The sequence below is a fragment of the Acidovorax sp. 22279 genome, from assembly GCF_052045435.1.
GTDB classification, from domain to species: Bacteria; Pseudomonadota; Gammaproteobacteria; order Burkholderiales; family Burkholderiaceae_C; genus Acidovorax; species Acidovorax delafieldii.
This window is the reverse complement of sequence record NZ_JBQEOV010000016.1, coordinates 87,626-134,293: the sequence shown is the minus strand read 5'-3', so window position 1 is coordinate 134,293 and position 46,668 is coordinate 87,626. Positions and strand designations below refer to the sequence as shown.

The 46,668-nt window shown below is 66.8% G+C and carries 43 protein-coding genes; 18 read left to right on the top strand and 25 right to left on the bottom strand.

Going from position 1 to position 46,668, the window contains the following annotated elements:
* From ACTJKQ_RS19845 to ACTJKQ_RS19820, 6 genes are all read left to right on the top strand, one after another.
* On the top strand, positions 1-1,371 hold a 1,371-nt coding region (locus ACTJKQ_RS19845; RefSeq protein WP_440597835.1), incomplete at its 5' end, for a putative bifunctional diguanylate cyclase/phosphodiesterase.
* Positions 1,368-3,881 carry a putative bifunctional diguanylate cyclase/phosphodiesterase gene (locus tag ACTJKQ_RS19840; protein WP_056066599.1) on the top strand — a complete coding sequence of 838 codons (2,514 nt, stop codon included), beginning with the start codon at positions 1,368-1,370 and terminating at the stop codon, positions 3,879-3,881. The genes ACTJKQ_RS19845 and ACTJKQ_RS19840, both read left to right, overlap by 4 nt.
* A gap of 49 nt (positions 3,882-3,930) precedes the next feature.
* A complete protein-coding gene (locus ACTJKQ_RS19835; protein ID WP_440597834.1) occupies positions 3,931-5,142 on the top strand; it encodes an FAD-dependent monooxygenase in 1,212 nt (403 codons plus the stop codon).
* A 317-nt stretch (positions 5,143-5,459) separates the two neighbouring features.
* Positions 5,460-7,382 (top strand): PrkA family serine protein kinase, encoded by a 1,923-nt coding sequence (locus ACTJKQ_RS19830; RefSeq protein ID WP_440597833.1) that lies wholly within the window; start codon positions 5,460-5,462, stop codon positions 7,380-7,382.
* 47 nt (positions 7,383-7,429) lie between these two features.
* Positions 7,430-8,698: a YeaH/YhbH family protein gene (locus ACTJKQ_RS19825; RefSeq protein WP_440597832.1), complete on the top strand. Its 1,269-nt coding sequence runs from the start codon at positions 7,430-7,432 to the stop codon at positions 8,696-8,698.
* Entirely contained in the window at positions 8,695-10,326 is a 1,632-nt protein-coding gene (locus tag ACTJKQ_RS19820; protein WP_440597831.1) for a SpoVR family protein, read from the top strand. Before ACTJKQ_RS19825 ends, ACTJKQ_RS19820 begins: the two co-directional genes overlap by 4 nt.
* 98 nt (positions 10,327-10,424) lie before the next feature.
* Here the strand turns inward: ACTJKQ_RS19820 and ACTJKQ_RS19815 are convergent, their stop codons facing one another.
* Positions 10,425-10,811, bottom strand: a complete 387-nt coding sequence (locus tag ACTJKQ_RS19815) for a MerR family transcriptional regulator (RefSeq protein ID WP_343736579.1) — start codon at positions 10,809-10,811, stop codon at positions 10,425-10,427.
* Positions 10,812-10,904: 93 nt separating this feature from the next.
* Here ACTJKQ_RS19815 and ACTJKQ_RS19810 point away from each other — a divergent pair, with 93 nt between their 5' ends.
* Positions 10,905-11,387, top strand: a complete 483-nt coding sequence (locus ACTJKQ_RS19810) for a hypothetical protein (RefSeq protein WP_440597830.1) — start codon at positions 10,905-10,907, stop codon at positions 11,385-11,387.
* On the opposite strand, the gene ACTJKQ_RS19805 is transcribed toward ACTJKQ_RS19810, so the two are convergent.
* Positions 11,359-12,537: an MFS transporter gene (locus tag ACTJKQ_RS19805; RefSeq protein WP_440597841.1), complete on the bottom strand. Its 1,179-nt coding sequence runs from the start codon at positions 12,535-12,537 to the stop codon at positions 11,359-11,361. The genes ACTJKQ_RS19810 and ACTJKQ_RS19805 overlap by 29 nt on opposite strands.
* Before the next feature lie 674 nt (positions 12,538-13,211).
* Between ACTJKQ_RS19805 and ACTJKQ_RS19800 the strand changes: the two genes are divergently transcribed.
* Positions 13,212-13,574 (top strand): MliC family protein, encoded by a 363-nt coding sequence (locus tag ACTJKQ_RS19800; RefSeq protein ID WP_056066623.1) that lies wholly within the window; start codon positions 13,212-13,214, stop codon positions 13,572-13,574.
* A gap of 96 nt (positions 13,575-13,670) precedes the next feature.
* On the opposite strand, the gene ACTJKQ_RS19795 is transcribed toward ACTJKQ_RS19800, so the two are convergent.
* Both ACTJKQ_RS19795 and ACTJKQ_RS19790 read right to left on the bottom strand, forming a co-directional pair.
* Positions 13,671-14,213: a hypothetical protein gene (locus ACTJKQ_RS19795; protein WP_440597829.1), complete on the bottom strand. Its 543-nt coding sequence runs from the start codon at positions 14,211-14,213 to the stop codon at positions 13,671-13,673.
* Positions 14,197-15,024, bottom strand: coding sequence for a DUF6502 family protein (locus tag ACTJKQ_RS19790; RefSeq protein WP_440597828.1), 828 nt, complete (start codon positions 15,022-15,024; stop codon positions 14,197-14,199). The genes ACTJKQ_RS19795 and ACTJKQ_RS19790 overlap by 17 nt, the downstream gene beginning before the upstream one ends.
* Before the next feature lie 180 nt (positions 15,025-15,204).
* Here ACTJKQ_RS19790 and ACTJKQ_RS19785 point away from each other — a divergent pair, with 180 nt between their 5' ends.
* Positions 15,205-17,220 carry a beta-propeller domain-containing protein gene (locus tag ACTJKQ_RS19785; protein ID WP_440597827.1) on the top strand — a complete coding sequence of 672 codons (2,016 nt, stop codon included), beginning with the start codon at positions 15,205-15,207 and terminating at the stop codon, positions 17,218-17,220.
* 140 nt (positions 17,221-17,360) lie between these two features.
* Here the strand turns inward: ACTJKQ_RS19785 and kynA are convergent, their stop codons facing one another.
* From kynA to ACTJKQ_RS19740, 9 genes are all read right to left on the bottom strand, one after another.
* Positions 17,361-18,248, bottom strand: a complete 888-nt coding sequence (gene kynA / locus ACTJKQ_RS19780) for a tryptophan 2,3-dioxygenase (protein WP_440597826.1) — start codon at positions 18,246-18,248, stop codon at positions 17,361-17,363.
* A gap of 18 nt (positions 18,249-18,266) precedes the next feature.
* The gene (gene kynU, locus ACTJKQ_RS19775; RefSeq protein ID WP_440597825.1) at positions 18,267-19,577 is read right to left on the bottom strand and encodes a kynureninase; all 1,311 of its coding nucleotides are present in this window, start codon (positions 19,575-19,577) and stop codon (positions 18,267-18,269) included.
* Positions 19,578-19,673: 96 nt separating this feature from the next.
* Positions 19,674-20,330: an arylformamidase gene (kynB, locus tag ACTJKQ_RS19770; RefSeq protein ID WP_440597824.1), complete on the bottom strand. Its 657-nt coding sequence runs from the start codon at positions 20,328-20,330 to the stop codon at positions 19,674-19,676.
* 103 nt (positions 20,331-20,433) lie between these two features.
* Positions 20,434-21,249, bottom strand: a complete 816-nt coding sequence (locus tag ACTJKQ_RS19765) for an amidohydrolase family protein (protein WP_440597823.1) — start codon at positions 21,247-21,249, stop codon at positions 20,434-20,436.
* Between the two features lie 3 nt (positions 21,250-21,252).
* Positions 21,253-22,296 (bottom strand): tripartite tricarboxylate transporter substrate binding protein, encoded by a 1,044-nt coding sequence (locus ACTJKQ_RS19760; RefSeq protein WP_440597822.1) that lies wholly within the window; start codon positions 22,294-22,296, stop codon positions 21,253-21,255.
* Between the two features lie 44 nt (positions 22,297-22,340).
* Positions 22,341-23,084 carry a GntR family transcriptional regulator gene (locus ACTJKQ_RS19755; RefSeq protein ID WP_440597821.1) on the bottom strand — a complete coding sequence of 248 codons (744 nt, stop codon included), beginning with the start codon at positions 23,082-23,084 and terminating at the stop codon, positions 22,341-22,343.
* Between the two features lie 138 nt (positions 23,085-23,222).
* A complete protein-coding gene (locus ACTJKQ_RS19750; protein ID WP_440597820.1) occupies positions 23,223-23,582 on the bottom strand; it encodes a YkgJ family cysteine cluster protein in 360 nt (119 codons plus the stop codon).
* Between the two features lie 32 nt (positions 23,583-23,614).
* The gene (locus ACTJKQ_RS19745) at positions 23,615-25,027 is read right to left on the bottom strand and encodes a sensor histidine kinase (RefSeq protein WP_260668247.1); all 1,413 of its coding nucleotides are present in this window, start codon (positions 25,025-25,027) and stop codon (positions 23,615-23,617) included.
* Between the two features lie 5 nt (positions 25,028-25,032).
* A complete protein-coding gene (locus ACTJKQ_RS19740; protein ID WP_440597819.1) occupies positions 25,033-25,698 on the bottom strand; it encodes a response regulator in 666 nt (221 codons plus the stop codon).
* Between the two features lie 121 nt (positions 25,699-25,819).
* Here ACTJKQ_RS19740 and ACTJKQ_RS19735 point away from each other — a divergent pair, with 121 nt between their 5' ends.
* From ACTJKQ_RS19735 to feoB, 4 genes are all read left to right on the top strand, one after another.
* Positions 25,820-27,805: a S9 family peptidase gene (locus ACTJKQ_RS19735; protein ID WP_440597818.1), complete on the top strand. Its 1,986-nt coding sequence runs from the start codon at positions 25,820-25,822 to the stop codon at positions 27,803-27,805.
* Positions 27,805-28,227, top strand: a complete 423-nt coding sequence (locus ACTJKQ_RS19730) for a copper-binding protein (protein WP_121943958.1) — start codon at positions 27,805-27,807, stop codon at positions 28,225-28,227. The genes ACTJKQ_RS19735 and ACTJKQ_RS19730 overlap by 1 nt, the downstream gene beginning before the upstream one ends.
* Before the next feature lie 134 nt (positions 28,228-28,361).
* A complete protein-coding gene (locus tag ACTJKQ_RS19725; protein WP_440597840.1) occupies positions 28,362-28,691 on the top strand; it encodes a FeoA family protein in 330 nt (109 codons plus the stop codon).
* Positions 28,688-30,613: a ferrous iron transporter B gene (gene feoB / locus ACTJKQ_RS19720; RefSeq protein ID WP_440597817.1), complete on the top strand. Its 1,926-nt coding sequence runs from the start codon at positions 28,688-28,690 to the stop codon at positions 30,611-30,613. Before ACTJKQ_RS19725 ends, feoB begins: the two co-directional genes overlap by 4 nt.
* Before the next feature lie 325 nt (positions 30,614-30,938).
* On the opposite strand, the gene ACTJKQ_RS19715 is transcribed toward feoB, so the two are convergent.
* From ACTJKQ_RS19715 to ACTJKQ_RS19705, 3 genes are read right to left on the bottom strand one after another with little or no spacing between them, the layout of a single operon-like run.
* Positions 30,939-31,619 carry an HD domain-containing protein gene (locus ACTJKQ_RS19715; RefSeq protein ID WP_121942227.1) on the bottom strand — a complete coding sequence of 227 codons (681 nt, stop codon included), beginning with the start codon at positions 31,617-31,619 and terminating at the stop codon, positions 30,939-30,941.
* An 8-nt stretch (positions 31,620-31,627) separates the two neighbouring features.
* Entirely contained in the window at positions 31,628-32,557 is a 930-nt protein-coding gene (gene argF / locus ACTJKQ_RS19710) for an ornithine carbamoyltransferase (protein ID WP_440597816.1), read from the bottom strand.
* Between the two features lie 17 nt (positions 32,558-32,574).
* Positions 32,575-33,771, bottom strand: coding sequence for an aspartate aminotransferase family protein (locus ACTJKQ_RS19705; RefSeq protein WP_056748311.1), 1,197 nt, complete (start codon positions 33,769-33,771; stop codon positions 32,575-32,577).
* Between the two features lie 242 nt (positions 33,772-34,013).
* Here ACTJKQ_RS19705 and ACTJKQ_RS19700 point away from each other — a divergent pair, with 242 nt between their 5' ends.
* Positions 34,014-34,340 carry a DUF3579 domain-containing protein gene (locus ACTJKQ_RS19700; RefSeq protein ID WP_192420094.1) on the top strand — a complete coding sequence of 109 codons (327 nt, stop codon included), beginning with the start codon at positions 34,014-34,016 and terminating at the stop codon, positions 34,338-34,340.
* Positions 34,341-34,589: 249 nt separating this feature from the next.
* On the opposite strand, the gene rpsT is transcribed toward ACTJKQ_RS19700, so the two are convergent.
* Positions 34,590-34,889 carry a 30S ribosomal protein S20 gene (rpsT, locus tag ACTJKQ_RS19695; protein WP_056066666.1) on the bottom strand — a complete coding sequence of 100 codons (300 nt, stop codon included), beginning with the start codon at positions 34,887-34,889 and terminating at the stop codon, positions 34,590-34,592.
* Positions 34,890-35,163: 274 nt separating this feature from the next.
* Between rpsT and murJ the strand changes: the two genes are divergently transcribed.
* Positions 35,164-36,723 carry a murein biosynthesis integral membrane protein MurJ gene (gene murJ, locus ACTJKQ_RS19690; RefSeq protein ID WP_440597815.1) on the top strand — a complete coding sequence of 520 codons (1,560 nt, stop codon included), beginning with the start codon at positions 35,164-35,166 and terminating at the stop codon, positions 36,721-36,723.
* 91 nt (positions 36,724-36,814) lie between these two features.
* The gene (locus ACTJKQ_RS19685) at positions 36,815-37,666 is read left to right on the top strand and encodes a SirB1 family protein (RefSeq protein ID WP_056066673.1); all 852 of its coding nucleotides are present in this window, start codon (positions 36,815-36,817) and stop codon (positions 37,664-37,666) included.
* Positions 37,667-37,693: 27 nt separating this feature from the next.
* On the opposite strand, the gene ACTJKQ_RS19680 is transcribed toward ACTJKQ_RS19685, so the two are convergent.
* Positions 37,694-38,539 (bottom strand): plasmid replication/partition related protein, encoded by an 846-nt coding sequence (locus tag ACTJKQ_RS19680; RefSeq protein WP_440597814.1) that lies wholly within the window; start codon positions 38,537-38,539, stop codon positions 37,694-37,696.
* Positions 38,540-38,635: 96 nt separating this feature from the next.
* Positions 38,636-39,676 (bottom strand): transporter, encoded by a 1,041-nt coding sequence (locus ACTJKQ_RS19675; protein ID WP_056067078.1) that lies wholly within the window; start codon positions 39,674-39,676, stop codon positions 38,636-38,638.
* A 149-nt stretch (positions 39,677-39,825) separates the two neighbouring features.
* Between ACTJKQ_RS19675 and ppk2 the strand changes: the two genes are divergently transcribed.
* Entirely contained in the window at positions 39,826-40,740 is a 915-nt protein-coding gene (ppk2, locus tag ACTJKQ_RS19670) for a polyphosphate kinase 2 (RefSeq protein ID WP_056067080.1), read from the top strand.
* Here ppk2 and ACTJKQ_RS19665 read toward each other — a convergent pair.
* The 5 genes from ACTJKQ_RS19665 to ACTJKQ_RS19645 form a co-directional block, all read right to left on the bottom strand.
* The gene (locus ACTJKQ_RS19665) at positions 40,737-41,165 is read right to left on the bottom strand and encodes a histidine kinase (RefSeq protein WP_440597813.1); all 429 of its coding nucleotides are present in this window, start codon (positions 41,163-41,165) and stop codon (positions 40,737-40,739) included. The two genes, ppk2 and ACTJKQ_RS19665, sit on opposite strands and share 4 nt — an antisense overlap.
* Positions 41,162-41,668 carry a GAF domain-containing protein gene (locus ACTJKQ_RS19660; protein WP_288853448.1) on the bottom strand — a complete coding sequence of 169 codons (507 nt, stop codon included), beginning with the start codon at positions 41,666-41,668 and terminating at the stop codon, positions 41,162-41,164. The genes ACTJKQ_RS19665 and ACTJKQ_RS19660 overlap by 4 nt, the downstream gene beginning before the upstream one ends.
* Before the next feature lie 92 nt (positions 41,669-41,760).
* Positions 41,761-42,756 (bottom strand): GlxA family transcriptional regulator, encoded by a 996-nt coding sequence (locus ACTJKQ_RS19655; protein ID WP_056748306.1) that lies wholly within the window; start codon positions 42,754-42,756, stop codon positions 41,761-41,763.
* A gap of 29 nt (positions 42,757-42,785) precedes the next feature.
* Positions 42,786-43,400, bottom strand: a complete 615-nt coding sequence (locus ACTJKQ_RS19650; protein WP_440597839.1) for a DJ-1/PfpI family protein — start codon at positions 43,398-43,400, stop codon at positions 42,786-42,788.
* A 59-nt stretch (positions 43,401-43,459) separates the two neighbouring features.
* On the bottom strand, positions 43,460-44,020 hold the full coding sequence (locus tag ACTJKQ_RS19645) for a cysteine hydrolase family protein (protein ID WP_440597812.1): 561 nt from the start codon (positions 44,018-44,020) through the stop codon (positions 43,460-43,462).
* A 325-nt stretch (positions 44,021-44,345) separates the two neighbouring features.
* Here ACTJKQ_RS19645 and ACTJKQ_RS19640 point away from each other — a divergent pair, with 325 nt between their 5' ends.
* Positions 44,346-45,455 carry an extracellular catalytic domain type 1 short-chain-length polyhydroxyalkanoate depolymerase gene (locus ACTJKQ_RS19640; RefSeq protein WP_440597811.1) on the top strand — a complete coding sequence of 370 codons (1,110 nt, stop codon included), beginning with the start codon at positions 44,346-44,348 and terminating at the stop codon, positions 45,453-45,455.
* A 108-nt stretch (positions 45,456-45,563) separates the two neighbouring features.
* On the opposite strand, the gene ACTJKQ_RS19635 is transcribed toward ACTJKQ_RS19640, so the two are convergent.
* The gene (locus tag ACTJKQ_RS19635) at positions 45,564-46,664 is read right to left on the bottom strand and encodes an AI-2E family transporter (protein WP_440597810.1); all 1,101 of its coding nucleotides are present in this window, start codon (positions 46,662-46,664) and stop codon (positions 45,564-45,566) included.
* Between the last annotated feature and the right edge of the window lie 4 nt (positions 46,665-46,668).

The window sequence follows — 46,668 nt, the reverse complement described above, 5'->3', positions numbered from 1 at the left end:
GAACAGGAGATCGAACGCCTGGCGTTCTACGACGCGCTCACGGGCCTGCCCAACCGCCGCCTGCTGCTGGACCGCCTGCAACGCTCCATCGCCGCCTGCCAGCGCACCAGGAACCTCGGGGCCCTGCTGTTCATCGACCTCGATAACTTCAAAGACCTCAACGACACCCTGGGCCACGACATGGGCGACCAGCTCCTGGCCCAGGTCGCCGCCCGCCTGGTGGGCAGCGTGCGCGAAGCCGACACCGTGGCCCGCTTCGGCGGCGACGAATTCGTCGTCATGCTCGAAGCCCTGGCCCCTGACCTGCAAAACGCCGCCACCCAGGCAGAAACCGTCGCCGAAAAACTCCTGGCCAGCCTGAACCAGCCCTTTGACCTGGACGGCGCCCAGCACTACAGCACCCCCAGCATCGGCATCACCCTCTTTGGCGACGAACGCCTCACCGTGGACGAACTCCTCAAGCGCGCCGACCTGGCCATGTACCAGGCCAAAGCCGCAGGACGCAACACCCAGCGCTTCTTCGACCCCGACATGCAGGCGGCCGTCAACGCCCGCTCCAACCTCGAAGCCGACCTGCGCCAGGGCCTGGCCCGGGGCGAATTGCTCGTGCACTACCAGCCCGTCGTGGACCACCACGCCCGCCTGCTGGGCGCAGAAGCCCTCGTGCGCTGGCGCCACCCCCAGCGCGGCATGATCAGCCCCGGCGACTTCATCCCCCTGGCAGAACAGACCGGCCTCATCCTCCCGCTGGGCCAATACGTGCTCCAGACCGCCTGCGAACAACTGCAGCGCTGGAGCCAGCACCCAGACACCGCTCACCTGTCCATCTCCGTCAACGTCAGCGCCCGCCAGTTCCGCCAACCCGGCTTCGTGGCCGAAGTGCTGCAAACCTTGAAGAACCACAACGCAGACCCCCGGCAACTCAAGCTCGAACTCACCGAAAGCCTGCTGCTGGGAGACATCGAAGACACCATCGCGCGCATGGTGCAGCTCAAAAGCGAAGGCGTGGGGTTTGCGCTCGATGACTTTGGCACCGGCTACTCGTCCCTGTCCTACCTCAAGCGCCTGCCACTGGACCAGGTGAAGATCGACCAGAGCTTCGTGCGGGACGTGCTGACGGACCCGAACGACGCGGCGATCGTGCGGACCATCCTGGCGCTGGCCAAGAGCCTGGACCTGGAGGTGGTGGCGGAGGGGGTGGAGACGACGGGGCAGCTGTCGTTCCTGAGGCTGCATGGGTGCGAGGGGTTCCAGGGGTATCTGTTTGGAAGGCCTGGGCCCGTCGAGTTGTTCGAGCGTGAGCATCTGCCGGGCCATTCCGCCCCCTCGCTGCCGACCGCTCTGCCCGCACCGAAGGAGCCGCAGCCATGAACGGTGTGGGCATCCTGTGGGTGGACATTGATACCCAGCATGCGGCGGCCGCGCGGCGGCTCATGGCAACGCGTTACCCCGACTGGCGGGTGGTCAACAGCCCCACGCCAGAAACTGCCAAGGCTCCCCTCGCCAGCCAGGCCTGGGATGCCGTGGTGCTGTGCCTCAAGCCCACCGACCAGGAACTGCCCGGCCTGCTGGAGCTGTGCGCTGGCCGCCCGGTGCTGATGTGCATCGATGCAGCGCAAGAGGCCCTGGCTGCGCGCGCCTTTCGCTGCGGGCTGGGCGACTATGTGCTGCGCGAGGCCGATGGCGTAGCGCACCTGAGCGAGCTGCTCAACCGCCTGGTGGCGCTGGTGCAAGGCGCCAAGGGGCAGGGCCAGCCCGTGCGCATGGTGGATGCCCGCATCTGGCAAGAGGCTCTGACCATGCTGCAGGAGCAGCGCTCGGCCCTGCAGGCCACGCTGGCCAGCATGAGCCAGGGCATCTTCAAGACCGGGCCCGATGGCCGCATCACCGTCTACAACGAGCGCGTGCTGGAGCTGCTGAACTTGCCCGAGTCGCTGATGGCCACCCGCCCCACGCTGGCTGACCTGACGCGCGTGCAGGCCGAGCGCGGTGACTTTGGCGAGGGCTATAGCCTGGTGGACCGTCGCGGACACGACTACGTGGCACAGGGTGCTGTCGCTGCGGCCCCGGCACTGTACTGGCGCACCACACGCGATGGCCGTACGTTCGAGGTCCGCACCACCACGCTGGCCGATGGCAGCCTGGTGCGTACGTTTGCCGATGTGAGCGACTACGTGCGCGTGGAGAACGAGCTGCGCGAGAGCGAGGCGCGCTTCCGGTCCCTGAGCGACCTGTCGTCCGACTGGTACTGGGAGCACGATGCCGAGGGCCGCTTTGTGCAACTGGCGGGCGACCTGAGCGTGAACGGCATTCCGCTGTCGGACGTGATGGGGCGCACGCGCTGGGAGATCGGCGCCCTGAACATGACTGATGCCGACTGGGCTGCGCACCGCGCGGTGCTGGCCGCGCACCAGCCGTTCCGTGACCTGGAGCTGCAACGCCGGCGCGCGGACGGCAGCATGCACTGGATCTCGGTCAGCGGCGTGCCGGTGCTTGATGCCAATGGCGCGCTGCGTGGCTACCGGGGCGTGGGCCGCGACATCACCGAACGCAAGCAGGTCGAGAGCCAGATCGAACGCCTGGCGTTCTATGACTCGCTGACCGGTCTGCCCAACCGCCGCTTGCTGGTGGACCGGCTGCAACACGCCACGCTGGCGGTTGCGCGCTCTGACACCCAGGGCGCGCTGCTGTTCATTGACCTCGACAACTTCAAGGACCTCAACGACACGCTGGGCCATGACACCGGCGACCAATTGCTGCTGCAGGTGGCGCAGCGCCTGAAGGGCTGCGTTCGGGAGTCCGACACCGTGGCCCGTTTTGGTGGCGACGAGTTCGTGGTGCTGGTGGAGGGCCTCAGCCCTGACCCCGCCCACGCAAGCGCCGAGGCTGCGCTGGTGGCCAGCCACATCATCACCACGCTGGGCAAGCCCTATGCGCTGGGTGATGCCAGCCACCACAGCACACCCAGTATAGGCATCGCGCTGTTTGGCCAGCAGACCGTGAGCGTGGATGAGCTGCTCAAACATGCCGACCTGGCCATGTACCAGGCCAAGGCGGCGGGGCGCAACACCCAGCGCTTCTTCGACCCCGACATGCAAGCGGCCGTGAGCAACCGCTCGGCCCTGGAGGCCGACCTGCGCCGCGGCCTGCAAGACAAGGAGCTGGTGCTGTACTACCAGCCGGTGGTGGACGGCAAAGGCCGCTTGCAGGGTGCCGAGGCCCTGGTGCGCTGGCGCCACCCGCGCCGGGGCATGGTGTCCCCCGCCGAATTCATTCCGCTGGCCGAGCAGACCGGGCTCATCCTGCCCTTGGGGCAATGGGTGATGGAGACGGCCTGTGCGCAGCTGGTGGCTTGGCAGCGCAGCTCGCTCACGCGACAGTTCTTTTTGTCGGTGAACGTGAGCGTGCGGCAGTTCCGCCAGCCCGACTTTGTGGAGCAAGTGCTGGGCGTGCTCGATGCCACGGGCGCCAACCCGGAGCGCCTCAAGCTCGAACTCACCGAGAGCCTCTTGATGGCCGATGTCGAAGATGTGATTGCGCGCATGGAGCATCTGCGCCGCTACGGCGTAGGCTTCTCGCTGGACGACTTTGGCACCGGCTATTCCAGCCTGAGCTACCTCAAGCGCTTGCCGCTCGACCAGCTCAAGATCGACCAGGGCTTTGTGCGCGACCTGCAGACCGATCCCAACGACGCCGCCATTGTGCGCACCATCCTGGCCCTGGCCGACAGCCTGGACCTGGCCGTGGTGGCTGAGGGCGTGGAGACCACGGGCCAGCTGGAGTTCTTGCAGCGCTACGGCTGCAAGGCCTTTCAGGGCTACCTGTTTGGCCGGCCCATGCCCGCCGAAGTGCTGGAGCGTGCGCTACGGCCCGCGCTATGACCTGCGCTAAGGCAAAGGTCCGCCGGCGCGCGCAGTTCACAATTGCGCCATGAAAAAACAGGTGTTGGTCGCCGGTGGCGGCATTGGCGGCTTGGCTGCTGCGTTGGGCGCATCCCGGGCCGGGTGGGAGGTGCGGCTTTACGAGCGCGCTGCCGCGTTCAGCGAAGTGGGTGCGGGCGTGCAGATCGGGCCCAACGTGGTGCGCCGCCTGCAGGCCTGGGGTCTGCAGCAGCCGCTGCAGGCGGTGGCTGCCTTTCCCAGCCGGTTGCAGGTGCGCAACGCCGTCAGCGGCCAAGAGCTGGCCGTGTTGCCCCTGGGTCCCACGGCGGTGGAGCGCTATGGCGCGGCCTATGCCACCATTCACCGAGCGGACCTGCATGGCCTGTTGCTGTCCGCCGTGACCAAGTACACCGACACGCAATGGCATCTGGAGCATGCGATCGACAGCTTTGCCGATGCCGACGGCGTGGTCACCGTGCGCACCAGCCGGGGCAAGCAGGTTGAGGGCGATGCCCTGATAGGTGCCGATGGCCTGTGGAGCCGCACGCGCACCCAGCTTCTGGGCGCGGTACCGCCACGCGTGACGGGGCACCTGGCCTACCGCGCGCTGGTGCCGCAGCATGCGCTGCCCGACGCCTTGCGCACGGCGCAGGTCACCGCATGGCTGGGCCCGCGCCTGCACGCGGTGCAGTACCCCGTGCGTCGGGGCGAGCTGCAAAACCTGGTGGTCATTGTGCAAGGGCCCGCACCGCAAGACCTGGAGAACTGGGACCACGCCGCCAATGCCGCAGGCCTGGAGCACGCACTGCAAGGCACCTGCACCGCGCTGCAGGACGTGGTGCGCAGCGTGAGTGCCGCAGGTGGGGCGGGCTGGCGCCTGTGGCCCTTGTGTGACCGCCCGCCGGTGCGCAGCGCGGACGAGATGGCACAAGGCCTGGTGGGCCTGCTGGGCGATGCCGCGCACCCCATGCGGCCTTACCTGGCCCAGGGCGCAGGCATGGCGATTGAAGACGCGGCCGAGTTGCAGCGTGCTTTGGCCATGCACGACCTCGATGTGCCGCTGCGTCTGCGCCGCTATGCGCTCAACCGCTGGCAGCGCAACGCGCGGGTGCAGGCACGGTCGACACGCAATGGCCGCATCTTCCACGCCACGGGGCCGGTGCGCTGGGGGCGGGACCTGTCGCTGCGCCTGCTGGGCGAGCGCCTGCTGGATGTGCCCTGGTTGTACCGGGGCGACGGCTCCAGCGCCAGTTCGTTGTGACGGTTGGCGTGCGTGAGGCGCACGGCGGATAAGCCGTTGGCGCATGGCCGATGCATGCAGTATCAACCGGACATTCCAGTTGTCAGGACATTCCCTATCCGGTGCAACCCGCGAGCGCGTTTTGCAGGGTGAACTTTGCGCAGTGTGCCACGCTCTATCCCTGTGTGTGCAATGCCACAAAAAGGCCGGCCACACGCCCGCGAATTTGCTGTTCAAGCGCAGGTCGTGGTGCTACAAAGAGCCAAGCCGGTAGCGATTGCCAATGCAACACCGTGGTACCACCTGAGCCCGCCAGGGGTGCCGCTACAGGAGGTCGTATGGATGCCATCAGCAACTTCGCCGCGCGCTATGCCCGTAGCCGCGAAGAGGAAATGTCGATCGACGAGTACCTCGCCGAGTGCAAGCGTGACCCCATGGCCTATGCCACATCGGCCCAGCGCATGCTGGCAGCGATTGGCGAGCCCGAGATGGTGGACACGCGCAACGACCCGCGCCTGTCGCGGCTCTTTGCCAACAAGGTCATCAAGCGCTACCCCGCATTCACCGAGTTCTACGGCATGGAGGAGTCCATCGAGCAGGTGGTGAGCTTCTTTCGCCATGCCGCGCAGGGGTTGGAGGAACGCAAGCAGATCCTCTACCTGCTGGGCCCTGTGGGTGGTGGCAAAAGCTCCATTGCAGAGCGCCTCAAGGCGCTGATGCAGAAGGTGCCGTTCTATGCGCTCAAGGGCTCGCCGGTCAACGAATCACCGCTGGGTCTGTTCGACGCCGCAGAAGACGGCCCGGTGCTGGAGGAGCAGTTCGGCATTCCGCGCCGCTACCTGCAGCGTGTGCTGTCGCCGTGGGCGGTGAAGCGGCTGGAAGAGTACGGCGGCGACATCCGCCAGTTCCGTGTGGTCAAGCGCTACCCCAGCGTGCTCAAGCAGGTGGGCATTGCCAAGACCGAGCCGGGCGACGAGAACAACCAGGACATCTCCAGCCTGGTGGGAAAGGTGGACATCCGCAAGCTCGAAACCTTTGCGCAGGACGATACCGACGCCTACAGCTACAGCGGTGGCTTGTGTCTGGCCAACCAGGGGCTGCTTGAATTCGTGGAAATGTTCAAGGCGCCCATCAAGGTGCTGCACCCGTTGCTCACGGCCACGCAGGAGGGCAACTACAAGGGCACCGAAGGCTTTGGGGCGATTCCGTTTGACGGCGTGGTGCTGGCCCACAGCAACGAAAGCGAGTGGAAGGCGTTTCGCAACAACAAGAACAACGAGGCGTTCCTAGACCGCATCTACATCGTCAAGGTGCCGTACTGCCTGCGCGTGAGCGAGGAGATCCGCATCTACGAAAAGCTCATCCGCGAATCGTCGCTGGGCAGCGCCGTGTGTGCGCCCGGCACGCTCAAGATGATGGCCCAGTTCGCCATCCTCACGCGGGTGAAGGAGCCTGAGAACTCCAGCATCTTCAGCAAGATGCAGGTGTACGACGGCGAGAGCCTCAAGGACACCGACCCGCGCGCCAAGAGCTACCAGGAGTACCGCGACTACGCGGGCGTGGACGAGGGCATGACGGGCATCTCCACCCGCTTTGCGTTCAAGATTTTGTCCAAGGTGTTCAACTTCGACAGCGCCGAGGTGGCCGCCAACCCGGTGCATCTGATGTATGTGCTGGAGCAGCAGATCGAGCGCGAGCAGTTCGCCACCGATCTGGAGACCAAGTACACCGGCTACATCAAGGAGTTCCTGTCGCCGCGCTACGCCGAGTTCATTGGCAAGGAGATCCAGACGGCCTACCTGGAAAGCTACAGCGAGTACGGCCAGAACATCTTTGACCGCTACGTCACCTACGCCGACTACTGGATCCAGGACAACGAGTACCGCGACACCGACACCGGCGAGGTGTTCGACCGCAGTGCGCTCAACGCCGAGCTGGAGAAGATCGAGAAGCCCGCAGGCATCGCCAACCCCAAGGACTTCCGCAACGAAATCGTCAACTTTGTGCTGCGGGCGCGCGCCAACAACCAGGGCAAGAACCCGAGCTGGACCAGCTACGAAAAACTGCGGCTGGTGATCGAGAAGAAGATGTTCTCCAACACCGAAGAGCTGCTGCCAGTGATCAGCTTCAACGCCAAGGCCAGCGCCGAAGAGGCCCGCAAGCACGAGGACTTCGTCACCCGCATGGTGAACAAGGGCTACACGCCCAAGCAGGTGCGGCTGCTGTGCGAGTGGTACCTGCGCGTGCGCAAGAGTAGCTAGGGTCAGTGCCTGGGCCGCAGGCCCTGCATGGGGAACGGGAGCAACGGATGGCATTGCAAATCATCGACCGCAGGCTCGCTGGCAAGAACAAGTCGGTGGGCAACCGCGAGCGATTTGTTCGCCGATACAAGGAACAGATCGCGGATGCAGTGCGCCGTGCCGTCTCGCAGCGCGGCATCCGCGACATGGAGCAGGCCGAGAGCATCACCATCCCGCGCAAGGACATCAGCGAGCCCGTCTTCCACCACGGCCAGGGCGGCATCCGCGACACCGTGCACCCCGGCAATGCAGAGCATGTGCGTGGCGACCGCATCGAGCGGCCCCAGGGCGGTGCGGGCGGGCGCGGATCGCAGGCCAGCGACAGCGGTGAGGGCGAGGACGACTTCACCTTCACGCTGACCAAGGAAGAGTTCATGCAGCTCTTTTTTGAAGACCTCGCGCTGCCGCACCTGCTGCGCACCCACATTGGCGAGAACCCGCAGTGGAAGTCGCGCCGCGCAGGCTACAGCCAGGACGGCATCCCCAACAACCTGGCCGTGCTGCGCACCATGCGCGGCGCTTTGGGTCGGCGCATTGCACTGGGCAAGTCGGCGCACCGCGAGCTGCTGGCGCTGCAGGCCGAACTGGACGCCCTGCTGGCGCAGGACGACGGCACCAGCGAGGCGGTGGTTGAGTTGCAGCGCCGCATTGATGCGCTCACGGCGCGCATTGGCAAGCTTCCCTACCTCGACCCCATCGACCTGCGCTTTCGTGCGCGCACGCCGGTACCCGTGCCCAGCAGCCAGGCGGTGATGTTCTGCGTGATGGATGTGTCGGGCTCCATGGACGAGACGCGCAAGGAGCTGGCCAAGCGGTTCTTCATCCTGCTGTACCTGTTCCTCACACGGCACTACGAGACCATCGACATCGTGTTCATCCGCCACCACACCCAGGCGGCCGAGGTGAGCGAGGAGCAGTTCTTCCATTCCACCGAAAGCGGCGGCACGGTGGTGAGCAGCGCGCTGGTGCTGCTGGACCAGATCATTCGTGCGCGCTACCCGCAGGGCGACTGGAACATTTACGTGGCCCAGGCCAGCGACGGTGACAACTTCACCAACGACAGCGGCGTCTGCCGCAACCTGCTGGTGGACAAGATCCTGCCGCTGGTGCGCTACTTTGCCTATGTGCAGGTGGCCGAGGAAGAACAGAACCTGTGGGACGAGTACAGCCAGCTCGCGCCGCTGTACTCCCACTTTGCGATGCGCAAGGTCTCCGCACCCGGTGACATCTACCCGGTGTTCCGCGATCTCTTCAAGAAAGAGGGGGTGGCCGCATGAACAACGTTGTGCAGTACCCCGTGCTGGAGCGCCGCCTCAGCGACAACCCCTGGAAGGCCGCAGCCGTGGGCGAGCGCCGCCACCGTGCCGTGCCCGGCCAGCCCCTGCCTGCAGGCGCGCGGCCGGCCGAGCCGTTGCCCGACCCGAGCGACTGGACGTTCGAGCTGATCGAGCGCTACCACGCGGCCATTGCCGCCACGGCCGAGCGCTTTGGTCTCGACACCTACCCCAACCAGCTGGAGATCATCACCGCCGAACAGATGATGGACGCCTACTCCAGCGTGGGCATGCCGGTGAACTACCGGCACTGGAGCTACGGCAAGGAGTTTCTGGCCACCGAACGGCGCTACCGGCGCGGGCACATGGGCCTGGCGTACGAGATCGTCATCAACTCCAACCCCTGCATCAGCTACCTGATGGAGGAGAACACCACCGCCATGCAGGCGCTGGTGATTGCGCATGCCGCTTATGGCCACAACAGCTTCTTCAAGGGCAACTACCTGTTTCGCATGTGGACCGATGCGTCCAGCATCATCGACTACCTGGTGTATGCCAAGGACTATGTGGCCCAGTGTGAGGAGCGCTACGGCACGGGCGAAGTGGAGCGCTTGCTTGACTCCTGCCATGCCCTGGCCAACTTTGGCGTGGACCGCTATCGCCGCCCGTCCAAGAAGAACCTGGCGCGCGAGCGGCTTGAACGCGCGCAGCGCGAGGCCTACGCCCAGCAGCAGGTGAACGAGCTGTGGCGCACCCTGCCCACGCGCCCCGGCAAGGAAGGTGCGGCGCAAGAGGCCGACCGCTTCCCCAGGGAGCCGCAAGAGAACATCCTGTACTTCATCGAAAAAAACGCGCCCCTGCTGGAGCCCTGGCAGCGCGAGATCGTGCGCATCGTGCGCAAGATCGCCCAATATTTCTACCCCCAGCGCCAGACCCAGGTCATGAACGAAGGCTGGGCCACGTTCTGGCACTACACGCTGCTCAACACGCTGTACGACGAGGGGTATCTGAGTGATGGCGTGATGATCGAATGGCTGGGCTCGCACACCAACGTGGTCTACCAGCCACCCGTGGGGCACCGTGCCTATAGCGGCATCAACCCCTATGCGCTGGGGTTTGCCATGTACCGCGACATTCAGCGCATCTGCCAGCACCCCACCGAGGAGGACCGGCACTGGTTCCCCGATATTGCAGGCACCCCCTGGCTGCCTGCGCTCGACCATGCCATGCGCAACTTCAAGGACGAGAGCTTCATCGGCCAGTACCTCAGCCCGCACCTGATGCGCGAGATGCGCCTGTTTGCGCTGCATGACGACGCTGGCGAGCGCGACCTGGTGGTCAGCGAGATCCACGACGAAAACGGCTACCGCAGCCTGCGCCAGTTGCTGTCGCAGCAGTACGACTTGGGCACGCGCGAGCCCAACATCCAGGTGTGGAACGTGAACCTGCGCGGCGACCGCAGCCTGACCCTGCGCCACACCCAGTACCAGGGCCGTCCGCTGGCCGACGACACCCAGGAGGTGCTCAAGCACGTGGCGCGGCTGTGGGGCTTTGGGGTGCAGATCGAGAGTGCGGACGCCGATGGCAACCACCCGGTGCTGCTGCACCAGGTGCCCGCCTCAGCCACCTGACCGGGCTGCGCTGGCACCTGCGCGGCGGCTGAGGGATGATTGCTCTGTTTTTGATAGCTGCCAGCGCATGATTCACTAGCGCTACCGCCCGATTTGGCTCAAAAAGCGGGCGAAGAGGCCTTGGCCCGTGGCACCCGTGCCTGCAGCGGGCAGTCGGTGGCCACACGCTCGGCCAACGTCTGGCGCAGGGCCTGCAGGGCGGCAATGCGGTCGTCAATCTCCTGCAGCTTGGCGGCTAGCACCTGCGCCAATGCGGGGCCGGGCTCGGCGGCGTCCCAGATGGCGGGCAGCCGGTCGCCGATCTCCGCCAGGGTAAAGCCCAGCTGCTGCGCAGTGCGGATGTACTGCACCAGCGTCACCACCTCGGGCGGGTAGTCCCGGTAACCGTTGTCCAGGCGCCGCGCGCGAATCAGGCCCTGCTGTTCATAAAAGCGCAGCGCCTCGCGGCTCAGGCCCGAGGCCGTGGCCAGTTCACCGATCAGCATGATCCCGTTCCCTTCACAAAGTGCTTGACCCTGAAGCGTACTTCAAGGTGGAAGCTCGGGGCCTCATTGATCCATTCACAGAGGTTTCCTGTCATGCACATCCCCGCTTTCGCTTCCGGCCGTTATCTGCGCATCGTGCGCGCCAGCGGCTGGTACGACCTGCTCGTCACCTGGCCGTTTGCCTTGCCCTGGACCTTCGCCTGGCTCTACGCCCAGCTGAACCTGCTGGCCCAGGCGCTCGCATTGCCTGGCACCTTGCACCCCTTGGACACCACGCACATGCTGCTGGCCAACCTGCTGGGCTCGGTGGTGGTGGTGTGGTCAGTGGCGCGCATCGTGGCGCCCACGGTGCTGCTGGGGCGGCTGGATGGCGTGGCGCGGTTTCTGTTTGCGGCCTGGCAGATCTACGCGGTGGCACACGGCGCCAATGCCATCGTGCTGGGTTTCACCGCCTTCGAGTTGTTGTTCGGCGTGCTGCAATGGTGGCGTGTAGCAGGTGCCAGTGCGGCGCTGTGCCCGCCTGACCCCGCGCGGGTGAATGAGCTGGTCAATGGGCGGGCGCGGGCAGCAGCCTGAAGGCCAGTGCACCCACCACCAGCATGGCCGCAATGGTCAGCATCACCGCCACGTACGGGTCTGCACCCTGTGCGGCGGCGAGGGAGGCCGCCACGCCCGTCACCCACTGCATCAGCGCCACGCCCAGGAACAGCGCCATGGTGAACACCGCCATGGCCCGCCCCGTGACCGCAGGGGCGTAGGCCGAGCGCACATCCGAATACTGCAGCACCATGTAGCCCGACAGCAGGCCCACGGCCACGGAGCCGCCCACGTCCAGCCATTCGGCATGCAGAAAGCCCATGGCCGCAAACAAGGCCGCCAGCAGGACGGTAAAGCCCAGCAGCCAGCGCCTGCGCCGCGCGGGGCCAGGGTCCAGCCGACCAAAAAGGGCTGGGCTGAACAGTGACACCAGCGACGACAGCATGGCCACATTGCCGCTGGCCACCAGCGAATAGCCGTGCCGCTCGATCAACAGTGGGCCCAGCCACAGTCCGCGCAGCGTGAGGAACGAGGCGTACGTCATCAGCGCCAGCAGCATGATGCCGGCGGTGTGCGGCAGCAGGAGCAGCGCGCCGAAGCCGCGCACCGCCTGCAGTATCGATTCGCGCGGAGCGGCCTCGTCGATGGGTTGTGCGGGTTCATGCACCTTCCAGAAGATCAGCAGCCAGGCCAGCGCCGCCAGGCCCGCCAGCACGCCAAACCCCATGCGCCAGGATGACTGCTGCACCAGCCAGGCCAGCGGCGTGCCGGTGAACAGCATGCCCAGTCCGCCCACCCCCATGGCCACCCCCGACACCATGGCAAACCGCGACGCCGGAAAGTAGCGTGCGATGAACACCGTACACACCAAAAATGCGGGTGCGCAGCCCACACCGATCAGCACCTGCCCCAGCAGCACCGTGCCATAGCCCGGCGCCAGTGCCGACAGCACCGCGCCCGCAATGGTCAGCGGAAACGCCACCAGCAGCGTGCGCCGCACGCCATACAGGTCGATGCCAATGCCCATGAACAGCTGCATGGTGCCAAAGGCAAACGCAAACGCCCCGGCAAACACCCCCAGCGCCTGCGCCGACAGACCGAACTCGGCCCGCAAGCCCGTCGCCATGATGGCCGTGATGGTGCGAAACGCCTGGCTCAGCGCAAAGCCCGCCACCAGCGCCAGCAGCATGGCCCAGGCAGCGCGGGGGGCGAGGAGAGGGGGGGCTGGCAAGGGGGTGGGCACGGGGGCAAGTCTCCAGAGCGGATGCCCGTGGCGGTCGAGAGGGGTTCTCTGCCGGCGACTGGGCCCCGCGAGGTTATCCGCTGAGCACGGGCGCTGCTGTCACCCATGGACGGCGGGGAGCCGGCCCGGTGGGCGGAGCAGCAGTACAGGCAGGCTCCTAGGGTATGTCCCAGTCCCTCCCATCCATAACCGACCAAACGCGTCGGATGCTGCGGATTTTGGGGTGTGGGTGCTTGTAATCGGATGTTTCTACCGCGGATTGGACTCCTCGGTGCTTCCAATCATGCCCCGTCCGCAGGCGGCTGGGGCCGTCATGAGGGCGCCACAGGGCGCGGGCAGACTTTAGAGGAGGCTCTCGATGTGGGGATCACCCCAATGACGGTGCCGGGGGCCTGGGGCACTCTTGTGTCCATGCGCTGCACCGGGTGTTGGTCACGGCTCTGGAATCGCAGGTTTCGGTCTCTCGCAATCAGGATGGTGCAGGCAATGGTGAGTGGCAAGGTTTGTGCTTGGGTGATCACCACGGGGCTTTGAACGGGCCCCGGTGGCCGGTGGCCACAAGCCGTTGGATGGAAGTTGTCGGGCGCCGTCAGGCGGCGCCACGATGTCAGGAGTGACCGATGAAGACGATGGTTTTGCTGGGTTCGGGTGCGTTGGCTACCCTCTTGTTGTCGGGCTGCGCAAGCCAGCCTCCCGCGATGCAGGCGTTCAGCGCACCGACCGATGGCAGCAGCATGCAATACGCCTGCGGCAACGGTGAAAAAGTGGAGATGCAGTTCTACCCCGAGCAAGGCCGCAGCGTGATGCGCCGCAGCGGCTGGACGGTGGAGCTGCCCAAGCAGGCTGCCGACAGCGGCTACGCCTACAGCAACGGCCCCACCACGGTGCTGGGCAAGGGCAATGAGCTGACGATCCAGATTGGACACCTGGCACCGATCTGGTGCCGCAGCAACCGCGGCATGATGGTGGCGGGCGTCCAGTAACCTCACCCCTCTTTGTCACCGGCCTGTTCGGGGCTGGTTCGGATTTCTGGTTTTTTCAGGGCCTGTGCAGCCTGTCTGCACAGGCCCTGTGTCGTTTCAGCGCGCCTCGGGCGTGCAGGACCCGGGGGCGGCTGCTGCAGAAGCAGGGCGCTGCTCCAGCGTGCGGGGGGCGACCAGCAGGTTGCCCTGTGCGTCCCGCACGGTAACGACCACCTCGCGGCTGCTGTCGGCGCGGGTGTCGCTGAACTGCAGTTGCATCTCGGCAGCCACAGTGCGGGTTTGGGCTTCGCCCCCGTTGGAAAATTCCGTGGTTTCCAGGGTGCCCTTCAGGAGTGCCCGGCCCTGTGCATCGATCTCCCACGGGCCGGTGAACACAAAGCGCTGGCAGGTGATGTTGAGTTCCACCCGCTCGTTTTCCAACAGCAGGTCCGTGCCACCGCAATGCAGAGCGCAGGGGGCTCCCACCGTGAAGCCCGCGCCCGAAAAATATACCGCGCCGTTGATCGGGCCGGTGCCCGTGCCACCGGTGCCGGGACCGCAGGCGGCCAGCACCAGCAGGGTGGTGACAGCCACCAGCCGTCGGGCCGTGAGGCTGGTCGTCTGGCCCACCCGGGCCCAGAGTTCAGGAAGGACGTTCATCTTGGTCTGCGGCATAGAAGTAGCTGCCAAAGCGGGCGCGCCGGTTGCGCTCGCCGGGCGGGGTGTTTTGCTGGTCGTGGTCGTAGCGGGCCTGGGCCTCGGTCATCACGGTCTTGAAGGCTTGGCGCCAGGCCTTGGCGGCCACGGCGTGCAGGCGGTGGGCTGATTCTTCGCTGAGCTGGTCCACAAACACGGCCTGCTCCAGGTAGTTGTGCTCGCCCTCCAGGTTGAGACTGGCCGCCGCCAAATGGTCGTGCAGGTTGTCCTGCATCAGCTGTGCCATCTCGGCAAAGCCCTGGCGCGGCACAAAGCCGGCGGCCAGCAGGCGGATGAGTCCATCCTCACCTTCCTCGGCGATGCCCAGGCGGACCAGTTCGTCGAGCACCGCGCGGGGCCGCACATCGCTGCTGATGCTGGCCACCAGGCCATCGAAGTGCGGAGGCTCGCCGCTGCGGGGCAGGGGGCGGGGCTGGCCCTCGTCGTCCAGGCAATCCGTCTGGCTCAGCCAGCGCGCGGCCACCTGGCTGGCCATGTTCAACGGGGTTTCGCCCGCTTCTTCCTCAGCAGCGGGCTCGGCCAGACGGCCGAGGTTGCGCACATCGCGCCGGTGCACGCCCGACATCAGGCTCACCGCGCTGTCGGTCGTCTTCTTGCCTGTGCGCTGCAGCTCGTCGTGCGCAGCGTCCAGAAACACTTTCTTCATGGCCGCGGCAAACGCGGGGTAGGCCACGCCATTGCGCAGCAGCAGGCGCGCCAGAGGGCGTAGCACGTGCAGGGCAGAGGCCAGAACGATGGCGGAGCGGGAGGGCATGAAAGAAGGCCGAGGCGCGGCGGGTGTCAGGGTCAGGCTGTGATTGTCATCTGGTTGACGGTTTGAAATTATGTGGGATATTATCCCACTTGTCTGCGATGGGGTGTGGGCCGAAGCCGACGCCGCGCCGTGGGTATACGCATTCACAGGGAGAACAATCACATGAAGAACCGAGGGTTGATGAACACATTGGCGGGCATATCCCATGCGTCGCCCGCATGGCTGGCCGTGGCCACCGCTGCATTCGTGGCGGGCTGCGGTGGCGGGGAGGGCGGCAATCCGCAGACCCCCAACGAGGCGCGGCTGCAGGTGGCGCGCTCCGGCGATCTGGTGGCCTACTTCAAGGCCAAGATTGCGCAGCGGGTGGCGCTGGGCTATCCGGGTACGGCCATCACCGTGCCCACCGTGGGGGGCTTGAGCAGCGCGGGCAGCGTGGTCACCCACACCGGCGCGCCACTGGCGGGTACGGTGGTGGAGGAAGACGGCCTCATCAAGGCCGAGGGCAACATGGTGTACGGCCTGCACCGCGCCTATGCCACCGACACTGGCCGCGAGCCGCCGCGCCTGGCCGCCATGGCCCGCGCGGCCGATGGCAGCCTGACCGGCGTGGGCAGCGCCACGCTGGACGCCAAGTACATCCCCCAGGGCTTTTATGTGGCGGGCGGTGGTACGCGCGCTGCCGTGCTGTCGCAGCAAGACCCGTATGCCGACCGCCAGCCCGTGGTGGCTGCGGCCGACGCCAGCGTCACCGTGTTGCCGGAGTACAGCCGCACGCTGTCGCTGGACCTGTTTGCCATCCACAAGGACATGGCGCCCGCGCAGCTCAAGCAGATGCGCATCGATGGCCTGCTGGTCGGCAGCCGCCTGATTGGCAACATGCTGTACCTGGTCACCACCTGGTCGCCCGACCTTACGCGCTTCACCGTGCCGGCAGGGGCCACGGCATCGGCGGTGGACGCGGCACTTAAGGACCTCAACACCGCCGCGCTGATCCCCACCCTGCGCGTGGATGGCGGCCAGCCGCAGCCGCTGGTCAACGAGGCAGCCTGCCTGGTGCAGACGGGCAATTCCTCGCTGTCGCTGCAGCTCACGTCCATCACGGCCATCGACCTCACCTCGTCCAGTCTGGCGCGCACCAGCCGCTGCTTTGCGGGCGGCAGCGAAGCGGTGCACCTGGGCGCGCGCAGCGTGTATGTCGCCAGCTCGCGGCAGTACCGCTATGGCGGCGATGTGGCCAACGCCGTGTTCCCCGCCGACAGCCGCACCGACATCCACAAGTTCAGCTTCCGGGGCGCGCAGGTGGACTACGACGCATCGGGCAGCGTGGACGGCCACCTGGGCTGGGACCTGCGCCGCCTGCCATCGCGCCTGAACGAATACCAGAACGATCTGCGCGTGCTGACCTTCACCGGCAAGACGGGCCAGAGCGGCATGCCGCCGGTGACCATCCAGGCCCAGCAGGCCTCCCCCGCGCTGCTGACCGTGCTGCGCGACAGCGGTCGGGACAGCTATCTGGGCCCGCAGGCCAAGCTGCCCATTCGGCTGCGCACGGCGCGGGGCGACCAGCAGATCGACAACCTGTTCTTTGCAGGCGCCCGGGCCTATGCCACACCCTTTACCAACACCGAACCCGTGTGGGTGCTGGACCTTGCCAACCCTGCGAACCCTACGGTGGCAGGCGAGCTGGCTGCGGGCGGCTATGCCGACCACCTGGTGCCGCTGCCGAACGGACTGCTGCTGGGCGTGGGCAAGGACAGCGCCCTGGGCGGCGTTGCCGATGGCATTCAGCTTGCGGTGTTCGATGTGCGCAATGCAGCGCAGGGCAAGCGGCTGGCCGCGCAGACGGCGGGCGGCCGGGGCAGTATCACCACGCTCGACAGCACCCGCCCCGTGCTCAACCTGCAGGCGGTGGAGGGCAAGGTGCGCATAGCGTTCCCTGCACGCGTTTACCAAGCGCCCACGGGCGTAGGCACGCCCCCGCCCGTGCGTGGCTACCAGGGTGCCTTGCGGCTGGAGGTGAACACCACCACCGGCGCGCTGGCCCAGCGCTCCATGGTGGTGTCTACCGCCATCTTGAACGGCGACACGCCCGGGCTGTACAGCCGCTTTGACATTGCCAACGAGCGCAGCTTGCAGGTGGACAACGTGGCCTACCAGCTCTCGGGCGGGCAGGTGTTCACCAGGGCCGGGGACTGAAACGCCGCCGATTGCGAATCAGGGAGAGAACTATAAAAACGATAGCTGCTAGCGCTTTATCGTTGGGCGCAGGCAGCAGTTAGAAGGCCTGTTCACCAGGGTGGTGAACAGGCCTGTTTTTTTGGGGCAGCTTGAATTGCTCACAGATCGGTGCGCAGCTTCCAGATCTCCGGGAACAGCACCACGTCCAGCATTTTGCGCAGGTAGCTCACTCCGCCCGTGCCGCCCGTGCCGCGCTTGAATCCGATCACGCGCTCCACCGTGGTCACGTGGCGGAAGCGCCAGAGGCGGAAGGCGTCTTCCAGGTCGGTCAGCTCCTCGCCCAGCTGGTACAGGTCCCAGTGCTTGTCGGGGTTGCGGTACACAGTCAGCCAGGCCTGCTCCACCGCATCGTTTTCCACATAAGGCTGTGTCCAGTTGCGCTCGGTGTGGCTCGCTGGCACGGCCAAGCCGCGCCGCGCCAGCAGGCGCAGGGCCTCGTCGTACAGCGACGGTGCCTCGTACGCCGCCTGCACCAGGGCCAGCAGGTCAGCGCGGTGCTCGTGGGGCTTGAGCATGGCCCGGTTCTTGTTGCCCATCGAGAACTCGATGCAGCGGTACTGGTAACTCTGGAAGCCGCTGGACTGGCCCAGGTACGGGCGCATGGCGCTGTACTCGGGCGGCGTCATGGTGGCCAGCACGTCCCAGGCGTGCACCAGCTGCTCCATGATCTTGCTGACCCGCGCCAGCATCTTGAAGGCGGGCGGCAGCTCATCGCGCGCAATGTGGCCGATGGCCGCGCGCAGCTCGTGCAGCATCAGCTTCATCCACAGCTCGCTGGTCTGGTGCTGCACGATGAACAGCATCTCGTCGTGCGCGGGCGACAGCGGCTTTTGTGCGGTGAGGATGGCGTCGAGCTGCAGGTAGTCGCCGTAGCTCATGGACTTGCTGAAGTCGAGCTGGGCGCGCTCCTCGTGCACGATGGATTCGGGCAGGGCGGCAGACGCCGGGTTGTTGCCATCGGCAGGGGTTTGCGAGAAAGGGCACATGGTGGTTTGCCTTTCCGATCAGGTGACGGCGTGCGTCTGGTTGAACTCGGCCTTCTGCCACTCGCCGCTCTCCAGCACCTGGCGCAGGTGCTCCACAGCGTTCCACACGTCTTCAAAGCCCAGGTACAGCGGCGTAAAGCCAAACCGCAGGATGTCCTTGTGGCGGCCCGTGCCGCCATCGCCCTTGCGGAAGTCGCCAATCACGCCGCGCGCAATCAGCGCTTGCACGATGGCATAGGCGCCGCTGCCCTGGCCGTTCACGCCCGCGCCTTCATCGCGCGTCAGGCACACCTGCGAGCCGCGCTGGGCATGCTCACGCGGCGTGGCCAGACCCAGGCCGTGGCCTGCGCAGCGCTCCTCCACCAGCTGGATGAACAGATCAGTGAGCGCCAGCGACTTGGCGCGCAGCGCGGCCATGCCGCCCAGGCTTTGTGCGGCGGTGAACACATCCAGCCCGCATTGCAGTGCCGACAGACTGATGATGGGCTGCGTGCCACACAGGTAGCGCGTGATGCCCGGGGCGGGCTGGTAGTCTGGGGTGAAGGCAAACGGTGCGGCATGGCCCCACCAGCCGGACAGCGGCTGCCAGAAGCGGCTGGCATGGCGCGGGTGCACCCAGGCAAAGGCCGGTGCGCCAGGGCCGCCGTTCAAATACTTGTAGCCGCAGCCAATCGAGAAATCTGCGCCTGCGCCGTTCAGATCGACCGGCACCGCGCCCGCGCTGTGCGCCAGGTCCCAGACGCACAAAATGCCCTGGGCGTGCGCGGCGGCGGTGATGGCGGCCATGTCGTGCATGGCGCCGGTGCGGTAGTTCACGTGCGTGAGCATCAGCACGGCCACGTCGCTGGTCAGTGCTGCGGTGATCTCTTCGGGCTCTACCAGCACCAGCTCCAGGCCGCGCTCCTTGCACAGGCCTTCGGCAATGTAGAGGTCGGTGGGGAAGTTGCTGCGCTCGCTCACGATGCGCTTGCGCGCGGGGCTGTCTTCGCGGGCGATGTTGAGTGCCGCGCTCAGCACCTTGTAAAGGTTGATGGAGGTGCTGTCGGTGCACACCACTTCATCCTGGCCCGCGCCGATCAGCGGGGCCAGCTGGTTGCCCAGGCGCTGGGGCAGGTCGAACCAGCTGGCGGTGTTCCACGATTTGATGAGGTCTGTGCCCCATTCGCGGGTGACCACATCGGCCACGCGCGCGGCAGCGGCCTTGGGGGCCACGCCCAGCGAATTGCCGTCGAGGTAGATCACGCCGGGTGGCATGGCAAAGTGGTCGCGCAGGGCGCGCAGCGGGTCTTGCGCGTCGAGTGCGCGGCAGTCTTGCAGGGTGATGGACATGGGAGTTGGGGAAATGGTTGCTATGTTATTGATAGCTGCCTGCGCATGTTGCACTAGCGCTTCCAGCCAAAAATGCTTGAAATTCTGTGTGTTGCGCTATTCCAGTGCCCGCAGCACGGCGCGCACGGGGGATGCATCGGCCGTGGTCAGCTTGAGCGGCAGGGCGATTAGTTCGTAGTCGCCCTCGGGCACGGCGTCGAGGACCAGGTTTTCGAGTACGCGCAGGCCCCGGCGGCGGATGACCTGGTGGCTCTCCAGTGTCTTGCTGTCGGCCGGGTCGATGCTGGCGGTGTCGATGCCCACCAGCAGCACGCCCAGGTCGGCCAGGCGTTCGATGGTGCCGGGCGCATAGGCGGCCAGCTGGCCATCCCAGCGGTCCACAGGCATGTGTTCATAGGTGCGCACCAGCACGCGCTGCGGCAGGGAGCCGTTCACCGCGTGGGCAATGTGGTCCCAGGTGATCAGCGGGCCGCAGCCGATGGCATGGATCACGCGGCAGGGGCCCAGAAACGCGTCGAGCGACACGTCACCGATGGTGGCGCCCTGCGCGTCATAGTGCAGCGGCGCATCGGCGTGGGCGCCGACGTGGGGCGACATGGTGATCGCGCTCACGTTGACCGGGCAGCCCGGGCCGATGGTGGCGCACCACTGCTGGCTGTAGGCCGTGTCGCCGGGGAACACGGGGCTGCCCGCAAACACGGGCGGCGAGATGTCCCAGAGCCGGCGGGCGGTGGGGGAGGAAGGCGTTGACATGGGACAAAGTTTGCATGTCCCGAAAAAGCCATGGTGTCGGTTATTTCCAACACCACTCAGATTTTTTGTTGAAGCCTAAACTATCTAGGCGTTGCTGCCGGCGTCAGGCGTAGAGCTGGCTACCTGCCGCAAGCGCTGCCTGCGCGCGCGCCTCGCCCAGCGCATCCACCACGGGCGTCCACACGCTGCGGTAAGTTGGCATGGCAGTCTTTTCAAAAGCAGTGTGGGGCCAGTCCGACCCCCAGACGAGGCGATCCTTCGCCAGCGCAGCAACACGCTGGATGTTGCTGGTCAGCCCCGCATACGGTGCCTGGTCGCGCAGCCGGTACCAGCCTGATAACTTCACCCACGCACCCAGTTCGGCCAGCTGCTGCAGGGTCAGCCAGGCTGCATCTGTGGCCGGCAAGGCCGCGTGCATGCCAGCCAGATGGTCCAGCACACAGGGCAACCGCGTTTGATGGTGCACTTGGGCAATCTGCGCCAGGTGGTGCGGGTGGGCGTACCACTGGATGTGCCAGCCCATTTCGCGCAGCGGCCCGGCCAGGGACTCCAGCGCATGCAGCCCGTTGCCCACCGGTGACACGAGGTTGAACCGTATGCCGCGCACGCCCAGCTGGTGCATGGCCTGCAGGGCGGCAGGCGAGGCGGTTTCATCGACCACCACCACCGCGCGGTGGCGACCTGGGCGGGCTTTCAGCGCGTCCAGTATCAGGCGGTTGTTCGTGCCATACACGCTGGGTTGCACCAGCACCAGGTGGCCCACGCCCAGCCGGGCCGCCTCGGCCTCGATGTGTTCGATGGGGTGGTGGGCGGGCTGGTAGTGGCCCGGCTGTGTGGCAACAGCGCCATCAAAGATATGGACATGGGCGTCCCACCCATCCAGGCGTGGGGGCGGGGCGCTGATCGCAGCGGTGGTCATCGATCAGCCCGCCACGATCTTTCGATCGCGCACCAGCTTGCCCCACAGGGCTTGCTGAGCCTGGATGAACTTGCCCGCGCTGGCCTGGGTGGCGTCCTGAAAACTGTCACCACCCAATGCCCGGATACGGCCCAACACTTCGGGGTCGGCCAAGGCCTTGCGGACGGCGGCCACCAGCTGCTTGCGTGTGTCGGCAGATATGCCTGCAGGCGCCAGTAAGGGGTTCCATTCCAGCACTTCGTAGTCGGTCACACCGACCTCTCCCATGGTGGGAATGTTGGGCAATGAACGCGCGCGCAGCGTGCTGGTCACGGCCAGGGGGCGCAGCTTGCCTGCATGGATGTGGCCCAGGGACGAAGCCACATTGGCAAAGAACAGCGGCACCTGCCCGCCCATCACATCGTTCATGGCCGGACCACCACCCCGGTAGGGGATGTGCGACAGCTTGATGCCCGTGCGCTGTTCGAACAACGCACCTGCCAGGTGCTGTGCAGAGCCGTTGCCTGAAGACGCGTAGGCCACCGAATCCGGCTGGGCCTTGGCCTTGGCGATGACGTCCTGCACGGTCTTGGCTTCAAAGCCGGGATGGCACACCAGCACATTCGGAAACGTGGCCAGGATGGCCAGCGGCGTAAAGGCCGCGTTGCTGTCGTACGGCAGCTTGGGGTAGAGCGAGGGGTTCACTGCAAACGACGACGCGTCCAGCAGCAGCGATGTGCCATCTGGCGTCGCGCGGGCCACGGCTGCAGCGGCCAGCTGGCCGCTGGCGCCCGGCTTGTTCTCGACCACCACCGATTGCCCTAGGGCCTCTGACAGGCGGGGCGCCAGGATGCGCGCCATCAGGTCGGCGCCACCGCCCGCCGGATACGACACCACCAGCGAAATGGGGCGCCCGCCCGCCAGGCCATTGGCACGTGCGCCGATCCACGGGGCTGCCAGCGTGGCGCCCAAGGCTGCCAGCGTCGTGCGGCGTGTGAGGGCACTGGAGCTGCTTTTGCCACCCAACAGCTGGGCAGATGTGGGAGCGGATTCCTGGGGGCGGTTCATGGTGTCTCCTTCGGGTGTGGGGGTGTTGTTCTTGGGGGCGTGGCTCAGGTGATCGTCACGGTGTAGTGAAAGGCGTTGGCGTCGCCCCGGGTGGTGCGCCACTCCACGCAGCGCCCACCCAGGTCGTGGGCGGCGCGCTGCACCTGCACGCAGGGGTGGCCAGCGGCGAGTTCCAGATGAGTGGCCTGGGCCGCGGTCAACACACCAAAGCCGATTTCGTCCACTGCGCGGTGCACATGCACCCCGCAGCGCCGAGCAAACATGGGGTAGAGCAGGTCGTCCCACTCAGAGGTGTTGCCCTCCACCAGGGGGGCAAACAAGTCCAGCGGCAGCCAGATTTCTTCCAGCAGACAGGGGCGGTCGGCCAGCAGGCGCACGCGCAGCAGGCGCAGCACGGCCTCGCCCGTGGCCAAGCCCAGGCGACGCGCTACACCCGCTGGCGCAGCCATGCGCTGGCGCGACACGATGCGCGAACGGGGAATCTCGTTGCTGCCGGTGTAAAACCGAAAGAACCGCAGCATCGAAGCCCCGGTGATGCCTTGCCGCACAAACGTCCCCCGGCCTTGCAGGCGCTCCACCAGGCCTTCTGCGACCAGCAGCTCCAGCGCCCGCCGCATCGTGCCCAACGCCACCTGGTGCTCGCTGGCCAACAGGCTTTCTGCAGGCAGCGCCGTACCGGGAGGCCATTCACCCGACACCACACGTGCACGCAGGGCGGCGGCCAGCGACGCATAGCGGCTCACGCCCGGTGTGGGGTGGAGCGGAACGATGGCGGATGTGGTTTGCATGTCTATAACTTTAGTCCTCTATAGGAATTTCTGCAAGCACATATCTCCTTGAATATGAAAGCGGAGTCGGCGCAACAGGGGCTGCGCTGAGATGCTGCAACGTGGAGGCGTTGAAAAAGAGGATGCCCGCTGCGGGGCTCAGTCCATGGGCCCGTCGCCGAGTGGCGCCAGCCCGTGCCGCGCACGCGCCTTGTGGCAGGCGTAGTCGCCCGCCGAGAACTCGCGGCAGGGCGCGGGGCGCAGTTCGTAGATGCTGCAGGCCACCTGCTGGCCCACCTGGCCGGTGAGCGCAACGCAGCGGATGGGTACCTGCTCCGTGCCCCGCATGCGGCAGGTGCTGCCGTTCACATCCAGGGCCAGACCGTCGGGCACCGTGCCACCCATTGCCTGCATCTCGTACACAGCAAAGTCCACGCGAAAGCTGGCGCAGCAGGCGCCACAGCTCAGGCACGGGTGGGTGGAATCGGCGGTGGTCATCGTGGTCGCGTCGTCGGACATTCGGGGCGGGCGGTGGGCCTGCGGCGGGGCCGTCAGGCGCTGTGCGGGAGGGCAATGCTAACGAAAAAGCCCACGCCCCGACCGTTCAGGCCCGCGCCCATCTGCACCTGCCCGCCCATGCGCAGCACCGCCTGCCGCACGATGGCCAGGCCCAGACCTGAGCCGTTGGCGGCATGGCCCGTGCCCCGGTAGAAGCGCTCGAACACCCGCTGCTGCTCTGTGGCCGGGATGCCGGGCCCGTCGTCCTGCACCGACAGCTGCAGCGCCACCCCCCCGCGCCGCAGCGTCACCGCCACGTTGCCGCCATCGGGCGTGTAGCGCAGCGCGTTGTCGATGAGGTTGTGGGCGATGGATTCGAACGCAGGCTGGTCGAGCCGCGCGGGCAAGGTGTCGGGCGCGTCCAGCGACAGCTCGATCTGACGCGCGATGGCCTGCGGCGCAGCCTGCGCCAGCGCGCCGCGCAGCCATTGCGCCACGTCCAGGTCGCGCGGTGCGGGGCGCTGTGCGTCGTCCAGCGCGGCCAGGTCCAGCAGTTGCTGGGCCAGGTGCGAGGTGCGGGCGATGGCCTGCTCCAGGTGTGCCTGGGCCTGCGTGCGTTCCTCCTCGCTGGGCGAGCGGGCCATCACGTGGGCCTGTGCAGTGATCACGGCCAGCGGCGTGCGGATCTCGTGCGCGGCGTCCTGCACAAAGGCGCGCTCGCGCTCCACCTTGTGTCGCAGCTGTGCGAAGAGGTGGTCCAGCGACTGCTCCAGGGGCTTGAGTTCGCCGTGGCGGGCGTTGAAACCCACCGATTGGAGGTCGTCCTGTCCGCGCTGCGCAATGCGGCTGGCCAGTTGCTGCAGCGGCCGCAGGCCGTGACGTACCGAGAGCCACACCGCCAGCAGCACAAAGGGTGACGCCAGCAGCAGGTAGGGCAGCAGGGCGCGGCCGTTGGACTGCAGGAAGTTGGAGTCCGTGCGCTTGGTCTCGAACACCCGCAGTACCCAGCGCGCATTGCGACCGGTGTAGATGCGGAACGACCGGCCCTGCAGGGCGGCTTCCTCTATGAATGGCTCTGCGCGGGGCGTGGCGGGCGGCAAGGCCACGTTCTGCAGCCCCGGCGAGGCAAACACACGCTGGCCAGATGCCGCATCGAGCAGCTCGTGCATCTGCACCCCGGGCAGCAGCCCGATCTGGCGGCGGCGGACGTTGGTCCAGTGGTCGGTGGCCGCCACGGCCGTGGCGGCGTGTGCAGGATCGATAACCTGGGCCAGCGAGTCCAGCACCGCGTCGCCGTACTTCATCAGGCCCGGGTCCCGGGTGATGGTGTGTTTGTAGTTGACGAAGTTGTAGCCCAGCAGTACCGCCCACACCACCACAAACGCCACCAGCACCGAGGCCACGCTGCGGCGCATCAGCGTGGGTTCGGCCAGCCAGGCCCATGCGCTGCGCAACGCGTGCTTCATCGTGGTCATGCTTGCAACAGGTAGCCCACGCCGCGCACGGTTCGGATCAGCTCTGCTCCGATCTTGCGCCGCAGGTTGGACACATGCACTTCGATGGCGGCAAAGTCCATGGGCTCGCCCAGCGGGTCCAGCCGCTGCGACAACACGCTTTTGGACACCACCACACCGGGTTCGCGCGCCAGTTCCAGCAGCAGCTGAAACTCGCGCGGCGACAGCTCCAGCGGAAGCCCGGCGCGCTGCACGGCATGACGCCGGGGCTCGATCACCAGCTCGCCCAGCACCCAGCGCTCGCTGGACTGGCGCGCGCTGCGGCGCAGCACGGCGCGGATGCGCGACATCAGTTCGGCCGTGGCAAAGGGCTTGATCACAAAGTCGTCCGCCCCGCCGTCCAGGCCCGCCAGCCGGTCCTCCACGGCCGAGCGCGCCGTGATCACGATGACGGGCACCTGCCCGCTGTGCCCGCTCTGGTTGCGCCAGCGCGCCAGCAGGTCAAAGCCACTGCCGTCGGGCAGTGTGAGGTCCAGCAGCACACAGTCGACGGTGGTGGCATCGACGGTGGCTGGGGCGTCCACAGCGCGGCGCAGCCACTCACTGGTCAGCCCCTCCACCTTCAGCGCGGACTGCAGCGCGCGGCCCAGATCCAGGTCGTCTTCGATGAGCAGGATGTGCATGGGGCGATTGTGGCGGGAGTGATGGCCGTTGCGCAGTGCCGCAGCCGCCACCTTTGGCTGGCCTTAAGGCGGGACTTTGCACAATGGGCGCATTCAATGGCTCAACACATGGGGGGGAACGATGGCATCGACAACCAAACAGGCGATGGTGCGGCGATGGTGGGGCAGCGCAGCGCTTGCTGCTGCACTGGCCTTGGTGGGCTGTGCCTCCGGGCCTACGCACCCTTCGCTGGCTGGAGCGCAATTGCCCGACCTGGTGCCCGTGCGCGACTTTGTGGCCAGCCGGCAGTCCACTGGGGGTTATCGCGTGTCGCCGGATGGAAAGCGCATCGCCTGGTTTGGCACCGACGGCGTGGTGCCCGCAATCTGGGTGCAGTCCATCGATGGTGGCGACGCCAAGGCGTTTCGCATCCGCGCGCGCGCCATCCGCTTCAGTGCCGACAGCCGCTGGCTCGGCATCACGGCCGACCCCACGGGCGATGAAAACACCCGCATCTATGCGGGCCCGGTCGAGGGCCCCGGGACCGACTTGCGCGAGCTGATGCCTGCACCGCGTTCGGTGGCGCATTTTGCGGAGTCAGTCGATGCCTCGTCCGACTTCATCGTCACCTCCAACCAGCGCGACAAAAAGGTGTTTGACCTGTACCGCGTGAACCCTGCGGGCGGGCCGCCGGTGCTGATGGCCACCAACCCCGGCAACGTGGGCTGGTGGGGCGTGGACACCACGGGCCAGCTGCGCGCCCGGGCACAGATCCAGGGCGACCAGGTGCTGCTGGAGCGACCTGGCGCCGAGCCGGGCAGCTGGGTGACGGTGGCAGAGCGCAGCCGGTGGGACACGCTGAACATCTTTGGCCTGCACGATGAGGGGCGCAAGGCCTGGGCCCTGTCGAACCGGGGGCGCGACAAGCTGGCGCTGGTGCGGCTGGACCTGACCACGGGCTCCGAGGAAGAGTGGTTTGCCTCGCCCGACGTGGACCTCGACAGCGTGACGCTGAGCCGGCGCACCCGCGAGCCGCTGCTGGCGCACTTCATGCCGGGCTACCCGGCGCGCAAGGTGTTCGACCCAGCGCTGGATGCCCGGCTGTCCGCGCTGGCAGGTGACAAGCCCGCAGAGGTGCTGGTGACCAGCCTGGACCAGACGGACAAGGTGCTCACGGTGGCGGTGGCCACCGACCGTGGCACGCGCAACTACCTGCTGCGCGATGGGCACGAACCCCGCTTTCTGGGCGAGAACCGGCTGAGCCTGATTGCCAAGGACCTGGCCCCCACCGCGCCCATCACCTACACCGCGCGCGATGGTCTCACCATTCACGGCTACCTCACGCTGCCCGTAGGCGCAGCGCCGCAGCGGCTGCCCACCGTGCTGCTGGTGCATGGCGGCCCCTGGGCGCGTGACCGCTGGGGCGATGGCGCCACCAGCCGCGCCATGCAGCAGTTTCTGGCCAACCGGGGCTATGCGGTGCTGCAGGTCAACTACCGGGGCTCCAGCGGCTATGGCCGCAACCACATGGAAAAGGCCCGTGGCGAGTTCGCAGGCCGCATGCACGACGACCTGGTGGACGGCGTGCGCTGGGCGGTGGAGCGCGGCGTGGCCGACCCGCAGCGCGTGGCAATCTATGGCGCCAGCTACGGCGGCTATTCGGCCCTGGTGGGCGCCACCTTCACGCCCGAAGTCTTTGCCTGCGCCGTGGATGTGGTGGGCGTGACGGACATCGCACGCCTGCTGGAAGCTGCTCCGCCCTATTGGGAGCTGGGCCTGCCGTGGTGGCACCGCTATGTGGGCAACCCGGCCGCGCCGGAAGACCGTGCGCGCATGGACGCGAAGTCGCCCCTGTACCGGGCTGAGCACGCGCAAAAACCCATCCTCATCATGCACGGCGTGAACGACCCGCGCGTGAAGCTGGAGCAGTCCGAATGGATGGTGGCGGCCCTGCGCAAGGCGGGCAAGCCGGTGGATTACGTCACCTTCACCGGGGATGGCCATGGCAACCAGCGCTGGCCCAACAACCTCACCATGTACCGCAAGACCGAGGACTTCCTCGCCCAATGCCTGGGTGGGCGGACCAGCGGTTTTGATTACTACCAGCTGGGTGCATGGGCGTTCTGATGACGCAGGCCTTCGCTTCGTTGCTTGCGCGCAAGGGGCTGCGCAGCGGTAGGCTGGTCATTGCACTGGTTCTGGCCGCAGGGTGTGCTGTGGCGGGTGCCCAGCCGGTCGCTCCGGCGGGCGCGGCCTCCGTGGACGTGAAGGCTGCAGCGCCTGCGGCGCCGCCGGTCTACACCCGGGCGCGGGTGGTGTCTGTGGAGGCGGATGCGGGCGGCAACACCACGCATGTGCGGCTGAAGCTGCTGCCCCGCGCCAAGCTGCCGTTCACCACACAGACCTTCCGGGTGGTCAACCCCGCCCTGATGCACGGCATTCCGCAGGGGGCCTGGGTGCAGTTCACTGCCCGGCACATCGACGGCGAAAACACGCTCACATCCATCCGCGCTACTGCGGAGTGCAAGCGGTTTGAGCGATGTGACTGACCACCCGGGCAGGGCAGCGGGGACTGCGGCTTGCGCTGCGTCAAGGAGAGAGTGAGACGGCAACCAGCACGATGCAGATATTGGTAGAATGAGAATCACTATTATTTGTATCGAGGCCAGTCACCATGAAAACCATGGACGATGGCGCTGCGGCGCGGTTGCATCTTCCTACGCAGCAGAACCTGTCCTCGCGGCTGGACCAGTTGCCGCGCCGTGCCTCGGGCCGGGTCACGGGCCTGTTGCCCGCACAGGACGCGCAAGAGCACAGCATGCTGCTGCGCTTGCTGGAGATTGGCTTCCTGCCCGGTGAAACCGTGCAGGTGGTTGCACGCGGCGGCTGGGGCGGCGATCCCATCGCGGTGCGGGTGGGGCAGGCCACGTTTGCGCTGCGTCGCCAGGAGGCCTCCATGGTGCAGGTGCAGCCGCTGGATGACACCAGCCTGTCTGCCAGGGAGCTGGCATGAACGCCCAGGCTACTGTGCAGCCCACCGCCGCCGATGCGCCCCTGCGCGTGGCGCTGCTGGGTAACCCCAACTGCGGCAAGACCGCGCTGTTCAACCTGCTCACCGGCGCACGCCAGAAGGTGGCCAACTATGCGGGCGTGACGGTGGAGCGCAAGGAAGGCCTGCTGCAGACCGCCGCCGGCCGCCGCGTGCGCGTGCTGGACCTGCCGGGCGCCTACAGCCTGCACGCACACAGCGTGGACGAGGCCATCACCCGCGACATCGTGCGCGGGCGCCGCGCTGGCGAGCCCGTACCCGATGTGCTGGTGTGTGTGACCGATGCCACCCACCTGCGCCTGAACCTGCGCCTGGTGCTGGAGGCGCGCGCCCTGGGCCTGCCCATGGTGCTGGTGCTCAACATGATGGACGTGGCCGAGCGCCAGGGCATCGCCATTGACCGCGAGGCGTTGTCGCGCGAGCTGGGCATGCCTGTGCTGGCCACCGTGGGCGTGCGCGGCAACGGCGCCCAGGAGCTGGTGCAGTGGCTGGATGGCGCCAATCTGCAGCAGCTGCAGCGCCCGGTGGTGGCGCCCGATGCGGCGGCGCGCCTGGATGCGAGCGACCTGGAGGCGCAGAACGACGTGATCCGCACGCACCAGGAGGTGCGGCGCATTCTGGACCGGGCCGTGCGCGTGCCGGTGGTCAGCCTGCGGACTGACGACCGCATCGATGCGGTGGTGCTGCACCCGGTGTGGGGCCTGCTGATCCTGGCCGCCACGCTGTTCCTGATGTTCCAGGCGGTGTTCAGCTGGGCCGAGCTTCCCAAGTCATGGATTGAAGATGGCGTGGGCTGGCTGGCAGCCCTGGTCAACAGCCACATGGCCGACGGCCCCTTGCGCAGCCTGCTGACCGACGGGGTGCTGGCGGGTGCGGGCGGGGTGCTGGTGTTTTTGCCGCAGATCCTTTTCCTGTTCCTGTTCATCCTGGCGCTGGAGGACTCGGGCTACCTGCCGCGCGCGGCGTTCTTGCTGGACCGCGTGATGGGCACGGTGGGTCTGTCGGGCCGCTCGTTCATCCCGCTGCTGTCGAGCTTTGCGTGTGCCGTGCCGGGCGTGATGGCCACGCGCTCCATCACCCACTGGCGTGACCGGCTGGTGACCATCATGATCGCGCCGCTCATGACTTGCTCGGCGCGCCTGCCAGTGTATGCGCTGCTGATTGCAGCCTTCATCCCCGAGCGCACGGTGGCGGGGGTGTTCAACCTGCAGGGCGTGGTGCTGTTCGCTCTGTATGTGGCGGGCATCGTCAGCGCCATGGCCGTGGCGGCGGTGGCCAAGCTGGCCCGCAGCGACACGCGGGCCACGCCGCTGATGATGGAACTGCCCGCGTACCGCCGGCCCAGCGTGCGGGGCCTGGCCTACGGCCTGTACGAGCGGGCGGTGATTTTCATCAAACGGGTGGGCGGCATCATCCTGGCCGTCACGGTGTTGTTGTGGTTCCTGTCCACCTACCCCGGTGCGCCGGAAGGCGCCACACAGCCTGCCATCACCTACAGCCTGGCCGGCCAGCTGGGCCGGCTGCTCGAGGTCATCGTCGCACCCATCGGTTTCAACTGGCAGATTGCCATTGCGCTGGTGCCCGGCATGGCTGCGCGTGAGGTGGCGGTGAGCGCATTGGGCACGGTGTACGCACTGTCCGCCACGGGCGACGAGGTGGCCAGCCAGCTGGGGTCGTTGATTGCGGGCTCGTGGTCGCTGGCTACCGCGCTGTCGCTGATGGCCTGGTATGTGTTTGCGCCCCAGTGCATCTCCACCATCGCCGCCGTGCGGCGCGAGACCAACGGCTGGCGTTACCCGCTGCTCATGGTGGGGTACCTGTTTGCCATGGCGTATGCGGCCAGCTTTGTGACCTACCGCGTGGCGCTGGCGCTGGGCGGCGGCTGAGGGGAAACGTTGTGATGGTCCAGCAACTCATCGTCGGTCTGATCGTCCTTGCCGCAGCGCTCTATGTGCTCTGGCGGTATTTGCCCGGGCGCTGGCGCCGGGGGTTGGGCAAGGTCCACCCGGGGCTCGTCCAGTCGCCGGGCTGTGGGGGAGGCGATGGTGGGTGCAGCAGCTGCGGCAGTTGCGCGGCGCCGTCCGCGGCGGCCGCTGAAAAACCCGTGGCCATGCCCGTCCGTCGCGGGCCTGCTTCTCAGTAGTTGCTATATTTTATATAGCTGCTAGCGCATGATTCACTAGCGCTACAAGCCGTTTTGACTCAAATTGTCTACTGGTACAGCTGGCCCTGGCCCAGCGCGATCAGCGCCTGTTGCAGGTTGACGCGCGCCTGTGCCTCATAGCGCTGCGCAAAGTAGGCTGTGCCATAGATGTGCGGGCGGTCCAGAAAGCCTCGCAGCACTGCGCTGCGCCCCGCCACATAACGCGGCCAGCGCACAAAGAAGTATTCACGCCGCACGTTGCGTTCGAACTGTCGGTACACCGCGTCACTCTGGCCCAGGATGGCGAGGTCGATGTCTACCACCCACAGCGCATCGCCGGTGAGCGGGCCCGGGGTGTGGCGGGTGTCCATCACATGCTGGCGCACGGTTTCGGCCAGCGTGGTGGGCAGCCCTTGGCCCAGCAGGAACTGTCGCGCCCAGTCGGCGCTGCGCGCCTCGTTGTGTCCGCTCCACGGCCAGTAGATGGCGTCGTGGTACCAAAGGGCGAGGGCCACGGCAGGGGGGTTGTGAAGCGCTCCGGGCTGCTGGTCCTGCACTGCCTGGAGGTGCCGCAGGCAGGCCCGCAGATGCGTGGTGTCATGGTAGGCGCGGGGCCAGCGGGCCCAGCTGCGCAGCAGGCGCCTGCCCTCGGCCCGCCAGGCGGGCGTGTCGCGCCCCAGCGCTTGGCCCAGGGCATGCCAGTGCGCCAGCAATTCGGCGCTGTGAGCGGGCTGGCGGCGCCAGGGCATGGGGGCTTTTAGGCCAGTTTGCCCAGAAGCAGATATTCCATCAGTGCTTTTTGTACGTGCATGCGGTTCTCTGCCTCATCCCACACCACCGACTGCGGCCCGTCGATCACATCCGCCTCGACCTCCTCGCCCCGGTGCGCGGGCAGGCAGTGCATGAAGAGGGCGTCGGGCTGGGCCGCAGCCATCATTTCGGTGTCCACGCACCAGTCGGCAAAGGCCTTCTTGCGCGCTTCGTTCTCGGCTTCGTAGCCCATGCTGGTCCACACATCGGTGGTGACCAGGTCGGCGCCCCGGCAAGCTTCCATGGGGTTGCTGAAGAATTGATAGCTGTCAGCGCTGATTCCACCGGCGCCAGCGGCCAATTTCTCGTCCACTTCGTAGCCGCGCGGGGTGCTCACATGCACCTTGAAGCCCAGCAGCGACGCCGCCTGCAGCCAGGTGTTGGCCATGTTGTTGCCGTCGCCCACCCAGGCCACCGTCTTGCCTTGGATGGAGCCCCGGTGCTCGATGTAGGTGAAGATGTCCGCCAGGATCTGGCAGGGGTGGTATTCGTTGGTCAGGCCGTTGATGACTGGCACACGCGAGTTGGCGGCAAAACGCTCGATCTTGGCCTGCTCATACGTGCGGATCATCACCAAGTCGGTCATGCGGCTGATGACCTTGGCGCTGTCCTCGATGGGTTCGGCGCGGCCCAGCTGGCTGTCGCCCGTGGTCAGGTGCACCACACTGCCGCCGAGCTGGTACATGCCCGCCTCAAAGCTCACGCGCGTACGGGTGCTGGCCTTCTCGAAGATCATGGCCAGCGTACGGTCCACCAGCGGGTGGTGCTTTTCGTAGGCCTTGAACTTCTTCTTGATGAGCGCGGCGCGCTCGAACAGGTAGGCGTACTCGTCGGCGGTGAGGTCGGTGAACTGCAGGTAATGTTTCAGCGTCGTCATGGCAGTGGGGCTATTCTTCATTCAGCCAGGATGGCTTTGACCAGCGGGGTCAGCTTGGCGACGATTTCGTCGGCTTCGGCGGTGGTGAGGATCAGCGGCGGCACCAGGCGGATCACGCTGTCGGCCGTGACCGACAGCAAGAGGCCTGCCTCGGCCGCGCGGCCGATCAGAGCGCCGCAGGGCTTGTTCAGCTCGATGCCCAGCATCAGGCCCTGGCCCCGGATCTCCTTCACACCGGGCAGGCTGCCCAGCTCGCGCTGCAGTGCCGCCCTGAGGTGCTCACCCACCGTGGTGGCATTTTGCAGCAGGCCGTCTTCTTCCATGATGCGAATGGTTTCGACCCCGGCGCGCATGGCCAGCGGGTTGCCGCCAAAGGTGGTGCCGTGGTTGCCGGGCTGCAGCACGTTGGCGGCCTTGGGGCCGGCCACCACCGCGCCAATCGGCACGCCCGAGCCCAGGCCCTTGGCCAGCGGCATCACGTCGGGCACGATGCCGGCCCATTGGTGGGCAAACCACTTGCCGGTGCGGCCCATGCCGCACTGCACTTCGTCGATCATCATCAGCCAGCCGCGCTCGTCGCACAGCTTGCGCAGCTGCTGCAGGTATTCCACGCGCATGGGGTTGATGCCGCCCTCGCCCTGGATGGTCTCGAAGAACACGGCCACCACGTTTGGGTTGCCTTCGGTGGCTTGCTTGATGGCTTCGATGTCGTTGAGCGGCACGCGCACAAAACCCTCGACCAGCGGGCCGAAGCCACTGTAGATCTTGGGGTTGCCGGTGGCCGACATGGTGGCGATCGAACGGCCGTGGAAGGCCTTTTCATAAACCACGATCTCAGGCTTGGCAATGCCCTTGTCCACGCCGAACTTGCGTGCAATCTTCAGAGCCGCCTCGTTGGCCTCCAGGCCCGAGTTGCAGAAGAACACGTTGGTCATGCCCGACAGCTCCACCAGCTTGGCGGCCAGCTGCTCCTGCAGGGGCGAGTGGTAGTAGTTGGAGGTGTGGATCAGCTTGGTGATCTGGTCCTGCAGCGCGGGCACCAGCTTGGCATGGTTGTGGCCCAGCGTGTTCACGGCAATACCGCCCAGGCCGTCCAGGTATTCCTTGCCGTTCACGTCCCACACGCGGCTGCCTTGCCCACGGGCCAGCGCGATGGGTACGCGGCCATAGGTGTTCATCACGTGGGGCGAAGCTGCCGGGATGGAAGCGGTCATGCGGAAATCTCCAGACGGTACGGTGGCGAAAAAGCGAGTCACGATTCTAGGGGGAGCAGGGGTGCGGTCTGTTGACGATTGCGCATCACTGCAATGCCGGGCTCTTACCCTCTTCGGGGTGCCTATGTGTAGCGCGCTGGAGGGATTAGGGAGCTAGCTCTTATATAAGAGTTAGAATGTCGCGTTGCGGTGCAACATGCAGTGATCCTGCGTCTGTGCCCTCACTACCACTCCAATCCCCGATGGTTTCCCCCTCCTCCAAAGAAGTCTTCATCCAGGGCATCACCCATGACGGGAAAACCTTTCGTCCCAGCGACTGGGCCGAGCGGCTGGCCGGGGTGATGAGCAGCTTTCGACCCGGTGGAGCCCGGCCAGGCAGCCATCTGAGCTATTCGCCTTGGTGCATTCCCACCACGCTCAACGGCGTGAAATGTGTGGTCGTACACCGCGACCTGCAGGGGCACGAGCCCATGGCCTGGGACTTCGTGATCAATTTCGCCCGCGACAACAACCTGCAGGTGGCCGAGGCCTGCCTGCTGCCCGACCCGCCTTCTTCCGCCAAGCCCTGACCGGCCACAGCCTGGCTCCCGGCGCTGCCTGCCGTGTCGGGCCCGAGGCGTCACTGCGCAGGGGCATGCCCGCCCGGCAGCCAGCGGGCACTCCCCATCCACCCTTTGATGCGCTTCAGGCTGCCTGGCGCAGTTCTGAACCCCCAACGAAAAAACCGCCCGAAGGCGGTTTGTTCGTTTTTTGCTGGCAGCGCACCCGTTACAAACGGCGAACGGCAGGTGCCGTTCGGGCTGTTTGCCTGAAGTGGGTCAGGCGGCCGTTGCCAGGGCTTTCACCTTGGCAGACAGACGGCTCTTGTCGCGAGCAGCCTTGTTCTTGTGGAAGATGCCCTTGTCAGCCACGGTGTCCACCACGGCTTGCATCTTGGCGAACAGTTCGGTCGCCTTGGTCTTGTCGCCAGCCAGAACAGCCTTTTCGACGTTCTTGACAGCGGTACGGTATTTGGAACGCAGCGAGGTGTTTGCAGCGTTGATCTTGACGTCCTGACGGACGCGCTTGCGGCCCGACGCCAGGCGCGGGTTCTTCTTCTTGGGTTTTGCGGATGCCATTGTTTAGTTCCTTGGGTCTGTGGATGATGCCAGCAAAGCCAGCGATTATAGCCCAGAGCAGTTCCTGTATCCATACCTGTGCCCGAACCGGCGGAACGCCATCGCCACCGCACCGGTGGCTCCTGGCGCTGTCAGCGCGACATGTGCATCGCCCTTGACGGCGGAGGGGCACGGCTTCGAGCCCGCCTGCGCAGGCTTGGACGGTCTGAAAAGCTGCCGCCTGTGGCAGCTGTACCGAGGCGCGAAGCGGCGCAGGGGGAATACACTCCCCGCGGTGTCACTGTTCAAAGCCGCCTCCACCGTCTCCCTCTTGACCCTCGTCTCCCGCATCACCGGGCTGGTGCGCGAGTTGCTCATGGCCTCCGTGTTCGGGGTCAGTGCCATGACCGACGCCTTCAATGTGGCGTTCCGCATTCCCAACCTGTTCCGCCGGGTGCTGGGCGAGGGCGCTTTCAGCCAGGCTTTTGTGCCGGTGCTGGCTGCCACCCGGGCCGAGGACGGCGACGAGGGCGCCAAGGCGCTGATCGACCACGTGGGCACCTTGCTGGCCTGGACGCTGGTGCTGCTGTGCATCGCGGGCGTGCTGGGTGCGCCCTGGATGGTGTGGGCCATGGCCAGTGGGCTCCAGCCCCAGGGGTTTGACGCCGCCGTCACGATGACCCGCTGGATGTTCCCGTACATCGGCTTCATGTCGCTGGTGGCGCTGGCAGGGGGCATTCTCAACACGTGGAAGAAGTTTGCGGTGCCTGCAGCCTCGCCGGTGTTGCTCAACATTGCGCTCATCCTGTCCATCACGCTGGGCGCGCCCTTGTTCAAGCGCCATGGCATCGAGCCCATCTATGCGCAGGCGGCGGGTGTGATGCTGGGCGGCCTGCTGCAACTGGGCATCCAGGTGCCTGCGCTGCTGCGCCTGGGGCTGCTGCCCCGCATTGGCGTGCGCTGGTCTGCCATCCGCGCGGCGTGGGCGGACCCGACCACCCGCAAGGTGGCGCGCCTGATGCTGCCCGCCTTGCTGGGGGTGAGCGTGGCGCAGGTTTCGCTGCTCATCAATACGCAGATTGCCTCACATCTGGCCACTGGCAGCGTGAGCTGGATCACCTATGCCGACCGCCTGATGGAGCTGCCCACCGCCCTGTTGGGCGTGGCGCTGGGCGTGGTGCTGATGCCGCAGCTGGCCAGCGCCCGCGCCAAGCAGGATGACGAACGCTATTCGGCCATGCTCGACTGGGGGCTGCGGCTGGTGGTGGTGCTGTCGGTGCCCTGCATGGTGGCGCTGCTGGTGTTTGCCAAGCCCCTGGTGGCCGTGCTCTACCACTACGGCGCCTTTGCCGATCGGGACGTGCAGCAGACCACGCTGGCCCTGGCGGGCTACGGGGTTGGCATTGTGGGCATCGTGGCCATCAAAGTGCTGGCGCCGGGCTACTTTGCCAAGCACGACATGCGCACGCCCATGCTGATTGCCGTGGCGGTGCTGGTGCTCACGCAGATGATGAACTTTGTGCTGGTGCCCTATTTGCAGCATGCGGCGCTGACGCTGTCGATTGGCGTGGGGGCGGTCATCAACGCTACCTGGCTGCTGGTGGGGCTGCTGCGGCGCGGCAGCTACCGGCCCTTGCCCGGATGGGGGCGGTTTGCCTTGCAGGTGGTGGCGGCCAGCGCCTTGCTGGCAGTGCTGCTGGCGTGGGGCGCCCAGCATTTCGACTGGGTGGAAATGAAGGCGCAGCGCCTGCAGCGCATCAGCCTGCTGGCCGCGATGATGGCTGCAGCCGCCGTGCTGTACTTTGGCGCCCTGTGGGCGGCCGGCCTGAAGCTGCGCCAGCTGCTGCGCCGCTGAATATCTGCGGCAGGCCTGGACCCCGAAATACCCCGCAAAGCCCGCTCTTCTGTGGCTTGACGCCATGGCGACGGCCCCGTACAAAGCTGCCATGTCCTTGAGCCTTTCTGTGCCCACCTCGCTGGAGTACTTTGCATCGCTGGTGCAGAGCGACGACCACTTTCCGCTGCTCGAAGCCGCCGCCAGCCTCGCGCAGGATGAATACCCCGAGTTCGACGTGCAGCAACTGCTGGGCGATGTGGACCAGCTGCAGGCCCGTATCAAGCGCCGCCTGCCTGCCGATGCGCCGGCGCTGCAGCGGCTGCGCACGCTCAACCAGTTCTTTTTTGCCGACCTGGGTTTTGGCGGCAACATCAACAACTACTACGACCCTGAGAACAGCTACCTCAACGCCGTGCTGCGCACGCGCCGGGGCATTCCCATCAGCCTGGCTGTGCTGTGGATGGAGTTGGCCCAGGGGCTGGGCCTGCATGCACGGGGCATTGCGTTCCCGGGGCACTTCATGGTCAAGGTGCTGCTGCCCAAGGGCCAGGTGGTGCTGGACCCGATCTCGGGCCAGTCACTCAGCCGCGAGGAGCTGGCCGAGCGGCTGGAGCCCTACAAGCGCCGCAATGGTCTGGTGGACGACTACGACGTACCGCTCGGCCTGTATCTCCAGGCCGCCACACCGCGCGACATCATTGCGCGCATGCTGCGCAACCTCAAGGAGGTGCACCGCACCCAGCAGGACTGGCAACGGCTGGTCGCCGTGCTGGACCGGTTGATCGTGTTGTTGCCCGAGGCCTGGGGCGAGCGCCGCGACCGGGGGCTGGCCCACGCCGAGCGTGGCAACACAGCCGAGGCCGTGGCCGACCTGGAGGCCTATCTGGCCCACAGCGAAGACGGGCTGGATCTCGACCTCATCGCCGACCGGCTGAGCGCGCTGCGCAACGCCAACGGCTGATGTCTGGCGCCTGACTTAAAAATAGTTCTAGAACGGCGTGCTGTCTGCAGGCAGCGCTGCCTGCAGCTGCGCCACCTGGCGGCGCAGCTCGGTGTTCTCCGCCGTCAGTTCCGCCACGCGGATGCGCAGTGTGTGCAACTCGTCGCTGGCTGGAGCGGAGTCCGTGGGGGTGTCTGCCGGGCTACCTTCTGCCGGAGCCTCCTCGCGCGGCTTGCGCTTGTTGAGTTCGCGCACGCGTTTGGCCGCCTGCTTGAGTTCGTCCTTGCCGGCCACGGCCGCTGCCACCTGTTCCTCGGCGGGCAGAGTAGCCACAGCGGCCGCGGCGTTGATGGAGATGGTGCCGGACTTCACAGCGGCCACCAGCTCGGGGGCCGCCTGTTTCTGGATCTTTTCGATCATCACCACCTGGCTGCTGCTCAGCCGCGCAGCCTTGGCAATGGCCTCGCGGCTGCTCAAAGGGTCGGGGGCGGGCAGGGCGGCTGCTGCCTCGGGCACGTCAGCCGTGGGGGTGGCTTCGGCGGTCTCTGTGGAGGTGGCTGCGCGGGCCTTGCGCTCGGCCATGATCTCGCGCTTGCGCAGGGCGAGCACGCCGCGCTGGAAATCCGACACGCTGCGGCGGCCCAGGTGCTGGTCGATCATCCACAGGTGCACGTCTTCCATCGACTGAAAGCGCGGGTTCTGCACGGTCTGGAACGGCAGGCCATGTTTTTGGCAGATGCCGTAGCGGTTGTGCCCGTCCACCAGCACATCGCCCCACAGCACCAGTGCGTCGCGGCAGCCTTCGGTGAGGATGCTGCGTTCCAGCGCGTCGTGTTCGTCGGGGGTCAGGGGTTCGATGTAGGCTTTGAGTTCTTCGTTGACGACGATGTTCATGGTGGCAGGGGGTCCGGGGAGCTGGGCAAGGGGCGGCATTGTAGTGGGGCTTGCCACCGGGCCTGTCGGGCGATCGAACCTGTCGCACGGTCCCACCTACTGATCGCGCGTGCCTCGCAGGGCCAGCCAGCCCGCAACCGCCGTGAAAGCCGCCACCACGGCCACGATGATCCAGAAGCCGTGGCCGTTGTCGGCCAGCGGCACCCCGCCCACGTTCATCCCAAACAGGCCGGCCAGAATGTTGATGGGCAAGGCCAGCACGGTCACCACCGTCAGCACGAACAGGCTGCGGCTGTTGGCTTCCTGCACGCTGGCGGCGATTTCTTCCTGCAGCAGCTTGATGCGCTCCTGCAGGCCCTGCATGTCGCGCAGCACCACCGAAAACTCCTCGGTCGAATCGCGCAGCTCCTGTGCATCGTCGGCGCCCATCCACGCGGGCGGGTGCTGCAGCAGGCGAAACAGCGCTGCAGGCTCGGGCGCCAGCAGCCGCTGCAGGCGCACCAGCAAGCGTCGCAGCACACCCAGCCGCGCGCGCTTGTGGTCCAGGCGCCCGGCCAGCAGTGCGTCTTCCACATCGTCGATGCGTTGTGTCACGCCCCGCACGATATCCACCAGGCCCGAGGCCTGGGTGCGCATCAGCTCGGCCAGCAGCGCCACGCTGGAGCAGGGGGCATTGCCGGTGCGCACGGCTGTGCGCAGCACGTCCACCGACCGCAGCGGGCGCGTGCGGCCGGTCACCATCAGGTGCGGCGCCACGCTGGTCCACAGGGTCGCAATGTCCGAAGGCTCGAACGCAAAATCAAAGTGTGCGTCGTTGAGCACGGCAATCAGCGTGTCGTCGTCGCGCTCGATGCGTGTCGAGACCGAGCGGTCCTTGAGCGCATCAAAAAAGGCTTCCGGCAGATGGGCGTGCCGCTCCATCCAGCGCACTGCCTGCGCGTGGCTCAGGTTGAAGTGCAGCCACAGAAACTGCCCTGACGGCGCGGCGCCTGCCTGCAGGCCGGCCAGCCATTGCGCGGCCTGGGCCGAATCCACCTCCTGCGGCGGGGTGTCGGTACCCAGCAGGTAGCCGCAGATCAGCCCGGCGGCATCTCCGCCGTAGTTCAGGCTGGCGTTGGGGGCGAGGGGATTTGACAAAGCGGCGGGGTGGTCTGCGGGCGGCACGGCCTCGCATGCTGGCCTCTGGGCATGACAGCGTTGTGACAGATCACACCAGTGTCATGGCGCTGTCACTGCAGCGGTCCACCATCGCGCATCTGATTTGCACTACCGCCGGATGCTTGCCCATGTTCTACAACAACGCCCTTGACACGCAGGAGCTGATGCAACGCATCGCCAACGACCTTATCGACAGCTACGACGAAGAGCTGGAACTGGAGATCGAAGACCGCGAGGTCGATGACATCGGCGCCCCCAGCCCTGGCGACAAGCTGGCGCGCCAGCAGTACTTCAAGGACCTGTTCCGCCTGCAGGGCGAGCTGGTCAAGCTGCAGGATTGGGTGCAGCACAGCCGCCAGAAGGTGGTGATCCTGTTCGAGGGGCGCGATGCGGCGGGCAAAGGGGGCGTCATCAAACGCATCACGCAGCGCCTGAACCCCCGTGTGGCCCGGGTGGCGGCACTGCCCGCACCCAACGACCGAGAGCGCACGCAGTGGTACTTTCAGCGATATGTAGCGCACCTGCCTGCGGCGGGCGAGATGGTGCTGTTTGACCGCAGCTGGTACAACCGCGCGGGCGTTGAGCGGGTGATGGGCTTTTGCACCGACGACGAATACGAAGAGTTCTTCCGCACCGTGCCCGAGTTTGAAAAGATGCTGGTGCGTTCGGGTATCACGCTGGTCAAATACTGGTTCTCCATCACCGATGAAGAGCAGCACCTGCGCTTTCTGGGCCGCATTCACGACCCGCTCAAGCAATGGAAGCTCAGCCCCATGGACCTGGAAAGCCGCGTGCGCTGGGAGGCCTACACCAAGGCCAAGGAAACGATGCTGGAGCGCACCCACATCCCTGAAGCCCCCTGGTGGGTGGTGCAGGCGGTAGACAAGAAAAAGGCGCGCCTGAACTGCATTGCGCACCTGCTGTCTCAGCTGCCCTACCAGGAGGTGCCACACCCGCCCGTGGTGCTGCCTGACCGCGTGCGCAACCCCGAGTATTTGCGCCAGCCCGTGCCAGCCAGCATGTACGTGCCAGAGATCTACTAAGACATCTGGCGCGCCCCCTGCGGGGCCGAGGGAGGCTGAGTGTCCTTCAGCAGTGCAATGGTGGCGATCACATCCCGCACCTTGAAGGGCTTGATCAGCACCCGCCGCACCTGCAGGGCCTTCATCTTCACGGCGGTGGAGGCATCGACTTGCGTGGTCGTCACCGCCACCGGCACATTGGCATTGACGGCCAGCGTGTCGTTGCGGACCTGCTCCAGCAGCGCGATAGCCTCTTGTTCTTGCTCGTCAATTGAGACGATCACACCCGCAAAGTCCTGGTGTGTCAACCGCTGATGGGCCATGCGCACGCTGTTCACCTGCCGCACGGCGGGCAGGTTCAGTTGACGCGCCGTGGCCACGATGATGCTGCCGGTCAGCGAGCTGGGTTCGATCAGCAGGATGTCCTGGGGGCTGTGGTCGCTCATGGGGCCGAGGCTCCCTGCTGGCGCCGGACCAGCTCTTCCACTGCCAGGTCGCGCAGCGAGCCCAGGATGGCCAGATCGATGTCGTCTAGGGTGCGCGGTTTGTTATCGATCAGGCACAGCGTGCCCACGTTCTGTCCGCCCGGCAGCTTGAGCGGGGCGCCGGCATAGAACTGGATGTGGGGCTCCCCTGTGACCAGCGGGTTGCCAATGAAGCGCTCGTCCTGGTTCACATCGGGCACGACCATGATGTCGTCCTGCAGGATGGCGTGGCCGCAGAACGAGATGCCCCGCGAGGTCTCGCACTGGTTCATGCCCAACCGTGACTTGAACCACTGGCGGTCTTCATCGATCAGCGAGAGCAGAGCCGTGGGCACATCGAACTCCTGCGCGGCAAAGGCCGTCAGGCGGTCAAACCGCTCTTCGGGCGGCGTGTCCAGAATCAGTAGCTGGCGCAGCGCCTGCAGGCGGTCGGGCTCGTTGGCGGGGCGGGGTGGTTCTTGCATGGTGGCGACCCGGCGGGTGGTGCGGCAAAGGACTTGATTATGGGCGGGTGCCGTGTCGCGTGCATCGCGCGGCATCACACCGGACTGGTCCCTCAGTGGCTGCGCGCACTGCCCTGTGATGGCGTGCCGCCGCGCCCGAACTGGTGCCAGGCCCGGCGCAGCTGCGTGTCGGAGCTGAACCCCGCCATCAGCGCCGCCTGCGTCACGTTCTGGCCGGACCGCAGCGCGGCCTCGGCAGTGGCCAGGCGGATGCGGCGCAGGTATTGCAGCGGGGCGATGCCCGCATGTTCCAGAAACAGCCGCGTCAGATGCCGGGGTGAGGTGTGGGCCACCTCGGCCATCTGCGGCACGCTCCAGTCGGCCTGGGGCTGCTGGCCCACGGCGTCCTGCACGCGGTGCAGGGCCGGGTGCAGGTGGTTGCGGTGGTGCAGAAAGGGCGAGAACTCCGGGTCGTTGGGCCCCCGGCGCAGGGCCACCACCATGGCCTGCGCCACCTGCGCGGCCAGCGCGGGGCCGCAGGTGTCCGAGATGCGGTGCAGCAGCAAGTCGATGCCCGTGGTCACGCCAGCGCTGCTGTACACGGCGCCATCGGCCACAAACACGCGGTTGGCCACCACGTCGCAGCGCGGGTCCACGGCGGCCAGCTCGTCCAGATGCTGGTGGTGGGTGGTGGCACGGCGCCCCGTGAGCAGGCCGGCATGGGCGGCCAGCACCGAGCCCGCGCACACGGTGATCAGCTCCAGCTGCCCCGCCACGGGCCGCAGCCCGCGCAGCCAGTGCAGCAGCGCGCGGGCCTCGTCGCCGTCCACCGCGATGTGTTGCCCGGCCAGGCCCACCAGCACCACCCAGGCGGGGCTGGGCAGCGTGGCAGGCAGCGGCTCCAGCTGGGTCAGCACGGCACCTACCGACGAGACAGACTCGGGCGTGGGGCTCACAAAGTGCTGCACAAACCGCTCGGGCTGGCCTTGCTTGGCCAGGGTCTGATTGGCGATGCGCAGCGCTTCGGCCGGGCCCGCCCAGTCCAGCACCAGGCTGCCCGGCAGCAGGGCGAAATAGACGTGGATGGGGGACGAGGCCGGGTTCTGCATCGATGGCTTTGGGTCAGGCTAAAAGCGTGTCAGGGCTGGGGGTTCCAGGGCGTGTCCATCTGGCGGGCCGTGCGCTCGGACAGCGCCGCGCCCAGCAGCCGGGTGACCAGGTGCAGGCTCATGTCGATGCCGGCGCTGATGCCGGCCGAGGTCACCAGCGCGCCCCGGTCCACCCAGCGCACATTCTCCTGCACGTCGAGCGCGGGGTACTGCGTGCGCAGGTCGGCGGTGTCCTCCCAGTGGGTGGTGGCCGGGCCTTCGGTCAGCACACCGGCTGCGGCCAGGATGAAGGCCCCTGTGCACACCGAGGCCGTGATCTGCGCACGGCCTGCCGCCTGGGCGACCCAGGCGCGGGTGGCAGGGCAGGCCGCAGCGGCATCGACCACACCGCCGGGCACGATCAGCACATCGGGCGCGGTGGCGCTGGCAAAGTCCGCATCGGGCAACACGCGCAAACCCGCCCGGGCGCGCACCGGGTCCAGGCTGCGGGCCACGCACTGCACCACAAACGGTGCAGGCGCGCCGGGATGTTGCCGCTGGTGCATGCGGCTGGCGGTGGTGAAGACCTCATAGGGCCCGCCCAGGTCCAGGGCCTCCACGTCGTCGAACACCAGGATGGCGACCTGCAATGGCTGGGCGCTCACTGTTGTACCTTCGGCTTCGCCTGCGGTGCGAGCTTGCTTGGGGCGGCCCGGCGCGGCGCTCATGCGGCCGCCCGGTCCAGCGCCTGTTGCACTGTGCACAGGGTCGCAAAGCGGCCTTGCAGCACGGTGGCGGTGCGGGTCTTGATGTCGGCCGCCGCCAGCACCTGGCCGTCGGGCTGCAGCATGTCCCAGGTCAGCGTGGCATCGGTCACGTAGTCCACGTCCCAGCCCAGGTCGGACGCGTGGCGGGTGGTGGTTTCGCAGCACTGTTCGGTGCGGATGCCGCTCACGATCAGGCGCTGGATGCCATGGCGTGTCAGCCACACATCGAGGCCCGTGCCCACCAGCGCGCTGTGGCGCGACTTGGTGAAGGTGGCTGCTGCGTCGAAGGTGGCCAAGCCTTTCAGTGGCCGCACCTGGCCCGAGGCCTGCGAAAACGGGTTCTCGGCGACTTCGGGGCCGTCGCTGTGGAACACGCGCACCACCGGGATACCCTGGGCGACACACCCGTCGATCAGCGCGTTCTGCGCTTGCAGGTAGGCAGGCAGGTCGTGTTCGGTGAAAAAGGGGCGGTGGCGGAACGATTCCTGGACATCAATCACTATCAGACAGATTTTCATGGTGTGCTCACAGAGGAAGTGGTTTGGATGTGCTTATGTTCGCTGCACAGCGGCCGACGGTCCGAACTGACGGAGACAGGATTCGATCAATTTCAGCCATCATTCTGTGGCGAATGACGGGCCTGGCTGGCGCCCCAGCCCATTTCAGGTGCCGCGCTGACCCTGTGAAGCGTGTTTTGGAGCCAGGTCAGCGTTATGCGCTGGTACATATTGCCTTTCAAGCTATCAAAGAAATAGCAATATTCAAGCTGCGCAGGAAGCTGTTAAGGTGGCTAGGGTTTTCCCTGATTTTTTGAACATCGCCCACCAGACCACCTGCCTGACTATGCCCCGCCGTTCCCGCCTGTTCTCGCTGTCGTCGCTGACGCGGGCCTACCAGCGCAATCTCAAGGCCTTCGCGCGGGCTGCGCGGGCCAGCACCCGGCCGGTGCGGGCCAAGGCAGCGTCCAAACTGCGGACAGCGCCGCGCAAGGCGGCGGTTGCCAAGATGCCCTCCACGGCCCGCACACCGCGCCCCGCAGGCAAGCCGGTGCCGTCGCGGGGCGAGTGGATGTCTGGCGTGGCCCCCGGCCCGGCGGGGGCGCGGCGGTTTCATGCCTATGTGCCTGCCGGGCTGGCCCTGCGCCCGGGCGAAAAGCTGCCGCTGCTGGTCATGCTGCACGGCTGCGGCCAGACGGGGCGGGACATTGCCGCCGTGTCGCGCATGAACCGGCTGGCGGCGCGCCATCGGTTTGTGGTGCTGTACCCCGAGCAGGAGCGCATGGCCAACGCCCACGGCTGCTGGAACTGGTTTGAACGCCGCAATGGCCGCGCCGAGGCCGAAGCCGCCACGCTGCTGGCCGCCGTGGACAAGGTGGCGCGCCGCCTGCCGGTGGACCTGGCGCGGGTGGCGGTGGCCGGGTTGTCGGCAGGCGCCAGCATGGCGGTGCTGATGGCGGCGCTTTACCCCCACCGGTTCTGCGCGGTGGCCATGCATTCCGGTGTGGCGCCCGGCACGGCCGAATCCGCCGCCACGGCCNATGGCCGCCGCGAGGCCCATCTGCCGGACCCTCCTGCGGTTGCCGCTGCGGTCGCACCGACGGACGCTACCGTGCTGCCCATCAGCGCCCCTGCGGCTTTGCCACCGCTGCTGATCGTGCATGGCGATGCCGATGGTGTGGTGTCGGTGCGCAACGCGGCGGCGACCGCCTTGTTGTGGGCCGGTGGGTTGGGGGCGCGGGCGGGTGCCATCCGCACCTTGCAGAGGGGCCAGCGATACCCCATGCGGGTGACCGAATTCAAGGCCCGGGGCCGCACCGTGGTGGCGCTGCGTGAGGTGGTCGGGCTGGCCCATGCCTGGAGCGGCGGCGCCGCGCAGTTGCCCTACAGCGACCCGGCCGGGCCCGATGCGTCGGCGCTCATCTGGGCCTTTGTGGCCCGTCAATTCGCAAAATAGTCAAAAAAATGGCCGCAAGCGCTAGTGCTGATTGTGCTTGCTGCTATCAAAAAGTGACTGTCCGCGCGGGTGGCTCCGGGGTGCCCGCAGGCCACTGCCTGGCTGCGGTCACACCAGCCGAGCGGCCACCAGTTCCTTCTTGAGGTAGGCGTAGAACAGCGGCGCCGCCACCAGCCCCGCAGGGCCAAACACGGCCTCGGCCACGAACATCACGCTCAGAAGCTCCCACACGCCCATCTGGGTGCGGCGGCCCACCACCTTGGCGTTGATCACATATTCGGCCTTGTGGATCAGGATCAAAAACCCCAGGCAGGCGGCGGCCGCCAGCGGCGACACCGACAGCCCCACGATGGTGATCACCACGTTGCACACCAGGTTGCCCACGATGGGCACCAGCCCGGCCACGAAGGTGAAGGTGATCAGCACCGGCGTGTAAGGCAGCTGCAGCCCCCACACCGGCAGCACGAACAGCAGGAACAGGGCGGTGAGCAGGGTGTTGAACGCCGCGATCCAGAACTGCGCCGCCACGATCTGGCGGAACGCCTCGCCAAACAGCGTGATGCGTAGCTTGAGCTGCTGGGCCAGCGGGCCGCGCGCCAGCACCGGCGGGCGCACGGCGGCGAGCGCGCCGATGAGCAGGCCCACATAGGCAAACAGCACCCCGGCGAGCCAGGCCCGCCCCGCCATGGCCAGCGCACCGGCCTTGGCGCCCAGATAGCTGGCAATGATGCGCTGGATGTCGGCCACGCCCTCGGGCAGGTGGGAGGCCATGTCGGCGGGCAGCTTCAGGCGCAGCTCCAGCACCGTGCGGGCCATGTAGGTGAGCAGTTCCTGGTACTGCTGCGGTGCGCTGACCAGGTACCCACGCGAATGGGTCAGGCCCAGCGCCAGCAGCGCCAGGGGCAGCAGCATCACCAGACCAGCGGCCGTGACCTGGGCCACGCGCAGGCTGGTGGGGGATGGGGCGGCTTGGCGCTGGGTCCGGCCCAGCCCCGCTGCAAACCAGCCCGTGAGCGCCCGGGTGAGCAAAAAGCCCAGGCACACACACAGCAGGCCGGGCAGCAGGCCACGCCACATCACCAGCAGCAGCGCAGCGGCCACCAGCAGATAGCTGGCCACCACGATGCCCTGGTTCAGGGCGCGCGGAGGCAGGGTGGTGGGCGTGGGCTCAGGTTGCGCTGAGGGGGGTGGAGCGGGGCGCTGCGCCATGCGC

Bases quoted from the DNA above. Each gene is read 5' to 3' on its own strand.
- ACTJKQ_RS19810 (WP_440597830.1), top strand. From the start codon at position 10,905: ATGCACATCCCCGCTTTCGCTTCCGGCCGTTATCTGCGCATCGTGCGC.
- argF (WP_440597816.1), bottom strand. From the start codon at position 32,557: ATGACGACGCTGAAACATTACCTGCAGTTCACCGACCTCACCGCCGAC.
- ACTJKQ_RS19655 (WP_056748306.1), bottom strand. From the start codon at position 42,756: ATGCAGAACCCGGCCTCGTCCCCCATCCACGTCTATTTCGCCCTGCTG.
- ACTJKQ_RS19790 (WP_440597828.1), bottom strand. From the start codon at position 15,024: ATGCCCTCCCGCTCCGCCATCGTTCTGGCCTCTGCCCTGCACGTGCTA.
- ACTJKQ_RS19745 (WP_260668247.1), bottom strand. From the start codon at position 25,027: ATGAAGCACGCGTTGCGCAGCGCATGGGCCTGGCTGGCCGAACCCACG.
- rpsT (WP_056066666.1), bottom strand. From the start codon at position 34,889: ATGGCATCCGCAAAACCCAAGAAGAAGAACCCGCGCCTGGCGTCGGGC.
- ACTJKQ_RS19705 (WP_056748311.1), bottom strand. From the start codon at position 33,771: ATGACCGCTTCCATCCCGGCAGCTTCGCCCCACGTGATGAACACCTAT.
- kynA (WP_440597826.1), bottom strand. From the start codon at position 18,248: ATGTGCCCTTTCTCGCAAACCCCTGCCGATGGCAACAACCCGGCGTCT.
- feoB (WP_440597817.1), top strand. From the start codon at position 28,688: ATGAACGCCCAGGCTACTGTGCAGCCCACCGCCGCCGATGCGCCCCTG.
- ACTJKQ_RS19835 (WP_440597834.1), top strand. From the start codon at position 3,931: ATGAAAAAACAGGTGTTGGTCGCCGGTGGCGGCATTGGCGGCTTGGCT.
- ppk2 (WP_056067080.1), top strand. From the start codon at position 39,826: ATGTTCTACAACAACGCCCTTGACACGCAGGAGCTGATGCAACGCATC.
- ACTJKQ_RS19635 (WP_440597810.1), bottom strand. From the start codon at position 46,664: ATGGCGCAGCGCCCCGCTCCACCCCCCTCAGCGCAACCTGAGCCCACG.
- ACTJKQ_RS19680 (WP_440597814.1), bottom strand. From the start codon at position 38,539: ATGAACATCGTCGTCAACGAAGAACTCAAAGCCTACATCGAACCCCTG.
- ACTJKQ_RS19760 (WP_440597822.1), bottom strand. From the start codon at position 22,296: ATGAACCGCCCCCAGGAATCCGCTCCCACATCTGCCCAGCTGTTGGGT.
- ACTJKQ_RS19715 (WP_121942227.1), bottom strand. From the start codon at position 31,619: ATGCCCTGGCGCCGCCAGCCCGCTCACAGCGCCGAATTGCTGGCGCAC.
- ACTJKQ_RS19735 (WP_440597818.1), top strand. From the start codon at position 25,820: ATGGCATCGACAACCAAACAGGCGATGGTGCGGCGATGGTGGGGCAGC.
- ACTJKQ_RS19750 (WP_440597820.1), bottom strand. From the start codon at position 23,582: ATGTCCGACGACGCGACCACGATGACCACCGCCGATTCCACCCACCCG.
- ACTJKQ_RS19660 (WP_288853448.1), bottom strand. From the start codon at position 41,668: ATGCAAGAACCACCCCGCCCCGCCAACGAGCCCGACCGCCTGCAGGCG.
- ACTJKQ_RS19795 (WP_440597829.1), bottom strand. From the start codon at position 14,213: ATGAACGTCCTTCCTGAACTCTGGGCCCGGGTGGGCCAGACGACCAGC.
- ACTJKQ_RS19765 (WP_440597823.1), bottom strand. From the start codon at position 21,249: ATGACCACCGCTGCGATCAGCGCCCCGCCCCCACGCCTGGATGGGTGG.
- ACTJKQ_RS19825 (WP_440597832.1), top strand. From the start codon at position 7,430: ATGGCATTGCAAATCATCGACCGCAGGCTCGCTGGCAAGAACAAGTCG.
- ACTJKQ_RS19755 (WP_440597821.1), bottom strand. From the start codon at position 23,084: ATGCAAACCACATCCGCCATCGTTCCGCTCCACCCCACACCGGGCGTG.
- ACTJKQ_RS19730 (WP_121943958.1), top strand. From the start codon at position 27,805: ATGACGCAGGCCTTCGCTTCGTTGCTTGCGCGCAAGGGGCTGCGCAGC.
- kynB (WP_440597824.1), bottom strand. From the start codon at position 20,330: ATGTCAACGCCTTCCTCCCCCACCGCCCGCCGGCTCTGGGACATCTCG.
- ACTJKQ_RS19700 (WP_192420094.1), top strand. From the start codon at position 34,014: ATGGTTTCCCCCTCCTCCAAAGAAGTCTTCATCCAGGGCATCACCCAT.
- ACTJKQ_RS19645 (WP_440597812.1), bottom strand. From the start codon at position 44,020: ATGAAAATCTGTCTGATAGTGATTGATGTCCAGGAATCGTTCCGCCAC.
- ACTJKQ_RS19785 (WP_440597827.1), top strand. From the start codon at position 15,205: ATGAACACATTGGCGGGCATATCCCATGCGTCGCCCGCATGGCTGGCC.
- ACTJKQ_RS19840 (WP_056066599.1), top strand. From the start codon at position 1,368: ATGAACGGTGTGGGCATCCTGTGGGTGGACATTGATACCCAGCATGCG.
- ACTJKQ_RS19830 (WP_440597833.1), top strand. From the start codon at position 5,460: ATGGATGCCATCAGCAACTTCGCCGCGCGCTATGCCCGTAGCCGCGAA.
- kynU (WP_440597825.1), bottom strand. From the start codon at position 19,577: ATGTCCATCACCCTGCAAGACTGCCGCGCACTCGACGCGCAAGACCCG.
- ACTJKQ_RS19800 (WP_056066623.1), top strand. From the start codon at position 13,212: ATGAAGACGATGGTTTTGCTGGGTTCGGGTGCGTTGGCTACCCTCTTG.
- ACTJKQ_RS19815 (WP_343736579.1), bottom strand. From the start codon at position 10,811: ATGCTGATCGGTGAACTGGCCACGGCCTCGGGCCTGAGCCGCGAGGCG.
- ACTJKQ_RS19805 (WP_440597841.1), bottom strand. From the start codon at position 12,537: ATGCTGCTGGCGCTGGTGGCGGGCTTTGCGCTGAGCCAGGCGTTTCGC.
- ACTJKQ_RS19740 (WP_440597819.1), bottom strand. From the start codon at position 25,698: ATGCACATCCTGCTCATCGAAGACGACCTGGATCTGGGCCGCGCGCTG.
- ACTJKQ_RS19685 (WP_056066673.1), top strand. From the start codon at position 36,815: ATGTCCTTGAGCCTTTCTGTGCCCACCTCGCTGGAGTACTTTGCATCG.
- ACTJKQ_RS19820 (WP_440597831.1), top strand. From the start codon at position 8,695: ATGAACAACGTTGTGCAGTACCCCGTGCTGGAGCGCCGCCTCAGCGAC.
- ACTJKQ_RS19665 (WP_440597813.1), bottom strand. From the start codon at position 41,165: ATGAGCGACCACAGCCCCCAGGACATCCTGCTGATCGAACCCAGCTCG.
- ACTJKQ_RS19725 (WP_440597840.1), top strand. From the start codon at position 28,362: ATGGACGATGGCGCTGCGGCGCGGTTGCATCTTCCTACGCAGCAGAAC.